Origin of the sequence: Bacillus sp. FSL R5-0422 (genome assembly GCF_038610765.1) — a bacterium.
Taxonomy (GTDB): domain Bacteria; phylum Bacillota; class Bacilli; order Bacillales; family Bacillaceae; genus Bacillus; species Bacillus pumilus_O.
The window spans coordinates 3,110,353-3,168,023 of the sequence record NZ_CP152014.1 but is presented as its reverse complement, the minus strand read 5'-3'; the positions used below and the strand labels follow the sequence as shown (position 1 = coordinate 3,168,023).

General features: G+C 38.4%; 45 protein-coding genes (2 of these 45 only partly in view). 38 read left to right on the top strand and 7 right to left on the bottom strand.

The annotated features are described in order from the left end of the window. The 9 genes from MKX52_RS16230 to manA form a co-directional block, all read left to right on the top strand. Window positions 1-500 carry the 3' portion of a bifunctional 4-hydroxy-2-oxoglutarate aldolase/2-dehydro-3-deoxy-phosphogluconate aldolase gene (locus tag MKX52_RS16230; RefSeq protein WP_342491037.1) on the top strand. It extends 100 nt beyond the left edge of the window, so only the last 500 of its 600 coding nucleotides appear in the window; its start codon lies off the left edge, out of view; the stop codon is at window positions 498-500. A gap of 118 nt (window positions 501-618) precedes the next feature. Beyond that, window positions 619-1,074, top strand: a complete 456-nt coding sequence (locus MKX52_RS16225; RefSeq protein WP_144458980.1) for a GNAT family N-acetyltransferase — start codon at window positions 619-621, stop codon at window positions 1,072-1,074. A 67-nt stretch (window positions 1,075-1,141) separates the two neighbouring features. Next, window positions 1,142-2,143 (top strand): sugar-binding protein, encoded by a 1,002-nt coding sequence (locus MKX52_RS16220; protein ID WP_342491036.1) that lies wholly within the window; start codon window positions 1,142-1,144, stop codon window positions 2,141-2,143. Then, entirely contained in the window at window positions 2,140-3,582 is a 1,443-nt protein-coding gene (locus tag MKX52_RS16215; protein WP_342491035.1) for a histidine kinase, read from the top strand. The genes MKX52_RS16220 and MKX52_RS16215 overlap by 4 nt, the downstream gene beginning before the upstream one ends. Then, on the top strand, window positions 3,576-4,994 hold the full coding sequence (locus tag MKX52_RS16210; RefSeq protein WP_342491034.1) for a response regulator: 1,419 nt from the start codon (window positions 3,576-3,578) through the stop codon (window positions 4,992-4,994). The genes MKX52_RS16215 and MKX52_RS16210 overlap by 7 nt, the downstream gene beginning before the upstream one ends. A gap of 102 nt (window positions 4,995-5,096) precedes the next feature. Beyond that, complete coding sequence (locus MKX52_RS16205; protein WP_342491033.1) at window positions 5,097-6,362, top strand: ABC transporter substrate-binding protein; 1,266 nt, start codon at window positions 5,097-5,099, stop codon at window positions 6,360-6,362. A 55-nt stretch (window positions 6,363-6,417) separates the two neighbouring features. Further along, a complete protein-coding gene (locus MKX52_RS16200; RefSeq protein WP_144503022.1) occupies window positions 6,418-7,389 on the top strand; it encodes a sugar ABC transporter permease in 972 nt (323 codons plus the stop codon). Continuing rightward, window positions 7,386-8,207 (top strand): carbohydrate ABC transporter permease, encoded by an 822-nt coding sequence (locus MKX52_RS16195; RefSeq protein WP_012011467.1) that lies wholly within the window; start codon window positions 7,386-7,388, stop codon window positions 8,205-8,207. The genes MKX52_RS16200 and MKX52_RS16195 overlap by 4 nt, the downstream gene beginning before the upstream one ends. Before the next feature lie 147 nt (window positions 8,208-8,354). After that, the gene (manA, locus tag MKX52_RS16190; protein WP_119125468.1) at window positions 8,355-9,305 is read left to right on the top strand and encodes a mannose-6-phosphate isomerase, class I; all 951 of its coding nucleotides are present in this window, start codon (window positions 8,355-8,357) and stop codon (window positions 9,303-9,305) included. Between the two features lie 65 nt (window positions 9,306-9,370). On the opposite strand, the gene MKX52_RS16185 is transcribed toward manA, so the two are convergent. Beyond that, window positions 9,371-12,985, bottom strand: a complete 3,615-nt coding sequence (locus tag MKX52_RS16185) for a CDP-glycerol glycerophosphotransferase family protein (protein WP_012011465.1) — start codon at window positions 12,983-12,985, stop codon at window positions 9,371-9,373. Between the two features lie 320 nt (window positions 12,986-13,305). Between MKX52_RS16185 and MKX52_RS16180 the strand changes: the two genes are divergently transcribed. Further along, window positions 13,306-15,936 carry a glucosaminidase domain-containing protein gene (locus tag MKX52_RS16180; RefSeq protein WP_342491032.1) on the top strand — a complete coding sequence of 877 codons (2,631 nt, stop codon included), beginning with the start codon at window positions 13,306-13,308 and terminating at the stop codon, window positions 15,934-15,936. A 17-nt stretch (window positions 15,937-15,953) separates the two neighbouring features. Here MKX52_RS16180 and MKX52_RS16175 read toward each other — a convergent pair whose 3' ends face one another. Both MKX52_RS16175 and MKX52_RS16170 read right to left on the bottom strand, forming a co-directional pair. Next, window positions 15,954-17,141: a CDP-glycerol glycerophosphotransferase family protein gene (locus tag MKX52_RS16175; protein ID WP_342491031.1), complete on the bottom strand. Its 1,188-nt coding sequence runs from the start codon at window positions 17,139-17,141 to the stop codon at window positions 15,954-15,956. 11 nt (window positions 17,142-17,152) lie between these two features. Further along, the gene (locus MKX52_RS16170) at window positions 17,153-17,923 is read right to left on the bottom strand and encodes a WecB/TagA/CpsF family glycosyltransferase (protein ID WP_044140062.1); all 771 of its coding nucleotides are present in this window, start codon (window positions 17,921-17,923) and stop codon (window positions 17,153-17,155) included. Window positions 17,924-18,292: 369 nt separating this feature from the next. On the opposite strand from MKX52_RS16170, the gene tagD reads away from it, so the two are divergent. The 11 genes from tagD to tagH all read left to right on the top strand — a co-directional run bounded on the left by tagD (window position 18,293) and on the right by tagH (window position 34,320). Beyond that, window positions 18,293-18,682: a glycerol-3-phosphate cytidylyltransferase gene (tagD, locus tag MKX52_RS16165; protein ID WP_008343212.1), complete on the top strand. Its 390-nt coding sequence runs from the start codon at window positions 18,293-18,295 to the stop codon at window positions 18,680-18,682. A 92-nt stretch (window positions 18,683-18,774) separates the two neighbouring features. Continuing rightward, window positions 18,775-20,805 (top strand): alpha-glucosyltransferase N-terminal domain-containing protein, encoded by a 2,031-nt coding sequence (locus MKX52_RS16160; RefSeq protein ID WP_342491030.1) that lies wholly within the window; start codon window positions 18,775-18,777, stop codon window positions 20,803-20,805. Window positions 20,806-20,892: 87 nt separating this feature from the next. After that, window positions 20,893-23,148, top strand: coding sequence for a CDP-glycerol glycerophosphotransferase family protein (locus MKX52_RS16155; protein WP_342491029.1), 2,256 nt, complete (start codon window positions 20,893-20,895; stop codon window positions 23,146-23,148). A gap of 214 nt (window positions 23,149-23,362) precedes the next feature. Next, window positions 23,363-24,247: a glucose-1-phosphate thymidylyltransferase RfbA gene (gene rfbA / locus MKX52_RS16150; protein ID WP_012011459.1), complete on the top strand. Its 885-nt coding sequence runs from the start codon at window positions 23,363-23,365 to the stop codon at window positions 24,245-24,247. Window positions 24,248-24,266: 19 nt separating this feature from the next. Next, entirely contained in the window at window positions 24,267-25,328 is a 1,062-nt protein-coding gene (rfbB, locus tag MKX52_RS16145; RefSeq protein ID WP_012011458.1) for a dTDP-glucose 4,6-dehydratase, read from the top strand. A gap of 96 nt (window positions 25,329-25,424) precedes the next feature. Then, complete coding sequence (locus tag MKX52_RS16140; protein ID WP_012011457.1) at window positions 25,425-27,428, top strand: CDP-glycerol glycerophosphotransferase family protein; 2,004 nt, start codon at window positions 25,425-25,427, stop codon at window positions 27,426-27,428. A gap of 12 nt (window positions 27,429-27,440) precedes the next feature. Beyond that, on the top strand, window positions 27,441-28,721 hold the full coding sequence (locus MKX52_RS16135; RefSeq protein ID WP_012011456.1) for an ATP-grasp domain-containing protein: 1,281 nt from the start codon (window positions 27,441-27,443) through the stop codon (window positions 28,719-28,721). Next, complete coding sequence (locus tag MKX52_RS16130) at window positions 28,722-29,900, top strand: DegT/DnrJ/EryC1/StrS family aminotransferase (protein WP_342491028.1); 1,179 nt, start codon at window positions 28,722-28,724, stop codon at window positions 29,898-29,900. Further along, window positions 29,887-31,719: a glycosyltransferase family 2 protein gene (locus tag MKX52_RS16125; RefSeq protein ID WP_088002284.1), complete on the top strand. Its 1,833-nt coding sequence runs from the start codon at window positions 29,887-29,889 to the stop codon at window positions 31,717-31,719. Before MKX52_RS16130 ends, MKX52_RS16125 begins: the two co-directional genes overlap by 14 nt. Before the next feature lie 152 nt (window positions 31,720-31,871). Beyond that, entirely contained in the window at window positions 31,872-32,699 is an 828-nt protein-coding gene (locus MKX52_RS16120; RefSeq protein WP_088002282.1) for an ABC transporter permease, read from the top strand. A gap of 19 nt (window positions 32,700-32,718) precedes the next feature. Next, the gene (gene tagH, locus MKX52_RS16115) at window positions 32,719-34,320 is read left to right on the top strand and encodes a teichoic acids export ABC transporter ATP-binding subunit TagH (RefSeq protein WP_342491027.1); all 1,602 of its coding nucleotides are present in this window, start codon (window positions 32,719-32,721) and stop codon (window positions 34,318-34,320) included. A gap of 25 nt (window positions 34,321-34,345) precedes the next feature. Here tagH and galU read toward each other — a convergent pair whose 3' ends face one another. Next, window positions 34,346-35,227, bottom strand: a complete 882-nt coding sequence (gene galU, locus MKX52_RS16110; RefSeq protein ID WP_012011451.1) for a UTP--glucose-1-phosphate uridylyltransferase GalU — start codon at window positions 35,225-35,227, stop codon at window positions 34,346-34,348. 239 nt (window positions 35,228-35,466) lie between these two features. Between galU and wecB the strand changes: the two genes are divergently transcribed. After that, window positions 35,467-36,606 carry a UDP-N-acetylglucosamine 2-epimerase (non-hydrolyzing) gene (wecB, locus tag MKX52_RS16105; protein ID WP_088002280.1) on the top strand — a complete coding sequence of 380 codons (1,140 nt, stop codon included), beginning with the start codon at window positions 35,467-35,469 and terminating at the stop codon, window positions 36,604-36,606. 86 nt (window positions 36,607-36,692) lie between these two features. On the opposite strand, the gene MKX52_RS16100 is transcribed toward wecB, so the two are convergent. Beyond that, window positions 36,693-37,613, bottom strand: a complete 921-nt coding sequence (locus MKX52_RS16100) for a LytR family transcriptional regulator (protein ID WP_342491026.1) — start codon at window positions 37,611-37,613, stop codon at window positions 36,693-36,695. 182 nt (window positions 37,614-37,795) lie between these two features. On the opposite strand from MKX52_RS16100, the gene MKX52_RS16095 reads away from it, so the two are divergent. The 14 genes from MKX52_RS16095 (at window position 37,796) to MKX52_RS16030 (ending at window position 53,886) form a co-directional block, all read left to right on the top strand. Beyond that, on the top strand, window positions 37,796-38,119 hold the full coding sequence (locus tag MKX52_RS16095; protein WP_012011448.1) for a lipoprotein: 324 nt from the start codon (window positions 37,796-37,798) through the stop codon (window positions 38,117-38,119). Between the two features lie 75 nt (window positions 38,120-38,194). Then, the gene (locus MKX52_RS16090; RefSeq protein ID WP_342491900.1) at window positions 38,195-40,249 is read left to right on the top strand and encodes a SpoIID/LytB domain-containing protein; all 2,055 of its coding nucleotides are present in this window, start codon (window positions 38,195-38,197) and stop codon (window positions 40,247-40,249) included. A 22-nt stretch (window positions 40,250-40,271) separates the two neighbouring features. Next, window positions 40,272-41,762, top strand: coding sequence for an N-acetylmuramoyl-L-alanine amidase (locus MKX52_RS16085; RefSeq protein WP_342491025.1), 1,491 nt, complete (start codon window positions 40,272-40,274; stop codon window positions 41,760-41,762). A gap of 232 nt (window positions 41,763-41,994) precedes the next feature. Continuing rightward, complete coding sequence (locus MKX52_RS16080) at window positions 41,995-42,573, top strand: hypothetical protein (RefSeq protein ID WP_342491024.1); 579 nt, start codon at window positions 41,995-41,997, stop codon at window positions 42,571-42,573. A 199-nt stretch (window positions 42,574-42,772) separates the two neighbouring features. Next, complete coding sequence (locus MKX52_RS16075; RefSeq protein WP_144468298.1) at window positions 42,773-43,432, top strand: exopolysaccharide biosynthesis polyprenyl glycosylphosphotransferase; 660 nt, start codon at window positions 42,773-42,775, stop codon at window positions 43,430-43,432. A gap of 18 nt (window positions 43,433-43,450) precedes the next feature. Continuing rightward, on the top strand, window positions 43,451-44,902 hold the full coding sequence (locus tag MKX52_RS16070) for an MOP flippase family protein (RefSeq protein WP_144468297.1): 1,452 nt from the start codon (window positions 43,451-43,453) through the stop codon (window positions 44,900-44,902). Then, window positions 44,899-46,083, top strand: a complete 1,185-nt coding sequence (locus tag MKX52_RS16065; RefSeq protein WP_342491023.1) for a glycosyltransferase — start codon at window positions 44,899-44,901, stop codon at window positions 46,081-46,083. Before MKX52_RS16070 ends, MKX52_RS16065 begins: the two co-directional genes overlap by 4 nt. Window positions 46,084-46,162: 79 nt before the next feature. Further along, window positions 46,163-47,497, top strand: coding sequence for a UDP-glucose/GDP-mannose dehydrogenase family protein (locus MKX52_RS16060; RefSeq protein WP_144468295.1), 1,335 nt, complete (start codon window positions 46,163-46,165; stop codon window positions 47,495-47,497). Window positions 47,498-47,515: 18 nt separating this feature from the next. After that, window positions 47,516-48,445 carry an NAD-dependent epimerase/dehydratase family protein gene (locus MKX52_RS16055; protein WP_088004431.1) on the top strand — a complete coding sequence of 310 codons (930 nt, stop codon included), beginning with the start codon at window positions 47,516-47,518 and terminating at the stop codon, window positions 48,443-48,445. 39 nt (window positions 48,446-48,484) lie between these two features. Beyond that, window positions 48,485-49,942, top strand: coding sequence for an O-antigen ligase family protein (locus tag MKX52_RS16050; RefSeq protein WP_342491022.1), 1,458 nt, complete (start codon window positions 48,485-48,487; stop codon window positions 49,940-49,942). Between the two features lie 72 nt (window positions 49,943-50,014). Continuing rightward, window positions 50,015-50,692: a hypothetical protein gene (locus MKX52_RS16045; protein WP_342491021.1), complete on the top strand. Its 678-nt coding sequence runs from the start codon at window positions 50,015-50,017 to the stop codon at window positions 50,690-50,692. A gap of 24 nt (window positions 50,693-50,716) precedes the next feature. Further along, window positions 50,717-51,472, top strand: a complete 756-nt coding sequence (locus MKX52_RS16040; RefSeq protein WP_342491020.1) for a glycosyltransferase family 2 protein — start codon at window positions 50,717-50,719, stop codon at window positions 51,470-51,472. A 16-nt stretch (window positions 51,473-51,488) separates the two neighbouring features. After that, window positions 51,489-52,688 (top strand): glycosyltransferase, encoded by a 1,200-nt coding sequence (locus tag MKX52_RS16035; RefSeq protein WP_342491019.1) that lies wholly within the window; start codon window positions 51,489-51,491, stop codon window positions 52,686-52,688. Window positions 52,689-52,818: 130 nt separating this feature from the next. Then, on the top strand, window positions 52,819-53,886 hold the full coding sequence (locus tag MKX52_RS16030; protein WP_342491018.1) for an MraY family glycosyltransferase: 1,068 nt from the start codon (window positions 52,819-52,821) through the stop codon (window positions 53,884-53,886). Window positions 53,887-53,921: 35 nt separating this feature from the next. Here the strand turns inward: MKX52_RS16030 and MKX52_RS16025 are convergent, their stop codons facing one another. Both MKX52_RS16025 and MKX52_RS16020 read right to left on the bottom strand, forming a co-directional pair. Continuing rightward, the gene (locus tag MKX52_RS16025) at window positions 53,922-55,013 is read right to left on the bottom strand and encodes an LCP family protein (protein WP_119125450.1); all 1,092 of its coding nucleotides are present in this window, start codon (window positions 55,011-55,013) and stop codon (window positions 53,922-53,924) included. Continuing rightward, the gene (locus MKX52_RS16020) at window positions 54,998-55,666 is read right to left on the bottom strand and encodes a YigZ family protein (RefSeq protein ID WP_012011434.1); all 669 of its coding nucleotides are present in this window, start codon (window positions 55,664-55,666) and stop codon (window positions 54,998-55,000) included. Before MKX52_RS16020 ends, MKX52_RS16025 begins: the two co-directional genes overlap by 16 nt. 221 nt (window positions 55,667-55,887) lie before the next feature. Here MKX52_RS16020 and MKX52_RS16015 point away from each other — a divergent pair, with 221 nt between their 5' ends. Both MKX52_RS16015 and degU read left to right on the top strand, forming a co-directional pair. Next, window positions 55,888-57,063 carry a sensor histidine kinase gene (locus MKX52_RS16015; protein ID WP_003213166.1) on the top strand — a complete coding sequence of 392 codons (1,176 nt, stop codon included), beginning with the start codon at window positions 55,888-55,890 and terminating at the stop codon, window positions 57,061-57,063. Window positions 57,064-57,127: 64 nt separating this feature from the next. Then, window positions 57,128-57,671, top strand: partial view of a two-component system response regulator DegU gene (gene degU / locus MKX52_RS16010; protein ID WP_008348273.1) — the 5' portion only. It continues 146 nt past the right edge of the window; only the first 544 of its 690 coding nucleotides appear in the window; it begins with the start codon at window positions 57,128-57,130; its stop codon lies off the right edge, out of view.

Here is a 57,671-nt window from a genome sequence, read left to right as displayed (position 1 = left end):
TTCAGCGTTTAAAGAAAAAGGGTGTTCGTGCCATTGAAGTGACGTATACCACGCCCAATGCGGAACGCATCATCGCATCCTTTCAGCATGAACAAGATCTGATTGTGGGAGCAGGCACAATCACCACACTTCAGCAGGCGCAATCAGCCATTGACGCAGGCTCACAATTTATTGTCAGTCCAGGATATCTTTCTGTCATTGGAGAGCATCTCTCATTTCACGACACACTCTATGTACCAGGTGTCCTCACCCCAAGTGAAATTATGCAGGCAAAAGCAGCTGGATACTGCTTGCTCAAGCTTTTTCCAAGCGGCTCCTTCGGTCTATCCTATATGAAAAACTTACAAGGTCCCTTTCCAGACATTGAATTTATCCCAACCGGCGGCATTCATCCAGCCGATGTGCCTAAATGGCTCAAAGCTGGCGCAGTGGCAGTAGGGGTCGGAAGTCAGCTTGAAAGCAGTACGGCAGAAGAATTACAAGCGGTTCTTTCTTCATAAATAGGCGCTATCAAATGAACAACTGGCAGGTGAATGCCGGTTGTTTGTTCGTTCATCTGACATAACAGCAGGTGAATGCTGACTTTTCACGTACAATATTTATGAAGGAGTGATAGACATGTACATTCAACAAGATACTCTCACAGATGGACAAATAGAGCAGCTGATTACCGCTCATTTAGAAGAAATGAAAAAGCATTCTCCGCCAGAAAGCATCCATGCCCTTCCGTTAGCTGAATTGAAAAAGAAAGGTGTCACAGTGTGGAGTGTTCGGGATGGAGAGGAGCTTCTTGGCTGCGGAGCGTTAAAGGAGCTGTCAAGTGATCACGGCGAAATCAAATCCATGAGGACCGCAGCTCACCATATGCGAAAAGGTGTAGGAAGGTATATGCTGAACCATCTTCTCCAAGAGGCAAAAAGGCGTGGTTATTCACGTATCAGCTTAGAGACAGGTGCGATGTCTTTCTTCGAGCCAGCAAGAAAACTATATGAGAGTGTTGGGTTTGATAGTTGTCCGCCTTTCGGTTCATATGAAGAAGATCCAAACAGTTTATTTATGACAAAGGAATTATAGAGGTCGAGAGAGTATGCTTATAAGCAGCTCTTTTTTTATGCGCAACGTTTGAAAGGGGGAGGATGTGGTGAAAGGTTCAAAGTGGATCGGGGTGTGCGCCTTTCTCACTTTTTGTATCGTTTCTGTCATGTTTTTAACATTATTAGGTCAAGATTTATTTAAAATCGAAAGCGCTTCCGAAAAGGCGTCATCATCCTATCAATATCATTTTGTCCTTGTACCGGAGGAACTTGATAATGAATATTGGCAGCTAGTACAAAAGGGAGCTGCTGATGCGGCAGCCGCTCATCGCGTGTATTTAGAATATTTGGGTCCGAAACAAGCTGATATAGATGACCATTTGAAAACCATTGATATGGCAATCGCAGGGCATGTCGATGGCATAATGACACAGGGACTTGATGCGAAAAAATATAAACCGCTTTTTCAGAAGGCGAGGGAAAAGGGCATTGATGTTGTCACCGTTGATACGGATGCAGAGGGGAGCAAGCGTCAAGTGTATGTTGGCACGGATAATTATTATTCAGGCTTTATCGCAGGACAGGCACTTATCGCAGATACAAAAGGTGAACAGTATGTGGGAATTGTCACAGGAAGGCTTGATGCCGTCCATCAAAAGCAGCGCGTCAAAGGATTTCGAGACGCAGTCGCCGCTGAAAAACGCATTCATATTGCTGGAATAGAAGAATCAGCCATTACAAAATCAGGCGCCTCCGGTGCAGCGTATAAACTATTAAACGATCATGCCAATCTCACTGCATTTTACGGCACGAGTGCATTAGATGGTGTAGGCATCATTCAAGCAACATCGCAATATCAATCGACCACAGATATCTATGTACTCGCATTTGATACGTTGCCAGATACGATTCACGCGCTCGATGATGGAGAGATTGATGCCGTCGTTGTTCAGCACCCTTATGAAATGGGCTATCAAGCAGTGGAATCGCTTGTGCGTTTGCAAAAAGGTGAAAAAGAAGAGCCGCTTCAGTACACAGGAACGAGTGTGATTCGGCGCGAGGATCTGCCGCTCCAGCAAACAGACAGAAGGCAGGGGATGCAGCCGTGAGAAGGATTCGAAGTAAGTTGCTACTGGCATTTTTAACCCTTGTGTTTCTTGGCAACGTGGCCGCTTTTTTCGTCTATTGGAGTAGCTCGAATATCACATCAGAATACAGCAGAAGCTTTCGTTCTTTTCTTCTGCTTAATGATATATCGACAGAGGCAAAAACGATGTATGAAAAGGTCAATGCGTATGCGATTGAAAAGGATCAGCAGTTTGCCAAAGAATATCTAGCTTCAAAACAAAAAATGAAATCCTACGACCAGACATTGCGAAAAGATGCCGGGCTTCATGCGGCAATTCCTTCTATTGAAAAATATCAATATATGATGCGAACGCTCATCAATGAGAGTGATGCGACCATGACACACGTAAAAGAAGGAAAAATCAAAGAATATGCAGCTAGTGTGAAGGAAGTAAGAACCGTCTCCTCCTACATACAAGAGCAAACGATGGCCTTGCTTGATGATGAATTGTCTGAATATCAAGTACTCTATCAATCTCTGCAAAAAAGACACCAAACCTATGCGCTCTTCACCCTATGTTTGTTTACGCTCTCCATTGGGGTCGCATTATGGATGGCGTATATGATTGCTGGAGGAATATCAAGACCAATCGTCCATCTCTCTCGAAGCGTAAAGGAAGTATCGGAAGGAAATTTTGATGGAGCGGACTTGCATGTCACCTCAAACGATGAAATATTTGTATTAAATGAGGCATTTCAGCGAATGCGTCAAGAAATGAAAATGATGATTGAAGAGATGAAACAAAAGGCAGCCTTAGATCAAAAAATCAAAGACATGAAGCTGAAGACGCTGCAAAACCAAATGAACCCCCATTTTTTATTTAATACATTAAACATCGTCTCACGCATGGCTTACTTAGAGTCAGCGGATGCCACATCGAGGTTGATCCAATCTGTTTCCACTCTCATGCGTTATTCGCTGTCAGCTCTCAGTGCATCGGTCACGCTAGAACAAGAAGTAAAAGTGGTCAAAGAATATTTTCATATACAAGAAACAAGATTTGCCGATCGTATCACATGCAAAACAACCATAGATGCATCCTGTTTATCTGTACTTATCCCAAGTCTCACCTTACAGCCGCTTGTTGAAAATGCCTTTATTCATGGTGTCGAGCCAAAGGAGGAAGACGGACTTGTTGAGCTCTCGATCTATCAAGAAGGCGGCTATGTGATGATTCGGATTCGGGACAATGGGATGGGAATCAATGAACAAGAGAAAAGGAGATTGCTATCAGAAAAAGATGAGGAAGACCCAAACATCTTGAGTAAAGGGCATTCAACGGGAATCGGTCTTCGTAATGTGATATCAAGGCTGCGCTTGTTTTACGGAGTACAAAATGCTCTTCAAATTGATTCAAAGCCAAACGAAGGGACCACCATTCAATTGGCTATTCCGATGAAGGAGGGACCGGCATGCTGAACGTGCTGATTGTAGATGATGAAAAGATAGAACGGCTAGCGATGCGGAAGTTCATGACGGATTGGCTTCCAGAGTGTCATATCGCGGGAGAAGCTGAAAATGGAAAAAAGGCGGTTGAATTCGTGCGGGCTGAGCCGGTTCATCTTGTGCTCATGGATATTCAGATGCCTGGAATGGATGGTTTGACAGCGATCAAGCAAATCAAAGCGATCAGTCCTCATACAAAATTTATTATGCTGACAGCCTACGATACCTTCGATTATGCCAAGCAGGCGATGCAAGAAGGGGTGAAGCAATATCTCGTCAAACCGGCTGACAAAGATGAAACCATCGCCGCTATTCGAACGGTTGCGGCAGAGATTCAGCAGGAGGCGTCTCAGCGGCAGGCGGTGGCGGCTGGACAGCAGTCAAAGTGGCTTGAAGCCCATGTCATCAACGGTCAATCCTATACCTCCACGGAATTTCAACAACTGTTTCATGAATTCGAAGCAGGTCTTGTCATCGCTGTGCAGCGGACAATGGGGAATCAGCTGTTGATAGATTTACAGACATCTCCCCTTTTTCATACGGTACCGATTCAAGTGAGTGGTGAGCTGTTTACATGTCTCATTTATCGTCACCAAGCGCCTGGTCAGTTAAAAGCAGATATCCTACAGGCGATTCGAACGGCCACCACAAACGATCAGCCTTCACCGGTCGTTGGCATAGGGCACCCAGTCTCTAATCCGCTTTATCTTCAAAAAAGTGCAGCAGAGGCGAAGCTTTCCTATTATCAGCGGAAAAAGAGCCACGGCGTTGTTCGTTATGGCTTTTACCAAACAGAAGCACATTCTCATCCATTGATCCATCTGCCTGAGCTTGCTGACGATATGATGCAGGCAATGGAAGAAGGGAGAAGAGAGGATGCGCTGGCTTTATTCGATGCCTTTGAACTAGAGGGGGCAACCCTGTCACAACTAAAAGAGCTGCTGATTTTATTTAAATCACGGCTCCGAACAGACTGGCCTATATTCACGATCAACACCTTAGCAGAATGCCGCCAGTGCTGTGAACATTTATTTGATGTGTACGAAGCAAGGACCCAGACTGTGAATGATATGGATCGGGCAAAGCGCTACATCAAAACGCATTTTTGTGAACAGATCACGCTGGAGCAGACAGCCGCCTATGTTGATTTAAGTCCAACCTATTTCACAAAACGGTTTAAAGACGAGACAGGGCTGACATTTAAAGAATATGTGACGAACTGCCGACTGGATAAAATTAAAAAACTTCTCAAAGACAGCTCGCTGAGTTTAAAAGAAATTACCTATCAGGCGGGATATACAGATCCCAATTACGTCAGCCGTGTGTTTAAGAAGATGGTCGGCTGTTCACCGAAGGAATATCGAAAACAGACCGTAAAAAAATGAAGAATTTCATAAAAAAGTGAAGAAGTTTGTCTGAAAAAAAGCAAGGATCTTCCATTATACTTATTTTGATAACGCTTACAAAATAGGGATGGGGGATCAATCATGAAGGTTAAATTAGGCTTTACGCTGTTAGCGCTCTGTATGCTTATCATCACTGCCTGTAGTTCAACGACGAACTCAGATGCAAAAAAAGAGGATGGAGCAGAGAAGCTCGACATTTTCTCTTGGTGGACTGGAGCAGGTGAGGAGGATGGACTAAAAGCACTCATTCAACTGTTTGAAGAGAAAAACAAAGACATCCCAATTGAAAATGCAGCCGTCGCAGGCGGTGCTGGTACAAATGCAAAGGCTGTTCTGACTAGCCGGATGCAAGGAAACGACCCGCCAGCTACATTCCAAGTACATGGCGGAGCGGAGCTGAATGAGAGCTGGGTCGCAGCGGGCAAAATGGAGCCGCTCGATGATCTATATGAAAAAGAAGGCTGGAAGGACAAATTTCCGGAATCACTCATCGACCTTGTCAGCAAAGATGGGAAAATCTATTCAGTACCAGTGAATATTCACAGGGGCAATGTGCTTTGGTATAACAAGAAGGTATTTGATGATGCAGGATTAGAGCCGCCAACGACCTTTGATGAGTTTTTCAAAACAGCAGATGCATTAAAGAAAAAAGGCATTACACCGCTTGCACTAGGGGATAAAGAACCTTGGGCAGCAACGCATTTGTTTGAGAGTGTACTGCTCGGTGTTTTAGGTGCTGACGACTATCAAAAACTTTGGGCTGGCAACATGAAAATGGATGACGCAAAAGTGAAGGAAGCGGCAGATATTTTTGGACGCATGCTTGAATACGTCAATGATGATCACAGTTCACGTAACTGGCAGGATGCCTCGCAGCTCGTAGCAAAAGGGGAAGCTGCAATGAATGTCATGGGCGACTGGGCGAAGGGGTACTTTGTGAATGATCTGGATCTGAAGGTGAATAAAGACTTTGGATACGTGGCGACTCCTGGTACTGAGGGAAGCTTTATGGTGATCACCGATACATTTGGACTGCCAAAGGGCGTGAAACAGCCAGAAAACGTGAAGAAATTCTTATCTGTCTTAGGATCTGTGGAAGGACAGGATGCATTCAATCCGCTGAAGGGATCGATTCCGGCACGTGTGGATGCTGATGTTTCTAAATATGATGAATACGGAAAATCGGCGATGAAGGCATTTAAAGAATCAAAGCTGGCGCCGTCTCTCGCGCATGGTTCAGCTGCTGAAGAAGGATTTGTGACAAAAGCGAATCAAGCCGTCAATATCTTCGTCACACAAAAAGACAGCAGCCAGTTTGTTTCATCTTTAAAAGATTCAATGAAATAAAGACGAGGAGGCGGCGACTAAGCACCGCCTCTTTTTTAAAAAGGAGTGTAGCTTCATGCGTATGGATACATCGCCGATCACAAAAGCAACAACACCCAAACTCAAACGCGTTCGTAGAAAATGGAGTGGGGATCAGCTACTTGCGCTTCTCTTTTTAGCTCCGTCGGCCGTGTTGTTATTCATCTTTGTTTACGGTTTTATTGGCTGGACAGGGTATGTGTCATTATCAAACTGGACCTCGCTTGTTCCTGATTTCTCTTTCGCAGGGCTTCAAAACTATATGATGCTGTTTCAAGATTTTCGCTTTCAGTCAGATCTTCGGAATACGGTCTTTTTTACTCTATTTTTTATTGGAGCCGTTATTGCCTCTGGTCTCGCACTTGCGATTTTACTAGATCAGAAAATAAAGGGTGAATCTCTATTTCGGAATTTATTTTTCTTTCCAATGGCCCTTTCTTTTGTTGTGACAGGGGTCGTCTGGCAATGGATTTTAAACCCGTCCACTGGGGTGAATCTCTTTTTAAAGACGCTTGGTATTCAGCCTAAGTGGTACACGGATACGAACATTTTAGCCGGATTTGCCTGGGGGAAAATTGAGTTTGGTGTCCCTGCGGCCATGATTGCCGTCGTCATTGCAGCTGTTTGGCAGATGACTGGTTTTTCTCTAGCGATGTATTTGGCAGGTTTGAGAGGCATTCCAGAGGAAGTAAGAGAGGCTGCTAGAATGGATGGCGCAACCGAATGGCAGATTTATCGGAAGATTATTTTTCCTCTATTAAAACCGATTACTGCAAGTGTCATTATCATTATGGCTCATATTTCATTAAAGATTTTCGATTTGATTTACTCGATGACAGGACCGGGTGCAAACTTTGTCACAGATGTTCCGGGCGTTTACATGTTTGAAATGACCTTTAGAGGAAACCATTATGCAGGTGGTGCCGCCATCGCGATTGTGATGCTGATCTCTGTTGCGGTCTTTATCGTGCCATATCTCCTGTCGAGCCGGAAGGGGGCGTCATCATGACAGCTAGATGGTTTGTCCGTCCAGTCCTTTATGCTTTATTGATTTTGTGCAGCCTCTTTTTTCTCATGCCAGTCTATGTCATGCTCGTCACAAGTTTGAAGCCATTAAGTGAAGTGACCCTTGAAAAAATGTGGGCGCTGCCATCAACACTCGATTTTTCAAGCTATCAAATCGCATTTGAAAAGCTAGCGCCCAATTTAATGAATTCTCTTTATCTAGTCATTCCGGCCACCTTATTATCAGCTGTCTTAGGGGCGATGAATGGCTATGTCCTATCAAAATGGCGTTTCAAAGGATCGGAAGTGGTCTTTACGCTGATGCTGTTTGGAATGTTTATTCCATACCAAAGTATCCTCATTCCACTCATTCAATTTTTACGTGAAGTCGGATTGTACAATTCGATTCCGGGTTTGGTGCTTGTCCATGTCGTATATGGACTTCCAATCACAACGCTCATGTTTCGAAACTTCTATGTGAGCATTCCTGATGAAATGATTGAATCGGCAAAAATGGACGGCGCAGGGTTTATCGGGATTTTCAGACATATGATTCTTCCGCTTTCGATCACAGGGTTTGTTGTGGTCGCGATTTGGCAGTTCACAAATGTGTGGAATGAGTTCTTATTTGCAGTCACGATGACCACTGCGGAGCATCAGCCAGTGATGGTTGCCTTGCAAAATCTATCAGGCAGTCAAATTGTGCAATGGAACGTCCAAATGGCAGGGGCAATATTGGCCGCACTGCCGACACTTTTGGTCTATATTCTGCTCGGAAAATACTTTGTCAAAGGGCTTCTTGCAGGCTCTGTCAAAGGATAAAATCTTTTCGTGTTATCGTTTTCATTTGGTGTACTGAAAGGATTGACTTCTCTTTAGATAGCGTCATAATAAAAGTTGAGACTTGCTAGTTTTCATCAAGGCTTGGCAAGGATTATCAAAGGGTAGCAAAGGGAGGAGTCATCCTGAATGAAGCAGTCACCAATTTTTTTACTGCCTGAATTGAAGGAGAGAATATGGGGAGGTACAGCCTTAAGAGATCAATTTGGCTATGATATTCCTTCTGAACAAACGGGAGAATGCTGGGCAATTTCTGCTCATCCAAACGGACCAAGTGTCGTGCAAGACGGTCCATATAAAGGGAAAACGCTGATCGAACTATGGGACAATCACAGAGAATTGTTCGGGGGAATAGAAGGCGACAGATTCCCGCTGTTAACCAAAATTTTAGATGCAAACCAAGACTTGTCCGTTCAAGTTCATCCAGATGATGATTATGCGGAAAGACATGAAAATGGTGAGCTTGGAAAAACAGAGTGCTGGTATATCATTGACTGCAAAGAAGGAGCAGAAATGATCTATGGGCACAGCGCAAGAACAAGAACTGAGCTTGTGACCATGATGAACAGTGGAGATTGGGAAGGTCTTTTGCGTCGTGTCAAGATTAAGCCTGGTGATTTTTATTATGTGCCAAGTGGTACCATTCATGCGCTGTGCGAAGGAACGCTTGTCCTCGAAACGCAGCAAAGCTCAGATACAACCTACCGGGTATATGATTATGAACGAAAAGATCAGAATGGCCATGAACGTGAACTTCATTTTGCGCAAGCCATTGATGTCACAACGGTCCCTCATGTAGACGGTTATGCAGATGAATCAGTTGAAACACGCCGTGGGCTGACCATTCGAACTTTTGTTGAAGCAGAGTATTTTTCTGTGTATAAATGGGAAATTGATCAAGCAGTAGAGCTTTCGCAAGATTATCCGTTTTTGCTGTGCAGTGTAATTAGCGGGGAAGGGGCTCTAACGCATGATGGGCATACATATCCACTGCCTAAAGGAGCTCATTTTATCCTGCCGGCTGAAACAGGGAGCTTCTCAATTGAAGGAAATTGTGAACTGATTGTATCGCATATATAAACTGAAAAGACTTTCAAGCATAAGTAACAGCTTGAAAGTCTCTTTTTGTGACAAATATAGTAAGTTTAGTTTAGAACTTTATAGAATGTGTCCATTGCTTTTTTATTATATTCTTTATAATCAAATGGAGCATAAGCAGGGTGTGTATGAGAGCTAAAGTTGTTTAGACCTTGTATAAGCCCGTCAATACTATTATCTACTAGAGCCCCGTATTTACCATCTTCTAAAACAGTTCTATTAGCAATGATATCTGTTGCTAAAATATCCATGCCTAGTGTCATCGCCTCTAAAAGAACCATTGGCTGTCCTTCATAATGTGATGATAAAACAAAACAGTCACACATCTTTAGGACGGTAAATGGATTCTCAACCTGACCGACTAAGAACACATGGTTTTGCAATTCAAATTGGTCTACTAACATTTGAAGGTCTTTCTTTAGTGGACCGTCACCGAGAATATATAGTTTGCTATTTGGGTTTGTTTCGACATGTTGTTTAAAAGCAGTAATTAAATTATCTTGCCCTTTCTCTGGAGACAAACGTCCCATATTAACAAAATTATAGTGTTGTTTTGATGGATAAGGAACAAACTCTTTTCCTATCTGGAAACCACGAAACCTAATTATTTCTAATGTTTTTTTATCTACCCAGCCTATTTTTTCGTTATCGAGTTCTATTGTACAGTATGTTGATATAGGTGTTGTGACCTCTTCAGTAACAATAAATTCTTTTTGATTATACTGATAATAATCTTCTATGACCTCATATCTAGTATTTTCATTTGTTTTATTAAAAATTTTATAGTCATTTAAATGAAGTAAAGCAGAATAACTCACTTCTTTACGACTTAAAATGGTTTGATGGTCTAATTGTTTAAATGCTTTTACATTTAACCATCCAATTACTTGTCCATCATAAGAAAATTGATAATAGGTAGATGTGTTCGTTTTATGACTCTTGGTTACAGTCACAATTAAATCTTTATATAAATCAGCGCTGCAGACTTCAGTATAACCGAAATTTGGATAAGCTTTAGACCATATTTTGTGATTTTCTGTATGAACAATCTTCATTTGTTTATTTAAATTTCTCTCTAAAAATGTTCTATTATTCAATGAGCGAATAAATTCTTCATGGACATGGTAATTTTCGCTTAGTAATGTGTGTTTTTCTTTTTCTATCAAAGCTTGCTTTTCTTCAGAGAGATTACTAATTAGTTCATATTCCTTCAGTATTTTTAGAGCAGACGAGTCTATCCAGCCTATTAGTTGTTTATTAACATAAAATCTGCTATAGGAGGAGCGTTCAGTCCTGGCTTCTCTATCTATTTCTACCATAATATTCTTATAGGGGTAGCTAGAAGACACTTTTTTAATACCCTTTGTTTTATAGGGTTTTGTCCAAATATCATTGCGTTTAGGAGAAGTAACCACTGCCAATTTATGAACTTTTTCTTCACATAGAATACTATCAGGAAGAAGCTTAAATGCTTCTTTATTTAACCATCCCACAACATGATCTTCATAAGTAAACTTATATAATACTTCGTTTTGATTTGTTACAGCTTTTCTCGTAACCATCACTACTTTGTTTTCAAACTCTTTACTTGAAAAAGTAGAAGGATGATTTTCTACTAATGTCGTAAAAATTTTATCATGTTTGCTACTGATAATTCTTGCTCTGGAGTTAAATGCTTTATTTGAGACGATAAGGCTATTTGAGTCTTTCTCACTAATAGGTGAATCGGTTCCTAAGATTTTATCTGGATTAATTGAGTTCATGACATAATCAAACTTACTTTCATCTGCATAGTGAGATAAGTTTTGTTTGTTCAAATCCATTGTACCTTTAGAAACACTCACTAACTTATCGAATTTATGATATATAGTGAATAAACCTCTCAGATTGATTCTATGAGGTTTCTTCCCATTAATCGTTCTTTCGCTATCTGAAAGAAGATCATTGTGCATAAAACATATTTTTGTTTTCGCATCGGCAGAAACGAGATATTTAGCCCAATATAAGCTATAACCACTAAAATCAATCACATGATCAAAGGTGGATTTTCCAAAAAGTCGCTTGAATTCTCTAGAATAAGCATCTTTTGGGTAGAGTCTTTTTTCTAATTTCCCCTTAACTCCACGATTATGAATTAATTTATCTTTATAAACTTCTTGCAGAGTATATACAGGTAGACCTGGCTTAAAGATAAACCTGACATTTTTATTGACTTTTGCAATGTTATTTAATACTTCTTTTGAATTCGGTGTACTCATATAACAACTGACGTCATATTTATCATAGTCAATATTTTGAGTTAGGTTAATAAAAGAGGAAGTAATACCATTATTTTTCATTCCCCCTGGGTATATCAATATTTTCTCTTTCTTATTATTATGAGTGTTGATACAGCGAATGTTTTCAGTCACTTTATTGAAGATAGTATTAACGACTCTCTCAGTCACTTTACCATCATCGTGCTTTGTGAATTCATGTTTGAATTGATCATATTGGGTTTTAAATTGTGTACTTATTTCCTTAATTTCACTAATTGATTTTGCTAGATCCCTTATGTTGTATACACGAGGTCCTGGTAGGTCTTCAAGCTTAAAATACATGCCACGTTCTTCTGTGTATTCATCTGCGTCCCACATATAAAATAGGATGGGTTTATTTGTAACTAGAAAATCAAAAAATATACTTGAATAATCGGTGATCAATAAATCAGTTGCACATAACAGCACATTTGTATCAATAAAATCCGGTATTAGCCGACCTTGTAATTCTGTTGAACGACTTGCTTGATGATAAAGAAATGGATGAAGCTTAAGAAGAATATTGTATTCTTTTCCGCATTTTTCTTGTAAGTAATTCAGGTCAGAAGTGATTTGGGTTAAATTGTTTTTAACCTTACCGACATTCGTTCCTTTCCATGTAGGTGCATATACAATGGTTTTTTTCTCTAAAGATAAGCTAACTCCAAATGATTGAAGACTTTTTTTGAAAGCATTGGAATCAGAATTCAACGTTAGATCAATTCTTGGGTATCCTTCTTCTACTATTTTCCCCGGGAAAATGTGTTTTAGCTTATAACTATTTAAAAACATGCTTGTTGTATGTTCATTTGGGCTAATTAGATAATCTGAACTCAAAAAATTTCTCAGTACGTTCTGAGAATGTGCAGGGTTTCCTGGAATATCAAAGCCCATATATTTTAAAGGTGTACCATGCCATGTATTAATATAGACTTGCTCTTCTTTACATATAAAGAATGGTTGGAAAGTAGAGTTATTGATTAAATATTTAGCAGTGGCTAGATATTTTAAATAATCTTTAGAGTTTCTTTTGACAAAAATCACATTTTTGTCATCTTTATATTTATTCAAAATTGGTTTTAATGTTTCAAAGTCTTCAATAGCCCAAATGTGAGTATAGTCTTTAAAATTAGGCTGATGAAGCAAATATTCAAAAATGGCTAATGGACTATCGGTCATGCTTTTTCCATCTCTAGATTCATAAAATACAGTTTTATCAACAACTTCAAGATGTTGATAATAGTATGCATATAGGTTATTCCTTTGGTGTCTCTTATCTTTAATAAAATTTCTTAAAGGGTCTTTTAAAAAATTTATTTTTCTTTTTAAAATCTTTTTGTTCCGTTTTAAGATCTTCTTATTCATTAGTGTGACTCCTTTTAATATTCCTTTTTAAAAAGTCGAGAATCTGTTGTAATATACAGACAAGTGAATTTGAAATTTCGATAAAAAATGCAAATGATGCTATATGATACCACATCTTCAAAGAGAATTTAATATGATACTAAATCTTTAATGGAAATTTAAGATGATGAAATGATATTTAAGTGAAAACATGTTGAAAATATCAATTGAAATACATAGATATTAATATATTGAGTCTTTTGTTGTTAAAATAATTAGGTGATTCTGTCGATAAAGAGATTAGTAGACTATTATGCAAAGTTAAGAGAGGGACAGTGAACGTGAAAAAAACCATCAAGATTATGTTACTCGCAGCTGCCTTTGGTATGACAGTACATACGGGCAAAGAAGCACAAGCAGCCTCCTATGTCGATCAATCCATTTATACGATGAACACCTCAAAAGTATTTACAACAGAATCAGAAGTGAAAAAAGCAGTGGAAACATTGAAGAAGGACAAAAAGTGGACAGCCACTTATCAAACCTCAGGAAACACGTCGACCTATCAGCTCACTGCCTCAGGATATGAATCACAAGCAGCAGCGAGTGCAAGTGCAGCTGCATTAAAAAAAGAGACGGGCATGAGCGGTACAGTGTCGCCAGTAGGTGACCGGCTCCCTTTACAAAAGGTCGTATCTGACCCCGTCAATGATGAAGCTCAGGCGAAAAAGCTCTCACTCGAGCTAACGAAAACATCAGGACTCAATAGCACCTATGAGGTCATCAATCAAAGCAGACCTTCTTATCAGGTCATTTCAGGAACCATTGATTCTGAAACGAAAGTTAAAAACATTCAAACCGAATTACAAAAGCAGGCCGGTGTCACGAGTACATACCAAACTGAAAACAAAGCTGGCACTGTGTATCAGCTGATTTCAGGTGGTATCGTTGGACAAAGTAAGGCGAATACGATCCTGCAAGGCTTTCAAAAAGAGTCTGGTTTAAAAGCAGTGCTTCAAACGGTGACAGCAGGCAAGCCGTATTACATCGTCACATCAGCTGCACAAGTGAACCAGTCAAAAGCACAGACACTTCTTACCCAGCTTCAAAGAGAAGCAAAGATCAACGGGAAGATTCAAAAGACAGGCGCTTTAAAAAATGTGTATCGCTTGGAATCAGGCTATTTCAAAGACAGCAAACAAGCATCCTCCGCAGCGGCCCAGATTAAGAAACAAACCGGCGCTACAGGGACTGTGCAGCGAGTGGGAAAAACAAAAAATTATATCGTGAAGCTCAATCAACTGAACGATACAGCATACGGAAAAACGGTGGCCTTTTTCAAGAAAAAGAAATGGCGCTACACATCGCAAAAGATCTCTTCTACACAGCCATATCAAGTAGTGACTGGAAACCTATTAGGAGATGATCAAGCGAAAAAAGCAGCAGCTTTCTTCCAAAAGAAAAAGGTATCAGCGACAACGAAAAAAACAGGTAAAGCATCTGACAGCACGTATCGACTTGTCGTCAATCAATCAGCGGAGCAAGCCAAAATCAATAAAGGTGCCGCATATTTAAAAACGCAGAAGGTGACAAGCAGCATTACAACTGGTAAGGGCCAAGCTGTCAGCAAAACGTATAGTCTTAAGACGACACCTGTATATGAGCAAAGTAAAGTCAAGCAGGCTCAAGAGATCATCAAAAAAAATGGCGTTGCCAGCAGTACAAAAACGTTGGTAGAAGTGGTTAAACAATACCGAATCACAACAGAGCCGACAGTGAATCAGACAAAACTCAATCAAGCGCTAAGCTATTTAACGAAACAAAAAATGAAAGCAGCTGCTCAAAAAACAGGGACAGCTGATTATGCTCAATATCAGATCAAAACAGGTACCATCTCAACAGCTACATTGCGCGACCAAGGCTTGGCATTTTTCAAAAAACGGAATGAACCAGCTGTCTATCAGACAACAACGAAACCAACCTACAAAATCAACATTACGCAGCAATTCACAGGATTACCAACTGTAAATGCGGCGATTGCTTTTGTGAAAAGTCAATATGGCTGGACAGCTACAGCCGTAAAAATCAAAAATGGCCCAATGGTCATGCAAACGAACTACAACCTCACTGTCAACGAGATGGTGAACAAGCAAATGAAGGTGTCCCCACAGACCGATGGTGCAGCCTATGTATATGCACCATATGTCGACGCGGCGACGTCAACTGTGAATACGGACGGCTTAAATGTTCGTTCGACACCTGATTCGAGCTCTGCTAGCAACATCGTGGCGCAGCTGAATAAAGGAGCAAAAGTGAAACAGCTTGGGAAAGAAGGAAACTGGATCAAGATCAGCCTTGGCTGGAGAAATGCAAGTGCAGCAGAGGTGCAAAAATATGTAGACCCAGCTAACATTGCAGAAGGCACTCAATCTTATTTCCAATTTCTAAAACTCTCTGAAGCTGCAAATCTCAATCCTGCAGAAGTCAATTCAAAGATTCTAGCAGGCAAAGGGATTCTAGCAGGTAAAGGACAAGCCTTTATTACGGCAGCGAAAACGTATCATATCAACGAAATTTATCTCATTTCTCATGCGTTGCTTGAAACAGGTAACGGAGGTTCCATTTTAGCGAATGGGACGATGTTTAATGGAAAGAAAGTATATAACATGTATGGCATTGGCGCATACGACAGCAATCCAAATTACCTCGGTGCAAAATATGCGTATGAACAGCAATGGTTCACGCCAGAGGCAGCGATTATTGGCGGGGCAAAATTCATTGGCAACAGCTATATCAATCACGCCACATACAAACAAGATACGATTTATAAAATGCGCTGGTCTAGTGCAGCGACTCATCAATATGCAACAGATATTGGCTGGGCATATAAACAAGTCACTCGTATGTATAGCTTGTATAACTTACTTGATAACTATACGCTCTATTACGATATCCCAGTCTATAACAAATAAAAAAACGTCCGTGCTTCCTATTGAGAAGCCGGACGTTTTTTGTGTAAGAGCTGCTGTTCAATAAAGGATAAGAGCTGCTCACTGGACCTTCCCTCTGAATATTGATTCCATTCCTCGGCAAAGGTTTTGATTTGTCTTTGGTGATCTGATTCTTTTAGATGAAGGAGCTCTTTCAAGAGCATGTTTTGAGTGACACAAGCCTTCCCGGGAATGATGTCCTCATACCGATCGACTAAACCGCGCTTCTCTCGATAAGTGTCTAAGTCATAGGTGAAGAATAAAACGGGCTTTTCAAGCAGCGCATATTCAAACACAATCGATGAGTAATCTGTGATCAACACATGGCACGCACGAAGCAATGGATAAAGCGGCTGATCGGATACATCAAATATCCATTCATCGTCTGTTTCCGCCTTCGCTAAATGCTTGACCGCAGGATGTAGCTTGACGAGCAGAATATAATCGCCGTTTAGCTCTGTTTGCAATTGCTCCTTTGAAAAAGGCAGGACAAGACCGTCCATTGCAAAGTCTCGATAGGTCGGCGCATAAAGCAGGATCTTTTTCCCTTTAGGAAAATCATTCGGCTTCAATGAATGTCGGCGCTGATCATAGTACAAATCCGTCATCGGTACACCAGTTGGTAAAAAACGTTCATCATTTACCCCAAACGAAGACTTAAAAATCTCGCGCATATGATCTGAGCCTGTAACAATATAATCGAAAGACGCATAGACTCGTTTGAATCGTTTGATGTCACGAGGACTTCGTTCTGAATTTGATGCATCTTCAAGACCAAATTTTTTCAACGCCCCATTGGCATGCCATATTTGAATACAAGTGGTAGAAGGACGTTTTCTGAGTACACTTGTCATGAGAAAGTAATTATCTGTCACGACAACCTTGCTTTTAAACATTGTATAAATACATTGAATGAGATGGAGAGGATTTTTTTCATGAAAATAGCGAAATGACAGATGAGACGTGTCCTTTTCTATCGCAGAAGCATGCTTCGTGTAGAGGACAGTGAGCTTCATCTTCATGTTCGCCTGTTGTTGATAAGTATCAATAAGAGCAGCTGCATTCTCTTGAAATGAAACAAGCAGCGTCACCTGGTTTTCCCGTGGTTTCACGCCGCTCATCAGCCATCCAATGAAAGAAACGAAAGCTGCATAGCCTGAAATGATCATTGAGCGTATAGTTCTCATTGGTCAGTCTCTCACAGCTGCTTCGTCTGATCCTTTACTTGCTCAGGATAGTAACGTTTTTTCCCTTTGTTTTCTTTCAACACGGCAAAAGCGTACTTAGGAATATTCAGCATTCGTTTCCATCTCCATGGATTCACAACAAGTCTGTACAGCCATTCTGTATTTGTTTTAATCATCCATCGTGGTGCACGCTTCACCGTTCCGCTAAATACATCAAAGCTTCCGCCTAAACCGATGCAAACAGCCTGCGGGAATAAATGACGGTATTCATAAATAAAGTTCTCCTGATTTGGATAACCTAAAGCAACGAATACCATATCGGCTTTCGAGCGAGCGATTTGTTTTGCTACGAAACGTTTATCGGCTTGATAGCCGTCACAGCTGCCTGCAATGACCACATTTGGATATTCCGTATCAATTCGCTGTTTAACAGCCTCAAGAACTTCTTTTTTTGCTCCATATAAAAAGATACTTTTAGACTGCTTGTTTGCTAGATCAAGCATAGACATGAAGACATCAAAGCCAGCAATTCTTGACTTCAGCGGACTTTGTGTCAAACGTGACATCAAGACAACGCCTACACCATCCGGCAGAACATAATCCGCAGAAGAGACAACTTGATGATACGCATGATCCTTCATAACAGCATAGCCAATCTCTGGATTGACTGTCGCAATCATGGCGCCTCTTCTTTGAGAAATATGATGGTGATTCATATAACTAATAAATTCATCTAGGTCGCCATTTACATAAGAAAGGTTAGAGACCACTTCTGTTTGCATTGTTTAGACCTCCTTTTTTATCTTGGTATCTATGAACGTTCATTGTAAATTCATTCTTCGTCTACTCATCATTTTATCACAGATGCTCCATGAAATATTAACAATAACTTTACAAACCTTTAAATTTCATGACATTTTCATCAATTCATAATGAGGCTGCTGCGAGAAACATTGATTCTTCGGACTTTCGCTTCTGCACCCAATAAATTGGAAATAGTTTGTCTTTACATTTTCTTAACCTTTCATAGGCATTGTGATATAATGAGGTTCCGAAGAGCGAAAAAATGATCGATGATTATAGGATTACGGATAAACATTACTGCAAGAAAGCAGTCAAATAAGGAACGAAGAAAGGAGTTTATGTTTGCAATGAAGAAAGTTATTACTTACGGTACATTTGATTTATTACACTGGGGGCACATTAAGCTGCTTGAACGTGCAAAGCAGCTTGGAGATTACTTAGTGGTGGCCATTTCGACAGATGAGTTTAACTTACAGAAATCAAAAAAGGCTTATCATAGCTACGAGCATCGAAAGCTCATTCTTGAAACGATTCGTTATGTAGACGAAGTCATTCCAGAAAACAGCTGGGATCAAAAAGTCCGTGACGTGCAAGAGCACGATATTGATGTGTTTGTCATGGGAGATGACTGGGAAGGTAAATTCGATTTCTTAAAAGAGCATTGCGAAGTCGTGTACTTGAAAAGAACAGAGGGCATCTCAACAACTCAAATTAAGGAAGAAATTGCAGGACTTTAATTATTTAAGATAGTGCTTCTTATCTTTTGGTGAGAAGTGCTTTTTTATGTTAACATATCGGTTAAAAATTTATTTAAATATCGACGGAATAATTGGACAACAATGAAAGGTTGAGTGTTTTGATCCAAACATGGTTTAACAAGCTTAGAAAAAAGACACATGAAGATAATCAAAGTCAGCCGCAACAACAATTGCAAATTCCTGATATGGAGTATTACTTTATTACTGGAAGAATTAAAGAAAAATATGGTGGTATGACGAAGTCGTTATTACTACGTGCGAACTTATTTGGATTAAAGAATATTTCAACCCATTTTTTAACCTTTTCATATGATCAAGAATTTTCTCAGAAAGTGAAAGGGATCTTTGACAAGCAAATAGTCGATCCTAACGTGACGAAAATCCAAAATATGTATGAAGATTTCCTTATTCCAAATTGTTCACCAAAGGAACAGTATCAGCCAACTTATCACGCTGGCAACAATAAAGGGTCATTTGATCATGAAGATCCATCGGTTCGTATGATTAGAAATGAAAAATCAAATCAAATTGAGATAGTTGATTATTTTCATCCAAATCAGCAATTGGAGAAGCGAGAGGAATATAACTCCCAAGGGCAGTTGCATAAAGTTTCCTATTTCTCTCAGGAAACGGGCAAAGTCTATCGAGAACTATTCATTTATGAGAACACTCATATTTATATGAAAAAAGGATATGCTGATCTTAAAGAAGAAGCTAAAAGTAAATTGAGAGACATCATTTGGTATTCCGAAGAAGGGATAAAAACCTTTAAAAATGAAAAAGAATTAAGACAAGAGTGGCTTACAACTATTCAGTATAAAAATGATCGAAAAAAGCTCTTTTTAGTTGATAGCCGGAAGCAGGATAAGTATGTGTTCCAATTGAAAAAAAGGAGTTCATCTTATTTCTCAGCAATCATTCACAGTAAACACTATGAAACAGAAAAGACGGAATTACGTTCTGATTATAATGAATTATTTACTCAAGTAAGAAAACAAAAAGTAGATGCCGTCTTTTTTATCACTGAAGAGCAAAAAACAGACGTAGTGAAACAATTTGGTCATCAAAATATATTCTTTTTAACACCACATACATTAGATCGTTCGTCGCATCAAGTACAAGATCACTATACTGCTGATCCGAATAAGGTACTGATGATGGCGAGATTGACCAAAATAAAAAATGTCATAGATGCCATACGTTCGTTTGAATTTGTGATAAAGGAAGTACCGAATGCAAGGCTTGAAATCTTTGGTTCAGGACCTCAAGAAAAGCAACTAAAACAAGAAATTAAAAGATTAGACTTGGGGAATAATGTCTTCTTGAAAGGATTCACTCAAAATCCTGATGCTGAATTTAGAACAGCTAGAATGTCCCTTTCTACCTCTATTTTTGAAGGCTGCCCATTGTCAATCATGGAATCAATCGTTAACAATTGCCCTGTGATTACCTATAATTACGATTATGGTGCTAGCACGCTTGTGAAAAATCAGTTTAATGGATTTGTTGTTGAGCAGTATGAAGTGAAACAGTTAGCTAACAAAATCATTGAATTGTTGAAAAATGATGAACAGTATCAGATTTTTTCAGAAAATTGTCAGGAGACTGCAGAGGTATATTCAATTCCCAACTATTATGAAAACTGGACAACGGCACTTCATAAAATGATAGAAGTGCGAGAAAAAAGAGACCAAATTCAAAAAATGATGAAGTCTATTCATTTTAAATTAGTGGGAATTGATGTTGAACATCATATTCTTTCCTTGGATTTGCACATAGAAGGTGCTATTGAAAAACGAAAAAAGGTTATATTAGAACTTGTCGGTTATGATCGGCATAACCATGCCGAGTTATTCTCTAAAAAAATCGAAAATTTAAAGGTCTCCTTTCCAATTGGACATGCATCCATACAAGCTGCATTGAAACGGAACAAAACGAAATATGTTGATTTCTATATTAGAATGAGAGACGCAGAATACAATGAAAACATTAAGCGTTTACCAATTGCCGAGCATCTGCTCAATGAAAAAGATGTATCAAAAGTTGACGGTGTTTCTTATAAGACAATTAAAGGGAATTATTCTTGGAAGGTGAATAAATAATGAATAGAAACTTTTAATTATCATATATCGTGTTATAAGTACGACAATAAACTTTAGATTTCTATGAACAGAGGAGATAAATGATTAATGATTGAAGAAGCCGTTCAGAAGAAAAGTATCGTTGAGTGTTTAAAGAACCACGATCAAAAAATAGAAATTTTGTTGAGGATAGATGATGATAGGCCATTAGAAGGTCGATTATTTTATTTACTCATGAGAGAAAGGGTCTCAAAGCAGGAAGTATACCTTCCTCTTAAACATCTAGTGGAAAATCAATTTCAAATAGAGCTTCATGAAGATTCTTTCTCGAATAAAATGGAACAAGGGCAAACGTACAACTTATATGTGACGGATTTTTCTGAGATGCTGACTGATAGTAGTGAGAATGAAGATGAAACCGAAGACTCTTCATATGATTCTGAGGGTGATGACGAAGAGGTTGAATTGGAGGAGGAAGAAGACCAATTCACAAGTGAAAACAATCAGTATTATAAGTGTCGTCTAAGGCTAGATGTGGAGATGCCTGAACTCTGTTTCATAGAAAATAAAAGTGCAATGCTCCTTGCTGTACCATATCGTACGGATAAAGGTAATGCTTCTATTAAGATCAAGAGAGAAATGAAGGTCAAGAAAACGAATCAGATATCACTTAATGAGACCAATCTCCTTACTATAAGTGGATATTGTGGTGTCATAAGTGCTGAGCACTCTTATCGAATCAAAAACATTCAAATTCTGTTTAAAAGGGGCGAAGTGGAGCATCGGTTCCCCGTAAACTATCAGCGAAAAAGTGATGTGGATGGTTATAGAACGGATGGGGAGATCCCGGAAATATATCCATTCAACGTTGAAGTTCCTTTAGGAGGATTAACTTATTCTACAGATAAGAGATATATCTATAGAATGTATTTAGAATTTATATGTGAAGTTAATGGAGCAGAAGAGACTTTAACAACACCATCTCTTGTGTTTGGAGATCGATCTATTCAACTAAAGGGACTCGTCCAAATACAAAAGCAGAATAATGTCCCAATTCGATATGAGGTGTATCGAAAGAAAAAGAGACGACAAACGCTAGGCATTCGAATCAATGATTATACAATGAAGACTCGTGTGAAGTACTACGTCAAAAGCAAGTGGAAGAAGTTCAAAAAGCAAATCGGTAAAATAAAGAAAGTCCGTAACCGTCTTGTGACAAGTACCTTCAAAACGACCTTTCAGCTTGCGAGCAAGCTGTCTGTGAAAAAGAAAACTGTTGTTTTTGAAAGTTTTAATGGAAAACAATTTAGTTGTAACCCGCGTGGGATCTATGAGTATATGAAAGAAAATCATCCAGAATATACGTTGATCTGGAGCGTGAAAAAAGGGCATGAAGCACCGTTTAAGGAAAAGGGCATCTACTATATCAATCGTCTGTCATTGAAATGGATTTTTGCAATGGCAAGAGCCGAATATTGGGTCGTCAACAGCCGTTTACCTCTATGGGTTCCAAAACCAGAGCATACAACATACTTGCAGACATGGCACGGTACACCGTTAAAACGACTGGCGATGGATATGGACGAGGTGCATATGCCTGGAACAAACACGAAGAAATACAAAAAGAATTTCACGAAAGAAGCATCGAATTGGGACTACCTCATATCTCCCAACGCTTACTCGACTGAAATCTTTACACGTGCCTTCCAATTTCAAAAGACCATGATTGAGTCAGGATATCCGAGAAATGACTTCCTTCATAATCAAAACAATGAAGAAACGATGAGAGCACTCAAACAAAAGATGAACCTGCCACTTGATAAAAAATTGATCTTATATGCTCCGACATGGAGAGACGATCAATTTTATAAAAAAGGGCAGTACAAATTTGATTTAGATCTTGATTTGCATGAGATGAGAGCTGCACTTGGAGATGAATATATCATTATTCTGCGCATGCACTATTTAGTTGCTGAAAACTTTGATTTAGGACCATATGAAGGCTTTGCCTATGACTTCTCTCATTACGAAGACATTAGAGACCTTTATATGATTTCTGATCTGCTCATCACAGATTACTCATCTGTGTTCTTTGATTATGCAAACCTCAAACGTCCGATGCTATTCTATGTGCCAGACATCGAAACATATCGTGACAAGCTGAGAGGCTTCTACTTCGACTTTGAACAAGAAGCACCTGGACCTCTTGTGAAAGAAACAGCCAGCGTCATTGACTGGGTAAGAGAAACAGAACAGCCGATCTTTACTTTGCCAGCTTCATTCGCACCGTTTTATGAGAAATTCTGTTACTTAGAGAGCGGGGAGTCTTCGAAGCGGGTTGTTGAAGAGGTGTTTGAAGAGTAAATAATGATAAGCACTATTAAGGGTTAATGAATCAAAACGTAAACCACCTTGATAGTGCTTTTTTGGTTTGATTATTTAAAATTGTAATTTATCCTCCAAGATAATGTTAACTTTGTATTGGGTATATGTTATTATAAAGCTTATATTCAAGTGAAAAGAAGCTATTTTACTAGAACTTTTGACATTCATAAGTAATTTTTATAGGAGGATTATCTTGAAAGGAATAATTTTAGCAGGTGGTACAGGCTCAAGGCTATACCCTATTACAAAGGGTATTTCTAAACAGCTAGTTCCAATATACGACAAACCAATGATTTATTATCCATTATCTGTTCTTATGCTTAGTGGAATTAAAGAAGTTCTTATCATCACTACTCCAAGTGATTTAGAACAATTTAAACGTCTTTTGGGAACTGGAGAAAACTTGGGGATACACTTGAGTTATAAGGTGCAAAGCGAGCCTAAAGGTCTTGCAGATGCATTCATCATTGGAGAAGAATTTATTGGTGAAGATAGTGTATGCCTAGTGCTAGGAGACAATATATTTTATGGTCAAGGGTTGACTGAAATATTAAACAAAGCAGTGAACTTAAGGACAGGTGCGCTTATTTTTGGATACTATGTTAAAAATCCAGAAGATTATGGAGTCGTACATTTTGACAATGGCGGTAATGTTTTAGGTATAGAAGAAAAACCTAAACAACCTAAATCTAACTATGCTGTACCAGGTCTCTACTTTTATGACAATAAAGTGATTGATATAGCAAAAAGTGTGAAGCCTTCTGCAAGAGGTGAGATTGAAATCAGCTCTATTAATGAGTGTTATTTACAACAAGGCAAACTAAAGGTTGAGATTATGGGTCGAGGAATGGCTTGGCTTGATACTGGTACACATAAAAGTTTACTCGAAGCAAGTAATTATATTGAAGCAGTTCAAAATAGACAAGGTCTCTATGTTGCATCATTGGAGGAAATTGCTTACCGCAAAGGGTATATAAACGAAGAACAACTTTATCGCTTAGCATTACCTTTATCAAAAACTGAATATGGAAGTTATTTATTAGATTTAGCTGAGAATAAAGAAGTCATTATTAAATAAGAGTATGAAGGAGAGTATGATGAAAACTTACCTCGTTACAGGTGGAGCAGGCTTTATAGGATCTAACTTCATTGCATTTTTGTTAGATACATATAAAGATATTAAAATTATCAACTTAGATAAATTAACGTATGCAGGAAATCTTGAGAACTTAATAAACTATGATGGTTTTGAAAATTACAAGTTCATTAAAGGTGATATTAATGACTCGGTTTTATTGAATGAAATTTTTGAAAATAATGAAATTGACTATGTAGTGAATTTTGCAGCCGAATCTCATGTGGATAGAAGTATTGAAAACCCTAGCATTTTTGTTGAAACTAATGTACTTGGTACACTTAATTTGTTGAACACAGCTAAAAAGTTTTGGCAAAAAGCTGAAGATATATATATAGAAGGAAAAAAGTTTATTCAGATTTCTACAGATGAAGTGTATGGTTCATTAAGTAATGAAGGCTATTTTACAGAAGAGACACCTTTAGATCCACATAGTCCATATTCAGCTAGTAAAGCCTCAGCAGATTTATTGGTTCAGTCATTTTTTGATACGTATAAATTTCCAGTAAACATTACAAGATGTTCTAACAATTATGGGCCATTTCAATTTCCAGAAAAATTAATACCACTTGTTATACATCAATGTATTGAAAAAAAACAAATTCCGATTTATGGTGACGGATTGAATGTAAGAGATTGGCTCTTTGTAGAAGATCATTGCAGTGCAGTAGACTTAGTTATAAAGAACGGTCAGCTTGGCGAAGTGTATAATATTGGTGGACACAATGAAAAAACAAATATTGGTCTTGTGAATAAAATTATAGGTTATTTAAATGAAGAGGTAGATGAAAACATAAACAAAGAATTGATCACCTTTGTGAAAGATCGAAAAGGTCATGATAGACGTTATGCTATTGATCCAACGAAGATTGAAAAAGAGCTTCAATGGAAACCGAAGTATCATTTCGAAACTGGAATTATAAAAACGATTGATTGGTATTTAGATAACTCTGAATGGCTTAATAATATTTTAGATGATGAATATAAAAAATACTATCAAAAAAATTATGGGAAATTAAATTAATATATCATTTAGCAGCCCTATTCAGCAGTTTGGATGGGGAATTTTACTTTTTTAATGATGGGAAATGCAAATGAGATGGGGTTATGATGATTAAATATGGATATTAAAAAACTATTTAAAAGAATATTTAAATCAACTATAGATAAACATAAAGTAGAAATTCAAATAAAAGAAAATACTCTCTTTTTTTCTGTTAATAATTTAGGATTTTTTCCTGCTGACAAGTATATTATCCTGAAAAATAGAGATACTGGTAGATTTTTGAAAAGTAAAATTAAAAATAGAATAGCTATTTTTAATCTGAAGGATATAGCTGAATTTGGTGCACATGATACTTTTGATGTATATATTAGTCTTAGAATACACAGTAAATATATAAGGAAAAGAACCCCTTTTAGTATGGGTAATCAAGGTCTTAAAACATATTCGGAAGATTTGAATTTAAAAGCTAAAAGTTTTAAGACAAAAAATGGTTATTTATCTTTCGATTTCAAAAAGAATAGTTTTTCACAGAATATAAACACTTTAAAAAGTGTCGGTTCAAATTTCTATATCGAAGGTGAAGTAACTCAATTTTCAAATGATTATCAAGTAAATCAATTAGAACTAATAGCTGTAAGAAGAGATAATAAAAAATCATTCGGTTACTCAATTAATTTTTCACATGAAGGGAATAAGTATAATTTTAAACAAATTATTATGATAGATAAATTAAAACAAGATTTAGACCTCAATAGTAGGTGGGATTTGTTTTTACAAATCAGAGATAATAATCGGAGAATTTGTTATAAAGAGCTAATAGATATGACAGGCTATACTGATTTTTCAAAAGAAGAAGATAGATATTTATTAGAAAATGACTTCAAAGATAAGTATAAACTCATTGTTTATGTAACTATGGGAAAGGAAAGTTTGGCATTTTGGTTTACCGATAATGAGCAATATTTGAAAACTTACAATATCGCTAGAGGAAAAACGGTTTTTAATAATGTTTGTGAGCAACAGCCATTGAATCAAAAAATGGTATTCTTTGAGAGCTTTTTAGGGAAGAGTTATTCAGGAAATCCCAAATATATTTATGAATACTTGATAGAAAATGGATATGATAAAGAGTATCAGTTTGTGTGGTCCTATCAAGGAGAATCTGAGATACCAGGAAATCCTATTATAGTAAATAGAGAAGAAGAAGATTATTATAGGTATCTGGCTCTCTCTAAGTACTGGGTTAGTAACATTATTTTTCCTGTCCATCGAAAGAGGGAAGGTAATGTGTATATCCAGACATGGCATGGAACACCCTTAAAACGATTGGGATACGATATAGAAGTAGATGGGCCAGAAAAAATGGCTAGAGAAAATTTTTATTTAGAATCTCGTAATTGGGACTACTTATTAGCAGCAAACGAATACTCTAAAGATATCTTCCAGCGGGCTTTTAAATTCGAGAAAGAAATACTATTAAATGGTTATCCATCTAATGATATTTTTTATAAGAATAATAAGCAAGAAAGAATTGAATCGATCAAAACAAGATTAAACATCCCAAAAAATAAACAAGTAATATTGTATGCACCAACATGGAGAGACAATGAATTGAGCGGATCTTGGAATCATTCTTTTGAATTGAAATTCGATTTAGAACAGTTCCAAAGAGAATTTGGTGATGATTATATACTAATCTTACGTATGCATCATTTAATCTCTGATAATTTAGTTCTTAGTTCAAGTAAACATTCATCAATTTTTGATTTATCTAAATATGATGATATTCAAGAGTTGTATTTAATTTCGGATATTTTGATTACTGATTATTCTTCTGTATTTTTTGAATATGCAAATAGTAAAAAGCCAATTTTGTTCTATGCATATGATTATCAACTTTATAAAGAAGAAATTAGAGGTTTTTACTTAGATATGTACAAGGAATTACCTGGTCCTGTGTTAGAGGATCAGCAACAGTTGTTCGATGCTATAAGAAATATTCATCACATTAAAGACGAATACAGCGAAAAATATAATGAATTTTACCAAAAATACTGCGATCTTGAAAAGGGGGATTCAGCCAAATTAGTTAGCGAAACTGTGTTTGGAAATCAATAATTGGAGGTAACAATGAAAAATGTATTAGTGTTCCCATGTGGTTCAGAGATTGGTTTAGAAATTCACAATTCACTTAAGTTTTCTAAGGATTTTGAGCTGATAGGTGCTTCCAGTGTCTCTGACCATGGTAAATATGTATATAAAAATTATATAGAGAATGTCCCGGAAATACATGATGAAGACTTTATTGACAAATTGAATCATTTAATAGATGAAAATAAAATTGATTTTATTATACCAGCTCATGATAGTGTTGTGTTGAAATTAGCACAAAATCAAAAACGCATAAATGCAATAGTTGTAACATCTGATCAATTGACATGTGAGGTTGCTAGATCTAAAAAGAAAACATATGAATTTTTTAAAAAGCAGCCTTTTGTACCAAAAATGTACAAAACAATAGAGGAAGTTGAATTTTTCCCTGTCTTTTTAAAGCCTGATGTTGGACAAGGATCAAAAGGAATAGCTCTTGCAAGAGATAAAAAAGAGTTAGAATTCTATAAAAATAACAATTCTGATTTATTAATACTAGAATATCTTCCAGGTAAAGAATACACGATAGATTGCTTTACGAATAAAAATGGAGAACTTAAATACGCTGGCAGACGAGAAAGAAAACGAATTAAGAGTGGTATAAGCGTGAATTCCGCTACGTTGCAAATGGATGAGCAGACAAAACAAATTGCTGATGAGATTAACAAACATCTTCAATTTAGAGGAGCGTGGTTTTTTCAAATTAAAGAAGATGTAAACGGAGATTACAAATTGTTAGAAGTGGCTCCACGTATTGCAGGAACCATGGCTCTATATCGTAATAAAGGTGTTAATTTCCCATTACTTAGTTTATATGACCGGATGGATTTTAATATAAAAATAGAAGATAACGGTGTGAATCTCGAGGTAGATCGAGCACTAATCAACCGTTTTACTATTGCTTACTCTTATCAAAGAGTATATGTAGATTTTGATGATACGATAACGTATAAAGACAAAGTTAATCCACTTTTAATGTTATTTTTATATCAATGCTTCAATAGTAATAAAGAAATTATTTTAATTACAAAGCATATTCATAATATCAAAGAAACTCTAGAAAAACTTCGAATTAATGCGAACCTTTTTAATCGTATCATTCATTTAGAAAAAGAAGATATAAAATCAAAATATATAGATAACCAAACACCGTCTATATTTATTGATGATTCTTTTAGTGAAAGAGATCAAATTAAAGCTGCTGGCATTCCAGTATTTGATGTAGATTCAATAGAATCTTTAATTGATTGGAGAAGTTAGATGGGAGAACAACTTAAATTTCCAAAACCAATACATGTTACAAAACCAAAGCTTCCTAAATTTGAGGAGTATACTGATAAAATAAAAGATATTTGGGAGAATAACTGGTTAACAAATGACGGTCCTTTACATGAAGAATTTAAAACTAATCTTAAAGGTTACTTAGGAGCTTCAGAAGTTGAACTATTCACTAATGGTCATTTAGCTTTAGAACTAGCCCTGAAAACATTAGAAGTAAAAGGGGAAATTATTACTACTCCTTTTACTTTTGCTTCTACGATTCACGCAATAAAAAATACTGGTTTCCGACCAGTTTTTTGTGATATTGAATCAAATACATTTAACATTGATGTTAAACAAATTGAACAGCTCATTACAGAAAAAACAAGAGCAATTGTTGCGGTACATGTGTTTGGGAATCCTTGTGATGTAGTTGAATTAGATAGAATCTCAAGAGATTATGGGATACCTCTTATTTATGATGCTGCACATGCATTCGGAGTAAAGGTGGATGGAAACTATATTGGAGAATATGGTGATGTTTCTATGTTTAGTATGCATGCCACAAAAGTTTTCCATTCTATAGAAGGTGGAGTACTGTGTTATAAACGAAAAGACTTAACTAAACTACTCAAAGCTTTAAAGAATTTTGGTATTACTTCTAGTGAAACAGTTGATTACATTGGGATTAATGCAAAAATGAATGAATTTCAAGCTGCTATGGGTTTGGTTAATCTTAAAGAAATTGATCAAGATATCTTAAAGAGAAAAGAAGTTTATCATCTTTATGAAAAACATCTTTCTGAAATACCAGGAATTAACTTAGTTCGAATTAATAGAAATGTCCAGCATAACTATTCTTATTTTCCAATTTTATTAGAAAATTTAAATATGAGAGACTACTTAAATGAAGTATTAAAAGAATACAACTTATTTACTAGAAAATATTTCTATCCACTATGTAATGATTTTGGATGTTACTCATTTAATTCAAATGAAACACCAGTAGCAGTATATGTGAGTGATCGTATTTTGGCATTGCCAATGTATTCTGAATTAACCTCTGATGAAGTAAAGCAAATTTGTACCATTATTAAAATTGTTTTAGAGGATTATCATGTTCAAGACAATAATAGAATGACGAATCAAGTGGGTGAGCTATCGAATGAGCCAGTATAAACTAAGTGTAGTAGTGTTGGTTTATAATACAGAAAACTATTTGAAGGAGTGTCTTGACTCACTAGTCAATCAATCGATGCCTGACTTGCAGATTATCGCAGTGAATGATGAAAGTCCCGATAATAGTGGGGAAATTTTAAATGAATATGAAAAGAAATACCCTAATATAACGGTAATTCATCAAAAAAATAGTGGTGGAGCCAATGCAGGAAATCATGGATTAAAATATGCAACTGGGGAATTCATAACTTTGATGGATTCAGACGATATATTGCCACTAGATGCGTATGAAAAGTTATATTTAGAAGCCAAAAGAAGTGAAGCAGATATTGTAATAGGCAGGCCTAATATATTAATAAATGGTGTTCAAAAAGAAATTATCTATAAAAAAGAGAGAGAAGTATGGCAATCAAACAGATTAATTGAACATGTGAAGGATTACCCTGACATTTTTTATGATGGTTTCTATTGGAATAAAATTTTCCGTAGAGATTTGATCTTTGAACACCAATGTTTTATGCCCCCAGGTATGCTATATGCTGATCGGCCGATGGTTCATAAGGCATTCCTATATGCAAATAAGATAGCTATTATCACAGATGTTGTGTATCTTTGGAGAAAAAGAGGAGAAGAAGCAACTCAGAAATCAATAACCCAACTAAACGGAGATTTGCGTAATTTCCAAGATCGAATAGAATCTCTTGCATATCAAATAAACTATTTTGAAGCTTATGGAGATAAGGAGCTTGAAAATGAGTTTTTAAAAAGAAATATTGAACGATTATTCTTTCCTATTAAAAATATCGTATTAGACAAAAAATTTAGACATGTTTTTTATAAAGAAATTAAACCTATTTTACAAAAAGTTGACCATATTTTTAATAATGATTTGGGGATTACAAGTAACCTTTATATTTACTTTATTTTGAATGATTTGCATGAAGAATTGATTTATTATTTGGCTGGAAATCCAAAAGGAAACGTAATAAAAGATAATGGGAAATTCTACTGGTCTCTTCCCTTTTTTAGAAATAAAACACTTAACATACCAGATGAATTATTTGAGATAAAAGTGTTAAAAGAAGAATTTATAAAAATAAACAAAATAGGCATTGAAGATGGAAAGGTCATATTCAAAGGTATAGATATTCCAAAGTCATTCGATGGCGCAAGTGTTTATATTTCATTTGAATCTAGGCATAAATTAACCGAAAAGACTGTAATTAGTGCGTTTTTAGATCATACAGGTAAATTAAACGCAGCACTTTCATTGAAAGATTTTAATCAAGTTGCAACTTACGATATTTACATTATTGTAAAAATAGATAATAAGGAAGATAAATTCAGAATCTCTAACAAAATGTCTAGTAACAAACTCAATAACCTTAAAGATTCAAATTTCAACCTATTTTACACAAGTAACGGAAAGTTATCTATTGAGAATATTGATCTGAAGATAGAACAGTTGATTTTAAATGAAGTTGGTATTTTTATATTAACAGAACAGCCAATCATAGAATCAGATGCATTTTATTTGAAGAATCGAATAACACAAGAAAAGATCTTCATGGAAAGGGTCTCAAGCACGGAGTTCAAGATTAAGTGGGAACATTTTTTTGAAGGTTTTAAAATATATGATTTATTTTATTGTTCTCAGGAGCGTCATTTTAGAATGAGAAAAAGTTTATTCACAGAAAAATTAAATCAAATGTATAGATTAGAGACTTTTCAGATAGAGTTTTACGAAACGGATAAAGGAAATATTTCTTTAAAAAGTTCGACTTTCTTAACTCGTTTATTGTCAAAGCTCAAGAGATGAATCTAGCTAGGGGGCAGTAACTGCCTCCTTTTTTAATTTCTTGACTATACCCATTTTGGCGACAAGTGAAATATTCCTCAACATCTGTTACAATTATGAGCGGTGCTTTTAAAAAAAGTAATTCCAAAAACTTATATCTAAGGAAGATTCGAATGAACGCAATGTTGACGATACTAAAGGAGCAAATTAGCTCATTTCCGCTGATTATGCGGCTTGCTGTTTATGAAACTAAATCAAAATATCAGATGAATTATTTAGGTGTTTTATGGCAGTTTTTAAATCCATTGATTCAAATGTTGGCTTACTGGTTTGTTTTTGGTCTGGGAATTCGCGGAGGACAGCCCATTGTTATTGGGGGAATGGAAGTTCCATTTATCATTTGGATGCTTGCGGGATTAATCCCTTGGTTCTTCATTAGTCCAACGATTCTTGATGGGTCAAACAGTGTGTTTAAACGCATTAATATGGTATCGAAAATGAATTTTCCGATTAGTGCGCTGCCGTCTGTAGTGATTATGTCCAACTTGTTCAGCTACTTTGTTATGATGGGTGTCTATCTGATTGTGCTGGTTTCCTATGGCATATACCCTGATGCGCACTGGCTGCAATATATATACTATTTTATTTGTATGATCGCGTTTATGTTTTCGTTTAGCTTGTTTAATTCCACGATTAGCGTACTCGTGAGGGACTATCAATTTCTTTTACAATCCGTGACACGTTTGCTTTTCTTTTTGCTGCCGATTTTTTGGAATATCTCAGAGAAGCTCACTGGAGACAAAGCATGGATCGGGGATATACTAAAATTGAATCCTCTTTTCTACATTATTGATGGTTTTAGAAATAGCTTGTTAAAGGGAGAATGGTTCTTCCATGATGTGAAATATACGCTTTATTTTTGGCTGATCACGCTACTTCTTTTAACAGTCGGTTCATTGCTTCATATGAAATTTAGGGATAAATTTGTCGATTTTCTTTAAAAAGTAAGGAGATTATACGATGAAACTAAAGGTTTCGTTTCGAAACGTATCCAAGCAATATGTCTTATATAAAAAGCAGTCGGACAAGATCAAAGGACTGTTTTTACCCAATAAAAATGAAAAAGGTTTCTTTGCTGTTCGTGATGTATCCTTTGATGTATATGAAGGTGAGACAATTGGTTTTGTAGGGATCAACGGATCTGGAAAATCGACAATGTCAAACCTTCTAGCAAAAATTATTCCACCCACAAGTGGTGAAATTGATATGGATGGCCAGCCTTCGTTAATTGCCATTGCGGCAGGGCTGAACAATCAGTTGAGCGGGAAAGACAACATTCGTCTTAAGTGCTTGATGATGGGGCTAACGAATAAAGAGATAGATGAGCTTTATGAAAAAATCGTAGAGTTTGCGGATATCGGTGATTTTATTGATCAACCCGTGAAGAGCTATTCAAGCGGGATGAAATCACGTCTTGGCTTCGCCATTTCAGCGCATATCGATCCAGATATCTTGATTATTGATGAAGCGTTGTCTGTTGGTGACCAAACCTTCTATCAAAAATGCGTGGATCGTATCACAGAATTCAAAGAACAAGGGAAGACAATCTTTTTTGTCAGCCATTCCATTAGTCAAATTCAAAAAATCTGTGATCGAGTCGCTTGGATGCATTATGGTGAGCTTCGTATGTTTGATGATACGAAGAAAGTTGTAAAAGAGTATAAGGAGTTTGTTGACTGGTTTAACAAGCTTTCCAAAAAAGAGAAACAAAAATACCAAATGGAACACAAAGAAGGTAGAAAAGGCGTACAAAAGATGGAAAAAGTGACTCGTTATAAAGAAAGTGGGAAACGACGTTCATTTTTTGGGCCAGCCTTTCAAGTGACGATAATAGCTGTTTTAACCATTTTACTTGCCTTATCGATGCTTTCAGATCGGCCGCTTCGTACACTGGCCACGTTTGGTGCAATTCCGTCTAATAAGACAGAAGCACCTCAATCAAAGAACCCGCTAACGAAGGGGGCTCCTGATATGAAAAAGGTGGATCAACAGACGATTGTTACAGCAGATCCACTTACGGTGTACAAAGATCAAGCTATGAAAAAGAAGGCAGATGTCACTTTGCCATTTGGTCAAGAGGTACAAGCAGTCGCTGAAAATAAACAAACCGTTCAAATCAAAACAGCATCAGAGACGTATTTTGTCAAACCTGATGGGCTTCAACATGCTGAGGAATTAAAGGCTTTATCCATTGGACCTGGACAGTTCAACTCGTATGTATCGCCCGCATCTGCTGGCTCGTATGAGTATTTACTTTCTTTCCTTGGAAAAGAAGAATCTGTGTTGAAGCAAAAAATGCAAACGCTGAGCTCGATCAAAAGTGAACAAGGTGCTACTATTGAGCGGCTGACCACTGAGAAAACCGATTATGTGATTGAAAATGGACAGGCGAATACGTTGGTATTCCGTGAGGTCATGCCGATCTCGCCATCTACACTTGGTCTCACAGAACAGAACGTTTGGTTGAATGAGAAACAAACGAAATTCGCAGTGAAGGGCGAAAAGAACTTGTTTATCATTGATAATGAACAGCATACATTGACGATCTCAGTGATCAAATAAAAAGCTGCCGATTTCGGCAGCTTTTTTAATTCACTTCTTCTTTTTCGAGAAGCTGTTTCATAAATGGAATGAGTTTCTTTTTCAGATCCTCATCTTGAAGGGCAAATTCAAGAGTTGTCTCGATGAAGCCTTGCTTCTCACCGACATCGTATCGTTTTCCTTCAAAATCATAGGCGAATACTCGCTGGATGTCATTCAGCTTCTGGATGGCATCTGTCAGCTGAATTTCCCCACCTGCACCAATCTCTTGCTGTTCGAGGTACATGAAGATCTCTGGCGTGAAAATGTAGCGTCCTAAAATGGCTAGATTCGATGGTGCTGTTCCTTGCGGCGGCTTTTCAACAAAGTTTTTCACTTGGTAACGGCGTCCTTCTTGTGTAAGAGGATCGATAATCCCGTAGCGATGCGTATCGTGGTCTGCTACTTGCTGAACACCAATGACAGATGATAGAGTTTTTTCGTATTCATCCATCAGCTGGCGGAGCCCAGGTGTTTCGGCTTGAACAATGTCATCACCTAATAAAACAGCAAAAGGCTCATCACCGATAAAGTTTCGTGCACACCAAACAGCATGACCAAGACCTTTTGGTTCTTTTTGACGAATGTAGTGGATATCAGCAATGTTAGAAGATTTCCTTACTTTTTCTAACAGCTCCTTTTTCCCTTTTTCCTCTAGGTTACGCTCAAGTTCTGGAGCAAAATCAAAATGATCTTCAATTGCTCTTTTTCCTTTTCCAGTGACGATAATAATGTCTTCGATTCCTGATTCAACAGCTTCTTCAATAATATATTGAATGGTTGGTTTATCAACAATTGGGAGCATCTCTTTAGGCATGGCTTTTGTTGCAGGGAGGAAACGTGTCCCGAGACCTGCAGCTGGTATAATGGCTTTCCGTACTTTTTTCAATGTATTTTGCACCGTCCTTAAATACTGATGTGAAAATTAAGAGAATACCACTAAATTCTACCTTACTTTTAAAAGTAAGCAAATAATTTTATGATGTTTAAAGTAATTTTAATAGAAAAAAGTAAATATAAACAGTCAGTTCTGTGAAAATTTTATTAATTTTAGAATGGTTAGTTTATCATTCGAAGAGATCTTTAGTACAATAAAAACAATATGTATTGATGAAAAGAGGCATAAAAGTGAAAAAACTAAATGTAATGACTATTTTCGGTACTAGACCTGAAGCGATCAAAATGGCACCACTTGTCCTTGAATTAAATAAACATCCACAGATAAATTCGATTGTTACTGTGACAGCCCAGCACAGAGAAATGCTTGATCAAGTTCTTGAGGCTTTTTCAATTACGCCAGATCATGATTTAAACATCATGAAACAGCGCCAGACATTATCTGAAATTACATCAAATGCACTGTTAAAGCTAGATCAATTATTCCAAGAAGAAAAACCTGATATTGTCCTTGTCCATGGGGATACAACAACGACCTTTGCAGGAAGCTTAGCAGCATTTTATCACCAAATTTCGGTCGGTCACGTCGAAGCAGGATTGAGAACACACAATAAATATTCGCCGTTCCCAGAGGAATTGAATCGTCAAATGACCGGAAGCATTGCTGATATTCATTTTGCACCTACACATGAAGCAAAGCAGAATCTTCTAACAGAAAATAAAAAAGAAGAAACGATATTTGTGACTGGTAATACAGCGATTGACGCCCTGCAAACAACAGTTACTGAGCATTATCAGCACCCTATTTTAGAGAAAATAGGCACGGATAAAATGATCTTGTTAACGGCCCATCGCAGAGAGAATCTTGGCCAGCCAATGAAAAACATGTTTAGAGCCATTAGACGTGTTGTAGAAGAGTTTGAAGATGTTCAGGTTGTTTATCCTGTTCATTTAAACCCTGCCGTACGTGATGCGGCTCAGACAGAATTTAGCGGTCTAGACCGTGTACACTTAATTGAACCGCTTGAAGTCGTTGATTTCCATAACTTTGCTGCCGCTTCACACTTTATTTTAACGGATTCTGGCGGTGTACAAGAAGAGGCACCTTCTCTAGGGAAGCCAGTATTAGTGCTCCGTGATACAACAGAACGTCCAGAAGGCGTGAAAGCTGGCACACTTAAGCTTGCAGGTACGGATGAAGAGACCATTTACAAAATGGCAAAAGAGCTGCTAGTAGATCAGAAGGAATATGACAGCATGTCGAAGGCGTCTAATCCTTATGGTGACGGACAAGCATCGAAACGAATTGTCCAAGAACTTCTTCATCGATTTGGATTAAGTGAAGAAAAACCTGTCCCATTCAAATCATAAAAAAGAAGACTACAGTCATGTAGTCTTCTTAGATTGTTGACAAAAGGGGCTAAAATGATCTTGATTTTAGCCCTTTGTCTTCTTTTTTACTGCTCCAAACTGTCCTTCAATTCCTTCTTCACTTTAGCCAGACTGCTATCATCAAGCTGATAATAATAGATATTATTGATGCGTGCTCCCGTTCCTTTCAGCTCGTGCTGCTCCACATGCTGTCTTGCGTCACGGTAGTCATTCATCATCGTCCACATATCATCAAATGACATGTTGGTCTTCATATTGTTTTCCACGACTTTGAACATATCGCCGAACTTTGTAATAGATGAGATGTTTGCCCCTTTAGCGATGATGCCTTCAATGACTTGGCGCTGCCTTTGCTGACGTCCGAAGTCACCCTTTGGATCTTGCTTTCTCATTCTTGTGTAGGCAAGGGCTTGATCGCCATTTAAATTAATTTCTCCTGTGCCAAATGAGTGGCCATCATAGCTGAAAGCAAATGTGCTGTTCACTGTAATGCCGCCAAGTGTATCGACAATATCCTTAAAGCTTTCCATATTGACTTTCACGAAGTAGTCAACAGGTACATCTAGCAATTCCTCTACAGTATCAGCTGCCATTTGTGTGCCGCCGAATGCATAGGAGTGGTTGATTTTATCCATTGTGCCTTTTCCGACAATTTTCGTATACGTATCACGTGGGATACTCACCATCTCAGTCGTTTTGGTTTTTGGGTTAACGGTCATGTATATTAATGTATCCGCACGGCCTCGGTCATTTTTTCTTTCATCAACGCCCATGACTAAAATAGAAATCGGGTCTTTCTTATTTAAATCGACATCTTTGTCACGCTTATCTGACTTCTTCAAATTCTCCTGAATGCCTGCCACGGTTGATGCTGCTGTATTCCAAAGATGATATGCATATCCGCCAGTTGCTAATACGAATAAGCCAATAATCGATAAAACAATCCAAAGAACCTTTTTCTTCTTTCGTTTTCTTTCAGCTCTCATAATGTCCCTCACCTTTTCTATGATTCTTCCATGATTATAGGTTTACGAATCTTGATAAACAAGTTATTTTTTTACTCTGAACCTAGATATAGACGTTGTAACAAAAAAAAGGTTTCAAAAAACCTTAAATTTACCTTAAAATATTAAGTTATAAGACGATACAAAGACATGAGGTGAAAAAAATGAAGAAAATCGTCGTTTTACCGTTCTTAATACTACTACTTGGTATCGTGCTCACTGCATGTGGAACGGCTGAGCAGTCCTCGGGAGAAAACAAGACAAGCAGTTCAACTCCTCAGGTGCTGGAAGAAAAAGCTGAATTTATTGGTATGGCTGATGCACATACAGTCGAAGTGAAAAAAGTGAATACGACCTTAAACTATGAATTTACGGATAATTTTAAAGATGTGTTAAATGAATTCAATCCAGGAGATAAAGTAGAAATCTCTTACTTTATTAATGACAGTGGTCAAAAGGAAATTCAAGAAATCAAAAAAGTACAATAGAGAGTCGGTGGGATCATCAAATTGAAAAAATTAAGTCTAACATTTACAACGTTCATCTTACTTTTGCTTGTATTTATGCCAAATGATGCTGCAGCGGCAAGCTCAATTTCTGTTAAATTATCAAACTATGTTGGGAATAAAAACAACTTTAACATATCATCATCCGGCTTATACAAAGTAACTGGTACAAATGTATCTTCCGTCGCTCGATATGATGGTAAGAATCGTTATGAGGTAGCCAATAGTATCGCTTCAGCAGGTTGGAAAAATCCATCTACCATTGTCATTGTAAATCGTGACGCATTTGCAGATGCTATTTCCGCTACACCATTAGCTTATAAACTGAATGCACCTATTTTATATACGAATGCTGAAAAATTAACAAAGACCACTGAAAAGCAAATTAAAAAAATGAATCCTGATAATATTCTCATTATCGGTGGAACAACAAGTGTTTCTTCAGCAACTGAGAAAGCATTAAAGAAATACGGAAAGATCAAAAGAATCAGTGGTAAATCACGTTATGCTGTTTCACAAAACATTGCAAAAGAGATGGGGAACTATAGTGAAGCTATAGTGGCAACAGGAAGCATTTTTACTGACAGTGCTTCAGTAACTCCATATGCTGCAAGAAACGGCTACCCTATTCTGTTAACGAAGAAAGACAGTTTACCCACTTACAAACTCCCGAAAAAAGTTGTGATTATTGGTGGAGAAAAGAGTGTTAGCAAAAAAGTTGAATCTCAAATTAAAAAAACGTCCACTGTGAAAAGAATAGGTGGAGCTAATAGATATGAGGTCTCTGCAAATATTGTAACTGGGTTAAACATGAATGCTAATAAGCTATATTTAGCAAACGGTTCTATTTTCACAGATGCAATTACATTTTCACTTTTAGCAGCCAAGAATAACAGCCCTATGGTACTTGTGAAAGAAAATAGTCTAACATCACCTGTGACATCAATTGTCAAAAAACAGGGGACGTACTCTTTCCAATTGTCTGGTGGAGTAAAATCCATTTCAGCAAGTCTACAATCTAAATTATCAAAAGAATTTTATTTGAAGAATAATAAGGATTATCAATTGAATGTTTCTAACGGAAAAATTTCAATCAAAGGCATTAAGACATTTGGATCTTCAGTAAGAGTTGTTCCAGAGAAATATTCAACTACAAATGTCATTCGAGTTGCTGGGAAAGCATACTTGGGGAACATGAATTTTGCTGTAGAATCAGGCTATATTCGACCAACAAATGAAAACATCCCTTTTGAAGATTATCTTAAAGGGGTTGTGCCGAATGAAATGCCAGCAAGCTGGCATGTTGAGGCATTGAAAGCACAGGCTGTTGCAGCACGTACATATTCTGTAAGCAGTATAGGGAAAGTTGTGCCAGATACAACAGCGTTCCAAGTATATGGCGGTTATAACTGGTCTACAAACTCTACAAAAGCTGTAGATGCTACAAAAGGCAAGGTGCTAAAATATAATAATCAATTGATTTCTGCAACCTATTATTCTAGTAACGGAGGCTACACAGAGGCTAGTGAAGAAGTGTGGTCAAGTGCATTTCCTTATCTGGTCGCTAAAGCAGATTCAAAAGATCCAGTAAATGCTTGGACACTGAAACTATCAAAAACACAATTGAGTACATCGCTCAGCACGTCATCACCAGCATCTTGGTGGAGTAAGACAACAGAAACAAATGCAAGTCAGTTACAAGGTCTGAAGAGCTGGATTCTAAAAAATAAAGAAACGTCAGCTTCAGACATCAAGATCGCTAAAATTTCCAACGTCACCTTTTCTGGGACAACAAAAGGAAAGAGAGCAAAAACAGCATCTCTGCAAGTCAGCTATCACTTAAAAAATAAAACAGGAACCTATAGTATGGGTAAATCAGCGACATTTAGCTTTAAAATGACTGAATTTAGATCAATACTTGGTGCCACTAATTTAAAAAGCACATACGCTTCAGTCAAGAACAACACCAATGATTTCACTATCACAGGAAAAGGATATGGACATGGAGTTGGAATGAGTCAATATGGAGCGAAAATGAGAGCTGAGTCAGGAAGCTCATACTCAAGTATTTTGTCATTCTATTACCCTGGTGCAAAATTAACAACGAATTAAAACATCAAAGGAGGTTATAAATGTGCGCTCTATCTTAAAAGTTGTATTTTTAAGTGTAGTAACCATGTGTTTGTTTCTTCCATCTGCACTTGCTGACAATTCAGTCACAAGAATTGATGGGAAAAACCGTTATGCTGTTGCGGTGAATGCGGCGAAAAAAAGTTGGACAACATCAAGTACAGTTGTTCTTGTAGGGAAAGATGCATATGCGGATGCATTAAGTGCAGTTCCTTTTGCATATCAAAAAAATGCACCTGTTCTTTTTACAAACAGTACTAGTTTATCTACAGATACGAAAAAAGGCCTTCAAAGTCTAAAAACAAAGAATGTGATTATTCTTGGTGGCACAAAAAGTGTCTCTGGAAAGGTAACAACTCAGCTTAAATCGATGGGGATTTCTGTGAAACGTATTAGTGGTAAGAACCGCTATGACTTAGCAGCAAATATCGCAAAACAAATGAAAAGCTCTAGTACGGCTGTTGTAGCCAATGGCTTTGCTTATGCAGATGCCGTTGCCATTGCACCTTATGCTGCAAAACAAGGCTATCCAATCTTATTAACAAATGATAAAGGTTTACGTTCGGAAACTTCAGCGGTCATGAAAAGCCGAGGAGTTAGAAATACCATTGTCATTGGTGGGGAGTCTAGCGTAAATAAATCAGCTTATGCTCAGTTGCCTTCACCTGGAAGAATTGGTGGAGCAAATCGTTATGAAGTCGCAGCAAATATTGTGAAGAAATACAATATGAGTACGAGCACTACGTATATTAGTAATGGTTTTGCCTATGCGGATGCCGCTTCAGGAGCTAGTATTGCTGCTAAGCAAGGTAAAGCTTTTATTTTCACAAATGAAAAAACATTACCAAAAGCAACTAGACAAATAATTGGTTCGAAGAAGATCACTTCATTTAGTATTCTAGGTGGTACATCCACTGTGACGAATACTGTGGTTTCCCAATTGAAAAACCCTGTCGTCGGGAAAAAAGTATTCATTGATCCAGGTCATGGCGCACATGATTCAGGAGCAGTAGGCTACGGGTTATATGAAAAGAACTTGAATTTAGATGTAGCGAAACGTTTAAATACGAAATTAAACAATGCTGGTGCACTTACAACGATGTCGAGAACATCAGATACATTTGATAGTCTCCAAAAACGAGTGAGCAAAGGTGCGTCGGCAAATGCAGATATCTTCATCAGTGTCCATGCGAACTCAAATGATAACAGCAGTGCAAACGGAACAGAAACGTATTATGATAAAACATATGCGTCTGCAAACAGCTTGAAGCTTGCGCAAAACATTCAGCCGAAAATGGTCAGTGCACTTGGTACAAGAGACCGTGGTGTGAAAACAGCTGGATTCTACGTGATTAAATATTCTAAAATGCCGAGTGTTCTTTTAGAAACTGGTTTTGTGTCAAGTCCAGTCGATTCAAATATCTTGAAATCAGCTACGTATAAAGATCGTTTAGCGTCAGGCATTTCAAGCGGTGTGTCAGGTTACTTTAGATAAGAAAATACAAAGATGAGGGGTGCCTCAGATACTCCTCTTAGGCTGCTCGAGAACGTCTCTCGGCAGCCTTTTTTCAAAAGTCTATGAAGTAATCGAGTCGCCGATGATGTGTCAAGTTAAAAATACATTTCATTTCTAGTTATCTTTGTTATAATTGAAATATAAAAGGTGATGGTTTACGCATGAATCTTCAAGCGACAGCCAATCGACAAATCATGAAGAGGTGACAATTTTGAAAAAATTAATCACAATGCCGTTTCTAGTATTGCTTCTAGGTGTCTTACTCACAGCGTGCGGCACAACAAATCAATCAAACGACAACAATAAGGATGACAGCAAAAAGGAAACAACCGAAGCAGCTGATCAAAAGAAAGAAAATGCTTCAGAAGAAAAGGAAAAAACAGAAGATCAATCATCAAATGAAAAAGCAGATGATCAAAGCAAAGAAACAGTTGCTCAAAAAGAAGAGCAATCTGGTCAATCTGATGAAGACGCAAAAGACAGCTCAAGTAAAGAAATCACAAAAGAAGAACCAGCTAAAGAACAATCAAAAGCTGAATCTAAAACAAAGAAAGAATCAACAACAAATAAGACAAATGAAGTCACCAAAGAAGGCACATATGTCGGCTTGGCTGATGGACATACCATTGCTGTGAACATTGATGGCAAAGAAGTCGCTATTCAATTCGGAAATACGTTTTCTAAACAAGTGAACAGCTTAAAAGAAGAATCCAAAGTGAAAGTCACTTATACAAAAGATGCAAACGGAACCCTTCGATTAAAAACCATCGAAACTGTTAAAGCAAAATAAAGAAAAGACCCGGCGACCCGCAGAATTGCGGGTCTTTTTTACGTTGAAAAGGGCATAACTTGATATAAGTGCACATTCTTAACACAGTTTTACAATACTTAACAGCGCATTTACATTTGCTTAATGTTGCTCTGCTAAACTGACTTTCATAGAACATCTCTTTACACAACAACTACTTTGAATGGTGAGGTGCAGGTCAGTGAGTGCAGAGAAAGCGATGAATCTTTATAGAGAATATGAAGTGAGACGAAACCACTCTTTTGCCTTAACAGAACATATGGTTCGTTATTTATTTGCAAAACGTTTCATAGATTTAATGTTCTCGTTCATCGGATTGATGTTGAGTACGCCCATCATTTTGCTGTTTGCTCTTTTGATTAAGTTGGAAACACCGGGACCAGCCTTTTATATGCAGGAGAGGGTCGGGAAAGATGGTGTTTACTTTAAATTATGGAAGCTCAGATCGATGAGAATCGATGCTGAAAGCGGAGGAGCGAAATGGGCACAAAAAAATGATCCACGTATCACCAAAGTGGGAGCCTTCATTCGTAAAACAAGAATCGATGAACTTCCGCAATTTATCAATGTGTTAAAAGGGGAAATGAGTATCGTAGGTCCGCGGCCAGAAAGACCGATGTTTACCGCAGAATTTAACCGGACGATTCCAGGTTTTACGAAAAGATTAACGGTCAAGCCGGGACTGACAGGTCTTGCTCAAGTAAATGGAGGATATGAAATGAGTCCAAGTGAAAAATTAACACATGACTTACAGTATATTCAAAACTTGACATTTTCTCTCGACACGAAGATTATGGTAAAAACGTTAAAAGTCATCATGACGGGTGACGGAGCCAGATAAGTAAAGTAGGGAAGAGAAATGGCAAGTATGAAAAAACGAATGCTAGGCGGGGCGAAATGGACAAGCTTGTCCGCATTCATCATTACGATCATCCAAATCGCACAGTTCGCCTTTTTAGGGAATGTGATGTCACTGAAAGAGTTTGGACTCGTTGGCATGATCACAACTGTCACAATATTTACGCAGATTTTACTTGATCTAGGGATCGGGGCAGCGATCATCCAAAAAGAACAAACAACAGAACGGCAATTATCTACATTATATTGGATCAATTTACTCACTGGAGTTGTCTTATTCTGTTTACTCATTCTAGTTAGCCCAATGATTGCCGCCTTTTATAACCGATCAGAGCTGGAGGGGTTGCTGAAACTATTATCGATCATGTTTCTGATTGCTCCTATTGGCCAGCAATACCAATACATGATGCAAAAGGACCTAGCTTTTAAAACACTAAGTGCCATTGAAGCCGTTGCGACCATGATATCGCTGATTGTTTTACTCGCATTGGCCTTCTTCATCAATCCGATTGTAGCCTATGTCATTTCTCAAGTGCTGCTGCAATCAGGAAAAGGGCTTATGTATGCCGCCGCTTATTGGAAGAAGTGGCGCCCAGCACCTGTTTTTGCATTAGGAGAAGTGAAAGAATTTTTCTCATTCGGTGCATTCCAGCTCGCATCCAGACTGGTCAATCGAGCAGGATCGAATATAGACATGATTTTAATCGGCCGGTTTCTTGGAGCAGAAGCGTTAGGTATTTATAGCTTGGCGTATCAAATTGTGACGATCCCCGTGCTGAAGATCAATCCGATTGTGACGAGAGTGGCTTTCCCTGTTTTTGCAAAAAGCCAGCGTGATCACTCCATGCTGCGAGAGGGCTTCCTCAGTATGACGAATATGCTCGCATTGATTAGCTTTCCGCTGTTAATCGGTCTTGTTGCCGTATCAGATAGCTTTATAGAAGTAGTGTTTGGAGAGAAATGGCTCGTAGCTGTTCCGGTTCTTAATATATTGTGCATTGTCGGCCTTCTGCGTGTGCTGATGAATCCAAACGGCTCCATACTCCTTGCAAAGGGGAGAGCGGACTTAGCCTTTTATTGGGATATGGGAATGCTTCTTGTGTATGGAACCGCCTTATATATAGGTGTCAGCACAGGCAGTCTGCTCACAGTAGCTTGGGTTTACTCAGGTGTCAGCCTGCTCAACTTCATTGTTGGCAGATGGCTCATGGCTTATGTCATTCAGCTAGATATGAAGGTGTATTTAAAATCACTTGGCAAACCTGCTGTTATGACGCTATTGATGGCCGCCTGTGCGGTAGCCCTGCATCAAGGGATGAAGCTGACATCAGCGGATATTTTACTTCAATTAGGACTGACGATTTGTGTCAGTGCTACATTGTACGGCTTGCTGCTCATCAAAATGTATCCGCAGGTGGCAGGCAAATTAATGAGAAGAGGTCGTTCGTCATGAAGGTGCTATGGCTGACAAGTGTATATCCTAGTGAAAAACATCCAAGTGAAGGCGTATTCCATGAAACGCAAGTGCAGGAGCTGCTCAAACAAGGAATACAAGTGACCGTCATCTGTCCCAACCCAGTTAATCCACCGATTTTGCGGATGCTGAAGGCATCCTATCGGCAGAAAAAGGATCTGCCCGAACAGGAAATGAGAAACGGAGTGACCGTATACAGGCCGCCCTATACAGCACTCCCCGGACAGCTGAAATGGGCACAGCCGAGTAAACGAATAGCGGCTTCTGTTCTCGGCGCTATGCAGCGTTATCAGCTGTCACCAGATTTTATCCATGCGCACTTTGCAATGCCATCTGGCGGAGCAGCGGCTGTGATTCAGCAAAAAACGAAAATTCCTTATCTTTTGACCTTACATGGCAGTGATGTGAACGTGTATCCGAGCTATAGCAAAGGGGCATATGCAGCCTTTGAAACGGCGGTGAAACAGGCATCGGCAGTTCTGACGGTGAGTGAGGAGCTTGCTAAAAAGACAAATGACATGACGAAAGTAGAAGCGCAATGCCTCCCGCTCGGTATTCCGCTCCAGTCATTTTCTAAAACGGAAGAAGATCAACAAGTCATCAGGAAAAAGTTAGGCTTACCCCATCACGACAAGCTCGTTGTCTTCGTCGGCCGATTAGTCAAAGAGAAGGGCTTGCTTGAATTAGCTGAAGCTATCAGTGGTATGGATGGTGTGAAAGCAGTTTTTGTTGGAAAAGGCCCCCTTGCAAAAGAGCTCACAGAACGGGCTGGAGCATCCATTATACTCCCAGGGCAGGTGCCGAATGATCAGGTGAAAGACTATTTAATGGCAGCCGATCTGTTTGCGCTCCCGTCCTATAGTGAAGGAATGCCAACCGTCGTTCTGGAGGCGCTCGCTTTAAAAGTACCTGTCATTGCGACAAGAGTCGGTGGTCTCCCAACCTTATTTTCTAGCTATCAACACCTGCTCGTTGAGCCGCATTCGGCAAATCAGTTAAAAGAGGCCATTCACGCCTACCTTTATGAAAACAGGTGGAATGAGCAAGTAAAATGCGATCTATATCAAATCGTTCATACAGAATATTCATCAGCGAATAATACGAAGCAGCTCATACAGCAATATGAAAAGGTACTTCATCAATCAAGATCCATCGTTTAAACAAGATGAAATGTGCAAAGAATGATAGATAGATAAACAGCTTGGAACGGACAATATGCTTTTACTGAGAGGATGAAAAATGTTGAAGAAAATTGCTGTGATTGGAACAGGGTATGTCGGGTTAGTATCGGGTACTTGTTTTGCTGATATCGGAAATCGTGTCATCTGCTGTGACATCGATGAATCAAAAATCAACAGCTTAAAAAGTGGTGTCGTTCCCATTTATGAACCGGGTTTAAAGGAATTGATTGAAAAGAATACCGAAGAAGGAAGACTGTTTTTTACAACCAATATCCCTGCTGCTATCAGGGAATCAGACATTATCTATATTGCTGTAGGGACTCCGATGACAGCACAGGGAGAAGCAGATTTAACGTATGTGAAAGCTGTCGCTCAAACCATTGGTGAACATTTAAATGGCTACAAAATCATCGTCAATAAAAGCACAGTGCCCGTTGGAACAGGCCGGCTCGTTCAAGCCATTGTCGAAAAAGCATCCCGCAGTAAGTATCCTTTTGATGTCGTATCCAATCCAGAATTCCTCAGAGAAGGCTCTGCCATCAAAGATACGATGAATATGGAGCGGGTGGTTATAGGGTCTACAAGTTCTCATGCATCGGAAATCATTAAGACGTTACATGAACCGTTTCAAACAGTAGTGGTTGAAACCAACCTAGAAAGTGCAGAAATGATTAAATACGCAGCAAATGCGATGCTTGCAACCAAAATTTCTTTTATCAATGATATTGCCAATATTTGCGATCGAGTGGGTGCAGATGTTGAGAAAGTATCAGAAGGCGTTGGTCTAGATAGCCGAATTGGACAGAAGTTTTTAAAAGCCGGAGTTGGTTTTGGAGGTTCCTGCTTCCCGAAAGATACCAAGGCACTATTAAAAATAGCTGAAACAGTAGGTTATCGTTTTAAGTTAATTGAATCTGTTGTCGAAACAAATACACATCAACGAGCGTATCTCGTGAAGAAATTGATGGATGTCTATGGTGACATCAAGGGAAAAACGATCTCTGTATTAGGATTGGCATTTAAACCTAATACAAATGATTTAAGATCCTCTCCTGCTCTTGATATTATTCCAATGCTGCAAGATCTAGGAGCTTATGTAAAAGCGTATGACCCAATTGCTCACTTAGAAGCGAAGAAGATCCTTGGAAACCAAACGATATTCAGTGACAACCTATATCAAACTATAGAGCATTCAGATGCATGTTTAATCTTGACTGAATGGGAAGAAGTATTAAAAATGGATATGGAGAAAGTCAGAAGACTACTTCAACGTCCAGTGATCATTGATGGACGTAATATATTTGAACCAGAACAAATGAGAAAAAACGGCTTTATTTATCATTCGATCGGTCGTCCTCATGTACAGGATGTTAAGATGTTATTAGAAGCTTGATTTTTAGGAGGAACTTGGATGAAGAAAGTATTGGTTACTGGAGGTAGTGGATTTATAGGTTCACATACTGTTGAAGAATTAATAAACAAAGAATATGAAGTCATCGTGCTTGATAACTTTTCAACAGGTAGGAAGGAAAATATTGCACATTTATCTGTTCCGTGTATTGAAGAGGATGTAACAAAACCAGAAGTGGTTGAAATTATTAAACAAATCGCACCAGACTATATCATTCATCTTGCTGCACAAGTAAGTGTCGCAGTATCGGTCAATGATTATATATATGATCAAGAAGTGAATATTAAAGGATCTCTGCATGTGATCAAAGCGGCTTCAGAGGCTGGTGTCAAGAAAGTGGTATTTGCCTCATCAGCCGCTGTCTATGGAGATCCTGTGTATCTGCCAGTAGACACCGCTCACCAGTTAAAGCCTGGTTCGCCGTATGGTTTATCAAAACTCACAGTAGAGCGGTACTTAGAAATGGCAAAAACATTGTATGATGTGGACTACTGTATTCTTCGGTATAGCAATGTTTATGGTCCGCGACAAGACGCACTTGGCGAAGGCGGCGTTGTCTCGATTTTCTCTGATAAGTTTGCAAAGGATGAGGCTCCTTTCATTTTTGGAGACGGGGAACAAACAAGAGATTTCATCTATGTAGGTGATCTAGCAGCAGCGAATGTTGCGGCTTTAACAGCTCAATCAAACGTTTGTTTAAATATTTCATGTGGGGATTCGATCACTGTGAATGAGCTGTTTCAAACGATGAAGCGAGTGACGGGGTCGCATCTTGAACCAATTTATAAGGCGCAGCGTGCAGGGGATATTGTGCATAGTACATTGTCAAATGAGGAAACGAAACAAGTCTTATCATGGGAGCCTGTTGTGAGTTTACAGGAAGGTTTGGCTCGTACCATTTCCTACTATGAACAGGAAGTCAAGGCTTAATCCCTCAAATCGGATGGGTTGCTTAGGAGGATAATGGGTATGAGTGTGAAACAAACAGCATGGCAAATCATGATTGGATGTATTTTGTTTGCAGCAGGGATTGGGCTTGTACAAATGGCATCCGTCCAGCCCGTCGGGTTAAAGAAAATGGTGGCTGTTCCGGTTATACTTCTGATCCTGGCTGCTGCTCTCGTGTTGATGAAGTTGTACATGAATGGTGAGCAAATCTTCATGTCAGCCATCTATCTTTTGATTACATTGACCTTTCTCAACAACGCTTTTTTTTCTATTAGTGCTGGATTCTTTAGCCTTTTTCTCTACCGTATCATGCTCATCGCCGCTTTTGTTTTATTCATATGGCGGATGAGAGAAAAGGGGACGTACATATCTCAGTGGCAACAGATTCGAGTCAAAGGTATTCTTGGTTTTTTCGCTGCATGGTTTCTTTACGGACTCATCTCACTGCTTTGGGCGCATTCAGTCACAGACGGCCTGAAATATATGTCCCTTCTTGCAATGGGAATGGGATTTGTCTTTCTAGTCGTCATGTATATTCAGCGAATGGACCAAGTGGTGACCTTTTATAGCATTTGGCTCGTGATGACTGTGTTTGTGATGGGGATTGGGTTCTATAATCACTTTACATTGAACCATTTACCGAATACCTCATTATATCTAGGGCCAGCATATAAACAGCACTATCCTACATCTGTCTTTTTTAATCAGAATGACTTTGCAACGTTTTTATCGATTAGTTTCTTCTTATATCTAGCGTACATGCGTCAAATGAAAAACGGTTATATCAAAGCGTTTGGATTACTAGGTGCAATCGCCGCGCTGTATCTCATTTTGTTAACCGAATCCCGCGCCAGTTTGCTTGGCATATTTGCAGGAGTGGCGATCTATGTGTGGCTACTGCTCCCGCGTGTTCTCAAAAAGTGGTCAATCATTGCCGCAAGCGGACTTGTCGTCATTGGTATCTCTGTCTTTTCAGCCAAGATTTATTCGACTTTTTATGACTTGTTTCTCGCTTCTCAGGTCGCGCATTCTTTTAGTGAACCACTCCCGTCTAACATCGCGAGAGCGAATTTGATGAAAAATGCTTGGCACTTCTTTACGAATTCATACGGATTCGGGGTTGGAGCGGGGAATGTGTCTTACTATTTAGCTCACTTTTCGATCTTTGATACAGACCAGGTCGTAGAAGTGCACAATTGGCTGCTGGAATTGATGACGAACTTTGGATTTGCAGTCATGCTGGGCTATATCTCACTATACGCCTATCTCATGTTCACACTTTACAAACAATACAAATGGGCTGACACAAGATCAGCAAAAATGATCATTGAGGGGTTGTTTGCAGCCATGCTGAGCTTTCTCGTTTCAAGTATCAGTCCTAGCTCCATCTCGAATTTATATTTTCACTGGGTATTTTTAGGACTGGTGATCGCAGCGGTGAATATGTTGAAAAACAAACAACGACTCAAGCTATGGTAAACCGTGTGTGATGCTTTGTATGTATGGCTACACTAGTGAAAGAGCAAATAAGTCAATGTTGGGAGAATGAACATGTCTGGTTTCATATCTAGGATAGGGAAACGAATCAAAAAGTACATCGTATGGCTCATACTGCTGCCTATCGTATTAGGTGCCTTTGGTTTCTTTTTTGCTAAAGGATCTACGCAGCAGTCTAGTTACACAGCTGCTGTTACCCTCACTCTCGGTAAATATGATGACGGAGTGTATAACAATATGGCAGAAGTGACATCTCTATTAAAAAGCGATGCATTTCTAAATCAAGCACTCAGTGATGTGAAAGAAGAAGAAAGACAGGATATGAAAACCCGTCTCATCCTTACCAATCAATCAGATACACAATTACAGTTGTCGTTCACTGATGCCGATAAGGATCGTGCTTTGGCTGTCGTGAAGCAGGTGTCGAATACATTTCTCAAGCAAGATAAAGCATTATTTACAAAAAGGCAGCAGGTTATTGAAAGTAGATTAGCTGCACTTCAAGACGAATCGGTCAGCAATGATTCAAAAGTTGATAAAGAACGATTCTTATATGAATTGGAGTCTACAAAGCTTGGAATGAAGCAGGCAAAGATTGTCGATCCTGCCCAAGTACTTGATGAGGGCAATAAAGGCATGTCAGCCAAAAAACGGGCACTGCTTGGGCTTGTCATTGGCTTTAGCATCTCGCTCATGTTTGTCGTCTTACCCGAAGTGTTCAAAGAATCTTAATAATGAACTGGAGATGAGTCTTAGGTGAACAATCAACCGTTAGTATCCATCATTACACCTGCGTATAATGCGGAACGTTATTTAACGGATACAGTTCATTCCGTCCTTGCCCAAACCTATTCCAATTGGGAACTGATCATTGCAGATGATTGTTCTACAGATGGAACTAGAAAGCTATTAGAGGATTTAAGTCAAGCGGACGACAGAATCAACGTCATTTATTTAGAGGAAAATGGGGGAGCTGCCATTGCTAGAAACGCAGCCATCAAACAGGCAAAAGGACGCTTTATCGCTTTTCTAGACAGCGATGATATGTGGAAAGAGACGAAGCTCGAAAAACAGGTAGACTTCATGCTGACAAATGATTATGCCTTTACATTTACGGCATATGACATCATTGCAGAAAACGGAGAACCATTAGAAAAAACCGTCACTGCGCCAGCGAGATTGGACTATAATGAAGCCCTGAAAAACACCATTATCGGCTGTTTAACGGTCATGCTTGATCTTGAAAAGGTAGGACATGTGGAAATGCCAAACATTCGCACAAGACAGGATTTAGCTACATGGCTGTCTATATTAAAAAGAGGGTTTACAGCCTATGGTATGAGTGAACCGCTCAGTGAATATCGCATCGTTGGGAACTCCATTTCTAGTAACAAGTGGAAAGCAGCGAAAAAAACGTGGTTTGTCTACAGAGAAATTGAGCAGCTTCATTTTGTGAAAGCGTCCTGGTGTTTTATGCACTATGCGACAAATGCTGTGAAGAAACGCTTATAAACAGAAGGGAAAAAAGGTGATAAAGGTGAAAGCAGACTCGATCATACATGTTGTCGTAGCGACGGGAGAATGGGGACAGGACGGACTAAGGTACAGACGGCATCGGCTGGCCGAATTTCTAGCATCTGATCCAGAAACAAAAGAAGTCATCTGGGTATGCCCGTCATCATCTCGTCATATAGCTCCCTTTCAGCCCATAACCGATCGAATGAAGCAATTGACCATTCCCGATGTGCTCAAGAGCAAATTATTTCGCTTTGGTCGATATCAAGACATGTTCTATATTCATAAATTATCCCCTCTTCTTGAACATTTGCGGCAGGAGGAAAAGAAGGGGATTGCCGTTTGTTTATGGTATACGTTTCCGGGCTTTCCGCTCTTATCTTCTTTATTTGAATGGAAACATATTGTCTATGATTGCAGTGACCTGTGGGGAGAGCCGATAAGCGGCAACCATAACATCCTTTCTTATATGAGGCAGCGTGTCATTGTTAAAGCAGAAAATCGAATTATTAAATACGCACACAGCATTACATGTTCTTCTCAATATTTACACGATCAAATCAAAAAACGTCTGATGGGAGAACCGAAAGATGTGTTTACAGTGGAAAATGGTGTCGAGTACGATGTGTTTGCGAAAAGCAATCTTCCGTGTAAAGAAGATGTGCTGGAAGGAAGAGAAGGAACCGTGCTCGGTTTTATCGGAGGAATCAAGCCAAAGCTCGATTTTGACATGATGGCTGAAGCTGCTCGCATGCGGCCTGATTGGACATTTTTATTTGTCGGTCCGGATGGAACGAATGGAGATCCATCTTTTCAGCATGCACTTAAACTGCCTAATGTGATTTGGACAGGAGCTGTTGCACCAGAAGAAGTGCCTGCTTATATGAAGCTGATTGATGTAGGGATGATGCCATACAAACAATCCCCTTATAATCAAGCGGTGTTCCCTCTCAAGCTTTATGAATTTTTAGCTGCTGGAATACCGGTTGTCGGTTTAAATCTCCCTTCAACGGAAAGGCTAAAAGAGAAGAATGTGTATGAATATTTAGTGGGCGATGATCCTGCGCTCTTCATAGAAGCCTGCCTAAAAGTGATCAGCAAAAAAGACGACACGGCTTTTAGACACCTAAGACAAAGCCGAGCGAAGAAAAAAGATTGGCACGCGCTGTTCACAAACATGGTGGAACTAACGAATATTAAAGAAAACGCATAATTCATTCAGGATTGTGCGTTTTTATTTGTTTCATCACTAGGGAGGTTGTGATCATCCTCTATTCAATTGTATAATGGAAAGAGCGGCCAATATACAAAATACAGATTTCAATTTAGAAGGAGACTGACCTATGGATTACGAACGCGCCTTATTAGCGTTTTTTGTCTCTCTGGCTACAGTTTTAATTGTGACACCAATCGTCAAGAAGTTTGCAATTAAGATTGGTGCAGTGGACCAGCCGAATAAACGAAAAGTTCATGATAAAGTAATGCCTCGAATGGGTGGTTTGGCAATTTTTATTGGAGTAGCGGCTGGAGCATTAGCAGGCGGGCTGTTTCTACATAATAAAATTACAGCAATTTCAGTTGGTGCCATACTCATCGTCATTTTAGGTATATTTGATGATAAATATAATTTAAGTGCAAGATTTAAATTTCTCGTACAAGTCCTTGTTGCTTGTTTGATTGTGAGCACGGGCTTAAAAATGGACTTCTTCTCTGTTCCTTTTTTAACAGATCGAATTGAGTTAGGATGGATGGCTTATCCCCTCACCGTGCTATGGATTGTCGGTATTACAAATGCCATCAATTTAATTGACGGCCTTGATGGACTAGCTGCCGGTATATCTGTCATCGGTTTATCAACGATTGCAGTGATGGCATTTTCTGCTGATAAGATTCTGATTCTTTCTTTATCTCTTGTCGTCATTGGCAGTACGATCGGCTTTCTCTTTTACAACTTTCATCCGGCGAAGATTTTTATGGGAGATACCGGTTCGCTATTTTTAGGCTATATGATCTCGGTGCTGTCACTTTTAGGCTTATACAAAAGTGTCACTTTGTTTAGTGTTGTTGTTCCTGTGATCATTCTAGGTGTTCCTATATTTGATACGACCTTTGCGATCATTAGGCGTATATTAAACAAACAGCCGATTTCATCACCAGACAAATCTCATATTCATCATAGACTAATGGCCTTCGGCTTGTCCCATCGCATGGCTGTCATCGTGATTTACATGATTGGGTTAGTCTTTAGCTTAAGTGCGATTTTGCTGACAAGCGCGACCATTTGGTTATCACTCATCATTATTTTTTTACTGGTGATGTTTATGCAAGTGATTGCGGAAGTTACGGGTTTGGTCAACGAAGAGTTCAAACCATTTACGAAATTTTATAAACGAATGGTCAAAAGACAATAAAAAACAGCCCGTTCCTAGGAACTGGGCTGTTTTTATTATTGGCCTGATGTGTTGGTCGAAGGGTTAGTTATATCACTTGACCCTGTTTCGCCAGAGGATGGATTCGTTTGTGAATCTGTTTCTGTCGAAGATTCAGTAGGAAGCTTTAAATGCGTCCTTAATTCATTTTGTACGTTGGCTAGATTGGTTTGATCTGGCTCAAAGTAATACGTTCGATTTGGTCCTAAATAAAGATCCGACCCTTTAATAGAAAGTGTTTCTGTGTCGTCTCCCTTAAACCCGCTGTAGATCTGCTGAAGGGCTAGACCTTCTGTGATACGGAAGTTGGTCGTAATATGATCACTGACTTCTTTCGCAATATTATCGACGTTCGCGATGTTATTTGCCTTCGACATTTGATCAATCATTGCACGTAAAATTTGTTTCTGACGATCATTACGTCCAAAATCACCGCGTGGATCTTGTTTTCTCATCCGTGCGTAGGCAAGTGCTTCTTCCCCGTTTAAATGCATATTTCCTTTTTTGAAATAAATCTTTTTCGATTTTTTCACATCACTTTTTTCATTGAAGTCAAATGGAACATCGATATCAATTCCACCAACTTCATCAATGACATCCTTGAATCCGTCAAAATCAACGGTCGCATATTTATCAATCGGAATATTCAAGAATTGTTCGACAGTTTCGATCGTCTCGTCTTTACCGCCTTTAGCAAATGCCGCATTAATCTTGACTTTATTACCTGTCGTGTCACTTGCAAGCTGTACGCGTGTGTCACGAGGAATGCTAACCATTTTCATCGTTTTGTCTTGAGGATTAATGGTTGCGACAATAAGTGAATCTGAACGGCCATGATCACCATCTGTAGCATAATCCTCAATTCCGACAAATAGTACAGAGAAGGGTTTCTTTTTAATATCAATGACCGCATCACGAAGCTTCGATTTCTCGCCGCGATCTAGTTCATCATATGTTTTGTCAGCGGCTTGAAGTGTATTGACTATTTTATAGACTGCAAATCCACCCATACAGATGAAAAGAAGCAAAAATAAGACCAGGATACGTTTAAAAATTTTCTTCTTCTTACTCTTTTTCTTTCGTACACGCACTTTTACTCGTTGTGCCATTCATCTGTCTCCTTTATCGGACCAATGTCCTTTTCTAAATAAATCAGTTCGCCTTCTTTTGTAACACTCTTTCCATTTGTCAGCTCAGTCATCCATTCAATGAACTGCTCTGTTTGTGTTTCTTCTACATACGTCTCAAAAATAACATCTTCTGCATAATGAATTTCTTTTAGCTGAAAAGATGAGGCTCTAAGCTCATTCTCTACCTTTCCAAGCCATGTATAATCTATTGTTGTGTGCATCGTACGCATTAAACAGCGCTCTACCATCCCAACATGGTTGATGGCTTCTGATACAGATTTTCCGTAGGCACGAATCAATCCACCGGCGCCTAGCTTAATACCGCCGAAATAACGAGTGACTACTACAACTGTATCTTTCAGCTTCCGTTTTTTTAACACTTCAAGCATGGGCACACCCGCTGTACCACTTGGTTCACCATCATCATTCGCTTTTTGAATCAGGTCATGTTCTCCAATGAGATAGGCAGAACAATTATGTGTGGCATTCCAATGTTGTTTTTTAATGGATTGTATAAATGCTTGTGCTTCTTCTTCTGAGACAGCACGCTGTATATGACAAATAAAACGTGATTTTTCAATGACGATCTCATGCTCGCCACGACTTTTTACTGTAAGATAGCGATTCAGCAAAAGATATACCCTCCTGAAAAGCAAATTGTAAGAATAGAGAAAATTTGCATTGGTTTTAGAATTTTACAGCGTATTTTGTTATGATGATAGGGGTAGAAAAAGGGTCGTCAAAAAAACTTCATGATTTATACGCATTCTTTCATTATAATTCGACATAAAATGCAGATCAATGACATTTATAATAAAAAAAGATGACATCACTGTTACGGGAGGGAAAAGCCATGACAACACCTAAAATGGATCCGAAATTATTGGATTCAATCATCATGAAAATGCTAAGTACAGTTGATGGCAGCAAGGACGAAGTATTTAGGATAGGCGAACAGTCCCGTCAACAATATGAAAGCCTTGTAGAAGAGCTGAAGCAAATCAAGCAGCAAGTAAACGAAGTAATTGATTTTGGGGATAAACTAGAAGTCCATACGAGACATGCTAGAAATCGCTTATCTGAGGTCAGCAGAAACTTCAACAAATTTAGCGAAGAAGAAATACGCGAGGCCTACGAAAAAGCACATAATCTGCAGGTGGAACTCACCATGATCCAGCAGCGCGAAAAGCAGTTGAGAGAAAGAAGAGATGATTTAGAAAGACGATTGTTAAGCCTACAAGACGTCATTGAACGCTCTGAAACGCTTGTGAGCCAGATCACAGTTGTTCTTAACTATCTCAATCAGGACTTACGCCAAGTTGGCGTGTTACTTGAAGATGCTCAAGCAAAACAAGATTTTGGACTGAGAATTATTGAAGCCCAAGAAGAAGAACGTAAAAGGGTATCCCGTGAAATTCATGATGGTCCGGCCCAAATGCTGGCAAACGTGATGATGCGTTCCGAATTAATTGAACGGATTTTTAGAGACCGTGGAACAGAAGAAGGCTTTAAAGAAATTAGAAGTCTCAGACAGAATGTGCGAAATGCTCTGTACGAAGTGAGAAGAATCATTTATGATTTAAGACCAATGGCTTTAGATGATTTGGGTCTCATTCCGACGCTAAGAAAATATTTAAACACAATCGAAGAGTATGATGGAAAAACCAAGATTACGTTCCAATGCCTAGGAGATACAGAAAGCGAAAGAATTGCTTCTCAATTTGAAGTGGCACTGTTTAGACTAGCCCAAGAAGCTGTCACAAATTCACTAAAGCATTCCGAAGCTGAGGAAATCTCTGTAAAAGTAGAAGTGACGAAAGACTTTGTCACGTTAATTATCAAAGACGATGGAAAAGGCTTTGATATGAAAGATGTGAAAACAAATAAAAATAAATCCTTCGGTTTACTTGGCATGAAAGAACGCGTAGACTTACTGGAAGGTAAAATGACCATTGACTCAAAAATAGGTCTAGGGACATTCATCATGATTCGCGTGCCATTAACATTGCAAAATAAAATTGTAAAATAGAGACAAAAGACATATTGACCATAAAGTTCAGGTGTAGAACAATAAACATGGGGAGGCGTAGCTTGTGACTAAAGTAAATATTGTAATTATTGATGATCACCAATTATTCCGTGAAGGTGTCAAACGGATTTTAGATTTTGAACCTACTTTTGAAGTAGTTGCAGAAGGAGACGACGGTGACGAAGCTGCACGTATCGTAGAACACTATCATCCAGATGTTGTCATTATGGATATTAATATGCCGAATGTTAATGGTGTAGAGGCTACAAAGCAGCTAGTTGAGCTTTATCCCGAATCAAAAGTCATTATTCTATCTATTCATGACGACGAAAACTATGTGACACATGCATTGAAAACAGGAGCAAGAGGCTATCTGTTAAAAGAAATGGATGCAGACACGCTCATTGAAGCAGTGAAAGTCGTAGCTGACGGAGGATCTTATTTACATCCGAAAGTTACTCATAACTTAGTAAATGAATTCCGACGCCTAGCGACTAGTGGCGTTTCAGCGCATCCGCAGCATGAAGTATATCCTGAAATTCGCAGACCACTTCATATCTTAACGAGACGTGAGTGCGAAGTACTTCAAATGTTAGCTGACGGAAAGA

Bases quoted from the DNA above. Each gene is read 5' to 3' on its own strand.
- MKX52_RS16015 (WP_003213166.1), top strand. From the start codon at position 55,888: ATGACAACACCTAAAATGGATCCGAAATTATTGGATTCAATCATCATG.
- MKX52_RS16210 (WP_342491034.1), top strand. From the start codon at position 3,576: ATGCTGAACGTGCTGATTGTAGATGATGAAAAGATAGAACGGCTAGCG.
- rfbB (WP_012011458.1), top strand. From the start codon at position 24,267: ATGAAAACTTACCTCGTTACAGGTGGAGCAGGCTTTATAGGATCTAAC.
- tagD (WP_008343212.1), top strand. From the start codon at position 18,293: ATGAAGAAAGTTATTACTTACGGTACATTTGATTTATTACACTGGGGG.
- MKX52_RS16030 (WP_342491018.1), top strand. From the start codon at position 52,819: ATGGATTACGAACGCGCCTTATTAGCGTTTTTTGTCTCTCTGGCTACA.
- MKX52_RS16155 (WP_342491029.1), top strand. From the start codon at position 20,893: ATGATTGAAGAAGCCGTTCAGAAGAAAAGTATCGTTGAGTGTTTAAAG.
- MKX52_RS16170 (WP_044140062.1), bottom strand. From the start codon at position 17,923: ATGCAAACAGAAGTGGTCTCTAACCTTTCTTATGTAAATGGCGACCTA.
- MKX52_RS16050 (WP_342491022.1), top strand. From the start codon at position 48,485: ATGAGTGTGAAACAAACAGCATGGCAAATCATGATTGGATGTATTTTG.
- MKX52_RS16095 (WP_012011448.1), top strand. From the start codon at position 37,796: ATGAAGAAAATCGTCGTTTTACCGTTCTTAATACTACTACTTGGTATC.
- MKX52_RS16055 (WP_088004431.1), top strand. From the start codon at position 47,516: ATGAAGAAAGTATTGGTTACTGGAGGTAGTGGATTTATAGGTTCACAT.
- MKX52_RS16125 (WP_088002284.1), top strand. From the start codon at position 29,887: ATGAGCCAGTATAAACTAAGTGTAGTAGTGTTGGTTTATAATACAGAA.
- MKX52_RS16065 (WP_342491023.1), top strand. From the start codon at position 44,899: ATGAAGGTGCTATGGCTGACAAGTGTATATCCTAGTGAAAAACATCCA.
- MKX52_RS16025 (WP_119125450.1), bottom strand. From the start codon at position 55,013: ATGGCACAACGAGTAAAAGTGCGTGTACGAAAGAAAAAGAGTAAGAAG.
- MKX52_RS16185 (WP_012011465.1), bottom strand. From the start codon at position 12,985: ATGAATAAGAAGATCTTAAAACGGAACAAAAAGATTTTAAAAAGAAAA.
- MKX52_RS16135 (WP_012011456.1), top strand. From the start codon at position 27,441: ATGAAAAATGTATTAGTGTTCCCATGTGGTTCAGAGATTGGTTTAGAA.
- MKX52_RS16120 (WP_088002282.1), top strand. From the start codon at position 31,872: ATGAACGCAATGTTGACGATACTAAAGGAGCAAATTAGCTCATTTCCG.
- MKX52_RS16060 (WP_144468295.1), top strand. From the start codon at position 46,163: ATGTTGAAGAAAATTGCTGTGATTGGAACAGGGTATGTCGGGTTAGTA.
- manA (WP_119125468.1), top strand. From the start codon at position 8,355: ATGAAGCAGTCACCAATTTTTTTACTGCCTGAATTGAAGGAGAGAATA.
- MKX52_RS16200 (WP_144503022.1), top strand. From the start codon at position 6,418: ATGCGTATGGATACATCGCCGATCACAAAAGCAACAACACCCAAACTC.
- MKX52_RS16140 (WP_012011457.1), top strand. From the start codon at position 25,425: ATGGATATTAAAAAACTATTTAAAAGAATATTTAAATCAACTATAGAT.
- MKX52_RS16100 (WP_342491026.1), bottom strand. From the start codon at position 37,613: ATGAGAGCTGAAAGAAAACGAAAGAAGAAAAAGGTTCTTTGGATTGTT.
- MKX52_RS16225 (WP_144458980.1), top strand. From the start codon at position 619: ATGTACATTCAACAAGATACTCTCACAGATGGACAAATAGAGCAGCTG.
- tagH (WP_342491027.1), top strand. From the start codon at position 32,719: ATGAAACTAAAGGTTTCGTTTCGAAACGTATCCAAGCAATATGTCTTA.
- MKX52_RS16045 (WP_342491021.1), top strand. From the start codon at position 50,015: ATGTCTGGTTTCATATCTAGGATAGGGAAACGAATCAAAAAGTACATC.
- MKX52_RS16205 (WP_342491033.1), top strand. From the start codon at position 5,097: ATGAAGGTTAAATTAGGCTTTACGCTGTTAGCGCTCTGTATGCTTATC.
- MKX52_RS16195 (WP_012011467.1), top strand. From the start codon at position 7,386: ATGACAGCTAGATGGTTTGTCCGTCCAGTCCTTTATGCTTTATTGATT.
- MKX52_RS16130 (WP_342491028.1), top strand. From the start codon at position 28,722: ATGGGAGAACAACTTAAATTTCCAAAACCAATACATGTTACAAAACCA.
- MKX52_RS16070 (WP_144468297.1), top strand. From the start codon at position 43,451: ATGGCAAGTATGAAAAAACGAATGCTAGGCGGGGCGAAATGGACAAGC.
- MKX52_RS16090 (WP_342491900.1), top strand. From the start codon at position 38,195: ATGCCAAATGATGCTGCAGCGGCAAGCTCAATTTCTGTTAAATTATCA.
- MKX52_RS16175 (WP_342491031.1), bottom strand. From the start codon at position 17,141: ATGAGAACTATACGCTCAATGATCATTTCAGGCTATGCAGCTTTCGTT.